Annotated in this window: 55 protein-coding genes, 1 tRNA gene and 1 pseudogene; 19 read left to right on the top strand and 38 right to left on the bottom strand. The window is 65.9% G+C overall.

The features are described from left to right. Positions 1–616 precede the first annotated feature (616 nt). The gene (gene murA / locus Q7514_RS30980; protein WP_330137083.1) at positions 617–1879 is read right to left on the bottom strand and encodes a UDP-N-acetylglucosamine 1-carboxyvinyltransferase; all 1263 of its coding nucleotides are present in this window, start codon (positions 1877–1879) and stop codon (positions 617–619) included. 57 nt (positions 1880–1936) lie between these two features. On the opposite strand from murA, the gene Q7514_RS30975 reads away from it, so the two are divergent. Continuing rightward, positions 1937–2509: a cob(I)yrinic acid a,c-diamide adenosyltransferase gene (locus Q7514_RS30975; protein WP_330137082.1), complete on the top strand. Its 573-nt coding sequence runs from the start codon at positions 1937–1939 to the stop codon at positions 2507–2509. A 25-nt stretch (positions 2510–2534) separates the two neighbouring features. Here Q7514_RS30975 and Q7514_RS30970 read toward each other — a convergent pair whose 3' ends face one another. From Q7514_RS30970 to prmC, 13 genes are all read right to left on the bottom strand, one after another. Continuing rightward, a complete protein-coding gene (locus Q7514_RS30970) occupies positions 2535–2957 on the bottom strand; it encodes a DUF2550 domain-containing protein (protein WP_330137081.1) in 423 nt (140 codons plus the stop codon). Between the two features lie 50 nt (positions 2958–3007). Next, the gene (locus Q7514_RS30965; protein WP_330137080.1) at positions 3008–3373 is read right to left on the bottom strand and encodes a F0F1 ATP synthase subunit epsilon; all 366 of its coding nucleotides are present in this window, start codon (positions 3371–3373) and stop codon (positions 3008–3010) included. A 6-nt stretch (positions 3374–3379) separates the two neighbouring features. Further along, positions 3380–4828, bottom strand: coding sequence for a F0F1 ATP synthase subunit beta (atpD, locus tag Q7514_RS30960; protein WP_330137079.1), 1449 nt, complete (start codon positions 4826–4828; stop codon positions 3380–3382). Between the two features lie 6 nt (positions 4829–4834). Continuing rightward, on the bottom strand, positions 4835–5809 hold the full coding sequence (locus Q7514_RS30955) for a F0F1 ATP synthase subunit gamma (protein ID WP_054716113.1): 975 nt from the start codon (positions 5807–5809) through the stop codon (positions 4835–4837). A 48-nt stretch (positions 5810–5857) separates the two neighbouring features. After that, positions 5858–7501 (bottom strand): F0F1 ATP synthase subunit alpha, encoded by a 1644-nt coding sequence (gene atpA, locus Q7514_RS30950; protein WP_330137078.1) that lies wholly within the window; start codon positions 7499–7501, stop codon positions 5858–5860. A 60-nt stretch (positions 7502–7561) separates the two neighbouring features. After that, positions 7562–8377 (bottom strand): F0F1 ATP synthase subunit delta, encoded by an 816-nt coding sequence (locus tag Q7514_RS30945; protein ID WP_330137077.1) that lies wholly within the window; start codon positions 8375–8377, stop codon positions 7562–7564. Between the two features lie 5 nt (positions 8378–8382). After that, a complete protein-coding gene (locus tag Q7514_RS30940) occupies positions 8383–8946 on the bottom strand; it encodes a F0F1 ATP synthase subunit B (RefSeq protein ID WP_132471123.1) in 564 nt (187 codons plus the stop codon). 13 nt (positions 8947–8959) lie between these two features. Continuing rightward, positions 8960–9211: an ATP synthase F0 subunit C gene (locus tag Q7514_RS30935; RefSeq protein ID WP_054715748.1), complete on the bottom strand. Its 252-nt coding sequence runs from the start codon at positions 9209–9211 to the stop codon at positions 8960–8962. Between the two features lie 90 nt (positions 9212–9301). Further along, positions 9302–10150 carry a F0F1 ATP synthase subunit A gene (atpB, locus tag Q7514_RS30930; RefSeq protein WP_330137076.1) on the bottom strand — a complete coding sequence of 283 codons (849 nt, stop codon included), beginning with the start codon at positions 10148–10150 and terminating at the stop codon, positions 9302–9304. Between the two features lie 260 nt (positions 10151–10410). Continuing rightward, positions 10411–10833 carry a hypothetical protein gene (locus Q7514_RS30925; protein WP_408016220.1) on the bottom strand — a complete coding sequence of 141 codons (423 nt, stop codon included), beginning with the start codon at positions 10831–10833 and terminating at the stop codon, positions 10411–10413. Positions 10834–10910: 77 nt separating this feature from the next. Next, the gene (locus tag Q7514_RS30920; protein ID WP_132471124.1) at positions 10911–12122 is read right to left on the bottom strand and encodes an MraY family glycosyltransferase; all 1212 of its coding nucleotides are present in this window, start codon (positions 12120–12122) and stop codon (positions 10911–10913) included. A 19-nt stretch (positions 12123–12141) separates the two neighbouring features. Continuing rightward, on the bottom strand, positions 12142–12804 hold the full coding sequence (locus Q7514_RS30915; RefSeq protein ID WP_330137074.1) for an L-threonylcarbamoyladenylate synthase: 663 nt from the start codon (positions 12802–12804) through the stop codon (positions 12142–12144). A gap of 60 nt (positions 12805–12864) precedes the next feature. After that, positions 12865–13788, bottom strand: a complete 924-nt coding sequence (gene prmC, locus Q7514_RS30910) for a peptide chain release factor N(5)-glutamine methyltransferase (protein ID WP_330137073.1) — start codon at positions 13786–13788, stop codon at positions 12865–12867. A 112-nt stretch (positions 13789–13900) separates the two neighbouring features. Between prmC and Q7514_RS30905 the strand changes: the two genes are divergently transcribed. Further along, positions 13901–14362 (top strand): hypothetical protein, encoded by a 462-nt coding sequence (locus Q7514_RS30905; RefSeq protein ID WP_330137072.1) that lies wholly within the window; start codon positions 13901–13903, stop codon positions 14360–14362. Between the two features lie 39 nt (positions 14363–14401). Here Q7514_RS30905 and prfA read toward each other — a convergent pair whose 3' ends face one another. The 8 genes from prfA to argS form a co-directional block, all read right to left on the bottom strand. Beyond that, a complete protein-coding gene (gene prfA / locus Q7514_RS30900) occupies positions 14402–15481 on the bottom strand; it encodes a peptide chain release factor 1 (RefSeq protein WP_330137071.1) in 1080 nt (359 codons plus the stop codon). A gap of 138 nt (positions 15482–15619) precedes the next feature. Continuing rightward, positions 15620–15853, bottom strand: coding sequence for a 50S ribosomal protein L31 (gene rpmE, locus Q7514_RS30895; protein WP_054715760.1), 234 nt, complete (start codon positions 15851–15853; stop codon positions 15620–15622). Between the two features lie 119 nt (positions 15854–15972). Next, the gene (rho, locus tag Q7514_RS30890) at positions 15973–18081 is read right to left on the bottom strand and encodes a transcription termination factor Rho (RefSeq protein ID WP_330137070.1); all 2109 of its coding nucleotides are present in this window, start codon (positions 18079–18081) and stop codon (positions 15973–15975) included. 436 nt (positions 18082–18517) lie between these two features. Next, positions 18518–19447: a homoserine kinase gene (gene thrB, locus Q7514_RS30885; RefSeq protein WP_330137069.1), complete on the bottom strand. Its 930-nt coding sequence runs from the start codon at positions 19445–19447 to the stop codon at positions 18518–18520. Between the two features lie 35 nt (positions 19448–19482). Next, positions 19483–20574: a threonine synthase gene (thrC, locus tag Q7514_RS30880; RefSeq protein ID WP_330137068.1), complete on the bottom strand. Its 1092-nt coding sequence runs from the start codon at positions 20572–20574 to the stop codon at positions 19483–19485. After that, positions 20571–21899: a homoserine dehydrogenase gene (locus Q7514_RS30875; protein WP_408016219.1), complete on the bottom strand. Its 1329-nt coding sequence runs from the start codon at positions 21897–21899 to the stop codon at positions 20571–20573. The genes thrC and Q7514_RS30875 overlap by 4 nt, the downstream gene beginning before the upstream one ends. Continuing rightward, complete coding sequence (lysA, locus tag Q7514_RS30870; RefSeq protein WP_330137067.1) at positions 21896–23317, bottom strand: diaminopimelate decarboxylase; 1422 nt, start codon at positions 23315–23317, stop codon at positions 21896–21898. The genes Q7514_RS30875 and lysA overlap by 4 nt, the downstream gene beginning before the upstream one ends. After that, positions 23314–24966 (bottom strand): arginine--tRNA ligase, encoded by a 1653-nt coding sequence (gene argS, locus Q7514_RS30865; protein ID WP_330137066.1) that lies wholly within the window; start codon positions 24964–24966, stop codon positions 23314–23316. Before argS ends, lysA begins: the two co-directional genes overlap by 4 nt. Positions 24967–25099: 133 nt before the next feature. Here argS and Q7514_RS30860 point away from each other — a divergent pair, with 133 nt between their 5' ends. From Q7514_RS30860 to Q7514_RS30850, 3 genes are all read left to right on the top strand, one after another. After that, positions 25100–25939 (top strand): DUF3105 domain-containing protein, encoded by an 840-nt coding sequence (locus Q7514_RS30860; protein WP_330137065.1) that lies wholly within the window; start codon positions 25100–25102, stop codon positions 25937–25939. Between the two features lie 2 nt (positions 25940–25941). Beyond that, on the top strand, positions 25942–26679 hold the full coding sequence (locus Q7514_RS30855; RefSeq protein ID WP_330137064.1) for a DUF305 domain-containing protein: 738 nt from the start codon (positions 25942–25944) through the stop codon (positions 26677–26679). Positions 26680–26798: 119 nt separating this feature from the next. After that, positions 26799–26874, top strand: a tRNA-Arg gene (locus Q7514_RS30850). Between the two features lie 53 nt (positions 26875–26927). Here Q7514_RS30850 and Q7514_RS30845 read toward each other — a convergent pair. Next, entirely contained in the window at positions 26928–27917 is a 990-nt protein-coding gene (locus tag Q7514_RS30845) for an MBL fold metallo-hydrolase (RefSeq protein WP_330137063.1), read from the bottom strand. A gap of 68 nt (positions 27918–27985) precedes the next feature. After that, on the bottom strand, positions 27986–29110 hold the full coding sequence (locus tag Q7514_RS30840) for a 3'(2'),5'-bisphosphate nucleotidase CysQ (protein ID WP_330137062.1): 1125 nt from the start codon (positions 29108–29110) through the stop codon (positions 27986–27988). Between the two features lie 157 nt (positions 29111–29267). On the opposite strand from Q7514_RS30840, the gene Q7514_RS30835 reads away from it, so the two are divergent. The 3 genes from Q7514_RS30835 to Q7514_RS30825 are packed head-to-tail and all read left to right on the top strand — an operon-like array spanning position 29268 to position 32383. Next, positions 29268–30434: a DUF1214 domain-containing protein gene (locus Q7514_RS30835; protein WP_330137061.1), complete on the top strand. Its 1167-nt coding sequence runs from the start codon at positions 29268–29270 to the stop codon at positions 30432–30434. Beyond that, on the top strand, positions 30431–31222 hold the full coding sequence (locus tag Q7514_RS30830; RefSeq protein ID WP_330137060.1) for an SDR family oxidoreductase: 792 nt from the start codon (positions 30431–30433) through the stop codon (positions 31220–31222). Before Q7514_RS30835 ends, Q7514_RS30830 begins: the two co-directional genes overlap by 4 nt. A 12-nt stretch (positions 31223–31234) precedes the next feature. Next, positions 31235–32383 (top strand): sulfotransferase family protein, encoded by a 1149-nt coding sequence (locus Q7514_RS30825; protein ID WP_330137059.1) that lies wholly within the window; start codon positions 31235–31237, stop codon positions 32381–32383. Here the strand turns inward: Q7514_RS30825 and Q7514_RS30820 are convergent. Beyond that, positions 32368–32937 (bottom strand): arsenate reductase/protein-tyrosine-phosphatase family protein, encoded by a 570-nt coding sequence (locus tag Q7514_RS30820; RefSeq protein WP_330137058.1) that lies wholly within the window; start codon positions 32935–32937, stop codon positions 32368–32370. The two genes, Q7514_RS30825 and Q7514_RS30820, sit on opposite strands and share 16 nt — an antisense overlap. 242 nt (positions 32938–33179) lie before the next feature. On the opposite strand from Q7514_RS30820, the gene Q7514_RS30815 reads away from it, so the two are divergent. Together Q7514_RS30815 and Q7514_RS30810 are read left to right on the top strand one after the other, a co-directional pair. Continuing rightward, positions 33180–34184, top strand: a complete 1005-nt coding sequence (locus Q7514_RS30815) for an ABC transporter substrate-binding protein (RefSeq protein WP_330137057.1) — start codon at positions 33180–33182, stop codon at positions 34182–34184. A 29-nt stretch (positions 34185–34213) separates the two neighbouring features. Further along, positions 34214–34741, top strand: coding sequence for a MarR family winged helix-turn-helix transcriptional regulator (locus Q7514_RS30810; protein WP_330137056.1), 528 nt, complete (start codon positions 34214–34216; stop codon positions 34739–34741). A 62-nt stretch (positions 34742–34803) separates the two neighbouring features. Here Q7514_RS30810 and Q7514_RS30805 read toward each other — a convergent pair whose 3' ends face one another. From Q7514_RS30805 to Q7514_RS30775, 7 genes are all read right to left on the bottom strand, one after another. Continuing rightward, positions 34804–35580: an enoyl-CoA hydratase gene (locus tag Q7514_RS30805; protein ID WP_330137055.1), complete on the bottom strand. Its 777-nt coding sequence runs from the start codon at positions 35578–35580 to the stop codon at positions 34804–34806. Continuing rightward, positions 35577–36485 carry a 3-hydroxyisobutyrate dehydrogenase gene (gene mmsB, locus Q7514_RS30800; protein ID WP_330137054.1) on the bottom strand — a complete coding sequence of 303 codons (909 nt, stop codon included), beginning with the start codon at positions 36483–36485 and terminating at the stop codon, positions 35577–35579. The genes Q7514_RS30805 and mmsB overlap by 4 nt, the downstream gene beginning before the upstream one ends. Beyond that, complete coding sequence (locus Q7514_RS30795) at positions 36486–37547, bottom strand: enoyl-CoA hydratase/isomerase family protein (protein WP_330137053.1); 1062 nt, start codon at positions 37545–37547, stop codon at positions 36486–36488. Continuing rightward, complete coding sequence (locus Q7514_RS30790; protein ID WP_330137052.1) at positions 37544–38698, bottom strand: isobutyryl-CoA dehydrogenase; 1155 nt, start codon at positions 38696–38698, stop codon at positions 37544–37546. The genes Q7514_RS30795 and Q7514_RS30790 overlap by 4 nt, the downstream gene beginning before the upstream one ends. Before the next feature lie 12 nt (positions 38699–38710). Beyond that, positions 38711–40243 carry a CoA-acylating methylmalonate-semialdehyde dehydrogenase gene (locus tag Q7514_RS30785; protein ID WP_330137051.1) on the bottom strand — a complete coding sequence of 511 codons (1533 nt, stop codon included), beginning with the start codon at positions 40241–40243 and terminating at the stop codon, positions 38711–38713. 141 nt (positions 40244–40384) lie between these two features. Then, a complete protein-coding gene (locus Q7514_RS30780; RefSeq protein WP_330137050.1) occupies positions 40385–41146 on the bottom strand; it encodes an SWIM zinc finger family protein in 762 nt (253 codons plus the stop codon). Continuing rightward, complete coding sequence (locus Q7514_RS30775) at positions 41146–43998, bottom strand: DEAD/DEAH box helicase (protein ID WP_330137049.1); 2853 nt, start codon at positions 43996–43998, stop codon at positions 41146–41148. The genes Q7514_RS30780 and Q7514_RS30775 overlap by 1 nt, the downstream gene beginning before the upstream one ends. 50 nt (positions 43999–44048) lie before the next feature. On the opposite strand from Q7514_RS30775, the gene Q7514_RS30770 reads away from it, so the two are divergent. From Q7514_RS30770 to Q7514_RS30760, 3 genes are all read left to right on the top strand, one after another. After that, positions 44049–44975 (top strand): NADP-dependent oxidoreductase, encoded by a 927-nt coding sequence (locus Q7514_RS30770; RefSeq protein WP_330137048.1) that lies wholly within the window; start codon positions 44049–44051, stop codon positions 44973–44975. A gap of 73 nt (positions 44976–45048) precedes the next feature. Further along, on the top strand, positions 45049–45375 hold the full coding sequence (locus tag Q7514_RS30765) for a hypothetical protein (RefSeq protein ID WP_054720041.1): 327 nt from the start codon (positions 45049–45051) through the stop codon (positions 45373–45375). 181 nt (positions 45376–45556) lie between these two features. Beyond that, on the top strand, positions 45557–46219 hold the full coding sequence (locus Q7514_RS30760) for an HNH endonuclease family protein (protein WP_330137086.1): 663 nt from the start codon (positions 45557–45559) through the stop codon (positions 46217–46219). Between the two features lie 3 nt (positions 46220–46222). Here the strand turns inward: Q7514_RS30760 and Q7514_RS30755 are convergent, their stop codons facing one another. Then, positions 46223–47008 (bottom strand): enoyl-CoA hydratase/isomerase family protein, encoded by a 786-nt coding sequence (locus Q7514_RS30755; RefSeq protein ID WP_330137047.1) that lies wholly within the window; start codon positions 47006–47008, stop codon positions 46223–46225. 69 nt (positions 47009–47077) lie between these two features. Here Q7514_RS30755 and Q7514_RS30750 point away from each other — a divergent pair, with 69 nt between their 5' ends. After that, complete coding sequence (locus Q7514_RS30750) at positions 47078–47899, top strand: shikimate 5-dehydrogenase (RefSeq protein WP_330137046.1); 822 nt, start codon at positions 47078–47080, stop codon at positions 47897–47899. 52 nt (positions 47900–47951) lie between these two features. Here the strand turns inward: Q7514_RS30750 and Q7514_RS30745 are convergent, their stop codons facing one another. Continuing rightward, positions 47952–48785 carry a sulfurtransferase gene (locus Q7514_RS30745; RefSeq protein ID WP_330137045.1) on the bottom strand — a complete coding sequence of 278 codons (834 nt, stop codon included), beginning with the start codon at positions 48783–48785 and terminating at the stop codon, positions 47952–47954. 130 nt (positions 48786–48915) lie between these two features. Between Q7514_RS30745 and Q7514_RS30740 the strand changes: the two genes are divergently transcribed. Continuing rightward, positions 48916–49380, top strand: coding sequence for an acyl-CoA thioesterase (locus tag Q7514_RS30740; protein WP_330137044.1), 465 nt, complete (start codon positions 48916–48918; stop codon positions 49378–49380). A gap of 21 nt (positions 49381–49401) precedes the next feature. On the opposite strand, the gene Q7514_RS30735 is transcribed toward Q7514_RS30740, so the two are convergent. Further along, positions 49402–49875, bottom strand: coding sequence for an Lrp/AsnC family transcriptional regulator (locus Q7514_RS30735; protein WP_330137043.1), 474 nt, complete (start codon positions 49873–49875; stop codon positions 49402–49404). A 169-nt stretch (positions 49876–50044) separates the two neighbouring features. On the opposite strand from Q7514_RS30735, the gene pdhA reads away from it, so the two are divergent. The 4 genes from pdhA to Q7514_RS30715 are packed head-to-tail and all read left to right on the top strand — an operon-like array spanning position 50045 to position 54618. Further along, positions 50045–51142, top strand: coding sequence for a pyruvate dehydrogenase (acetyl-transferring) E1 component subunit alpha (pdhA, locus tag Q7514_RS30730; RefSeq protein ID WP_330137042.1), 1098 nt, complete (start codon positions 50045–50047; stop codon positions 51140–51142). Next, the gene (locus tag Q7514_RS30725) at positions 51139–52122 is read left to right on the top strand and encodes an alpha-ketoacid dehydrogenase subunit beta (protein ID WP_330137041.1); all 984 of its coding nucleotides are present in this window, start codon (positions 51139–51141) and stop codon (positions 52120–52122) included. Before pdhA ends, Q7514_RS30725 begins: the two co-directional genes overlap by 4 nt. A 14-nt stretch (positions 52123–52136) precedes the next feature. Further along, complete coding sequence (locus Q7514_RS30720) at positions 52137–53444, top strand: dihydrolipoamide acetyltransferase family protein (RefSeq protein WP_330137085.1); 1308 nt, start codon at positions 52137–52139, stop codon at positions 53442–53444. Between the two features lie 40 nt (positions 53445–53484). Then, positions 53485–54618, top strand: coding sequence for an MFS transporter (locus Q7514_RS30715; protein ID WP_330137084.1), 1134 nt, complete (start codon positions 53485–53487; stop codon positions 54616–54618). A gap of 83 nt (positions 54619–54701) precedes the next feature. Here Q7514_RS30715 and Q7514_RS30710 read toward each other — a convergent pair whose 3' ends face one another. The 3 genes and pseudogenes from Q7514_RS30710 to Q7514_RS30700 all read right to left on the bottom strand — a co-directional run. Next, a complete protein-coding gene (locus tag Q7514_RS30710) occupies positions 54702–56126 on the bottom strand; it encodes an NAD(P)(+) transhydrogenase (Re/Si-specific) subunit beta (protein WP_330137040.1) in 1425 nt (474 codons plus the stop codon). Then, the gene (locus Q7514_RS30705) at positions 56126–56455 is read right to left on the bottom strand and encodes an NAD(P) transhydrogenase subunit alpha (RefSeq protein ID WP_054715668.1); all 330 of its coding nucleotides are present in this window, start codon (positions 56453–56455) and stop codon (positions 56126–56128) included. The genes Q7514_RS30710 and Q7514_RS30705 overlap by 1 nt, the downstream gene beginning before the upstream one ends. Then, a pseudogene (locus Q7514_RS30700) lies at positions 56456–56625 on the bottom strand (NAD(P)(+) transhydrogenase (Re/Si-specific) subunit alpha); the annotation flags it as partial.

The following is a 56625-nucleotide window of genomic DNA, read 5'->3' as shown; positions in this document are numbered from 1 at the left end:
CCACAGACGGAAGAATGTGATGATCAGCAAAACAACCACCCACAAAAATGTGGGGGTCGCACCAAAACAATATTGGCACTGACATTCATCGGCACACTGTTGAGTTCTCAAAGAACACGCACACACCTTTGATCCCAGGCTTCTGCCTGATCTCTCGGGGGTTACTTGTTCGGTCTCGCAACCACTTTGGGAAGTGGTGCGGCCTCCAACCTTACCAGAAGGTTGACGACCGGTGAAACTTTCAGGCGCCTGCGTCCAACCTCGTTGTCCCTGACCTTGCGGTCCGGGTCGGTGTCCGTGTCGCTCTGACTTGGAATAAGTTACGCGACTGTGAACAGACTACCAAATCAGCTGGTAGAAGGATTTTCTATCGACGTTCCCGCTGGTCATCCCGGCCAGACCTGCCCGTTCACAGCACGAGCACCGTTCGTGACGTGCAGCACAGCAGTACGGCGCGCGCCGGCGGTGCGCTGCGGATGGATGAATCCCTGGATACTGCACTGGATTTCGATGCTCTGTGCCGTGTCGCACGCGCCCACACCGCGAAACGCTCCGAAATGCGCCACACCCCTGACCGGAGGAGGCCAGGGAACTCAGTGCCGGGAGGACATCGAGGTCAGTCCCCGCTACCGACGCGCTCGATGGTCCCGCCGAGTTCGGTCAGGATCTCCACGAACCTGGGGTATCCGCGATCGATGTGGTAGACGTCGTGGACTTCGGTAACCCCGTCGGCACACAGACCGGCGAGAACGAGCCCCGCTCCCGCACGGATATCGGATGCCCACACCGGCGCGCTGGACAACTCTTCGACACCCCGCACCACTGCGTGGTGCCCGTCCGTGCGCGCGTCCGCACCGAGCCGGATCATTTCCTCGACGAATCTGAAGCGGGCTTCGAAGACGTTCTCAGTGATCATCGACGTTCCATCGGCGACAGCGGCAAGTCCGATGGCCATCGGCTGAAGGTCTGTCGGGAACCCTGGATACGGCAAGGTGGCAAAGTTGACCGCGCGAGGCCTGTCCTTCTGGACTACGTGGAAGCCGTCGGCATGCGGTGTCACCTCGGCGCCCGCACCGCGGAGCTTCTCGAGTACCAATGCGATGTGTTTCGGGTTGACTCCGCGGACCGTCATGTCGCCCCTGGTCATCACAGCGGCGATCCCCCACGTCGCCGCGACGATGCGGTCTCCGATGCATCGGTGGGTCGCGGGCTCGAGCGAAGGCACTCCGACGATACGAAGGGTCGTGCTTCCTGCACCGGTGATTCGAGCACCCATCTGCACCAGCATGTTGCACAGGTCCACGATCTCGGGCTCACGGGCCGCGTTGTCGATCGTGGTCTCACCCTTCGCCAGGACGGCTGCCATGAGAATGTTCTCGGTCGCACCCACGGACGGGAACGCCAAGCGGATCGCAGCGCCGTGAAGATCATCGGCCTCGGCCACCACGCATCCGTGCTCGATCGTGCTCTGTGCACCGAGAAGACGAAGTCCGGTCTGGTGCATGTCGAGGGGACGGGAACCGATCGCGTCACCACCGGGAAGCGCGACGACGGCGCGCCTGCACCTCGCAACCAACGGGCCGAGAACGCACACGGAGGCACGGAACTGCCGTACCGCAGCGAAATCGGCGTGGTACTCGGGCTGCGCCGGTGTCGTGATACGCACTTCGTCACCCTCGAGCACGACCTCGCAGCCGAGTCCGCGCAGCACCTCGGCCATCAGCGGGACGTCGAGGATGTCGGGGCAATTCGTGATCGTGCTGGTGCCCTCGGCCAGGAGGGCCGCTGCCATCAGTTTGAGCACACTGTTCTTGGCACCGCCGACACAGACGTCACCGACCAGCCGGCTGCCGCCGGTCACAAGAAAGCGTTCACTCACAACGACACAGCGTAACCAGGTCTCTCGGAGTACACCGGAGCCGGTACCGTGGCGGCCATGGCTGTCCACCTCACAAGGATCTATACCCGCACCGGCGACGACGGAACTACGGGCCTCAGCGACTTCTCGCGAGTCTCGAAGACCGATGCCCGGCTGATCGCGTATGCCGACTGCGACGAGACGAACGCCGCGCTCGGTGTCGCGCTCGCGCTCGGGTCTGTTCCGGATCGGGTGATTCCGGTGATCCAGCAGATTCAGAACGATCTGTTCGACGCAGGAGCCGACCTGTCCACTCCCGTCGTCGAGGACCCCAAGTATCCACCGCTGCGGATCACCCAGGAGTACATCGACCGGCTCGAACACTGGTGCGACGAATTCAACGAAGAACTCGAGCCGCTCAACTCGTTCATTCTGCCCGGCGGCACACCGGCAGCAGCGCTACTACATACGGCGCGCACCGTTGCTCGCCGTGCGGAGCGCTCTGCCTGGGCGGCCGTCGAGGCTGCACCCGACGACACGAACGTGCTTCCTGCGAAGTACCTCAATCGGTTGTCGGATCTGCTGTTCATCCTCAGCCGACTCACGAACCCGGACGGCGATGTGCTCTGGAAGCCCGGTGCAGGCGCGTAACGGGGGTCTGTTCACGGGAGACGGATCAACCGAGACGGCGGCGCTGCGAACGTTCGTCAGGCCTGGACTCGAGCCAGGACAGGAACGCGGTGCGTGCGCCGCTGTCGAGTGCCACCTCGTAGGTGGCGGCGTTGTCGACGATCTCGAGAATGACGATGTCGTCGGTCATGATGTCGAATTCGCTCCCTTCGGGAGCGCGACGAGATCGCACCTCGATACCCTGCCGACTCATTCGTGAGTCCGGACCGGGTTTGATGCTCGACAATTTGTAGAAAACGAGCGTGTTGTCGCCGTAGCGGATGATCCCGTGTCTCCAGCCGGCACCATCAGCGCGAGGCATGACCCGCACGATTGCGGCGGTACCACCACTGCGAAGCTTCGTGAAACGAAAGAGAAAAGCCGCGACGGACGCCGCGAGCAGCACCACCAGGATGATGAGAACGATCATTCCTACTGACACTGCTCGTCGGCTCCGTCGCGGCTTTCCTGTTGCCTAGCTCAAGCTCGCTCGACGGCCCGCAGGCGGCCCTTGGCCACCGCGATCTCGGCTTCGTCCCGGCTCTCGGCCAGAACCGCCTTGGCAGCCTCGACATCGATCGAGTCCACGAGGTCTGCGGACTCCGCCAGCACGGTCACGGTCGTCGCGGTCACCGAGAGGAACCCGCCGTGCACCGCGAGGACGATACGCTCACCGTCCGCGGTCTTGATCGACACGACGCCGCCCTCGACGAGTTGGCCGAGGACCGGTTCGTGACCGGCCATGACGCCGATTTCGCCTTCGGTGGTCTGGGCGGTGACCAGCGTCGCCGCGCCGGACCACAGGCGCTCCTCGACAGCGACGACGTCCACGGTCATTTCAGCCATCGCGGCCTACTTCCCGGCGATCTTCTTGGCTGCGGCCTCGACATCGTCGAGTCCACCGCAGCTGTTGAACGCCTGCTCGGGCAGGTGATCGAACTCGCCCTTGCAGACGCGGTCGAATGCCTCGATGGTGTCGGCCAGCGGCACGACGGAGCCCGGCTGACCGGTGAACTTCTCGGCGACGATGAAGTTCTGGCCGAGGAACTTCTGAAGGCGACGGGCACGGTTGACCGTGACCTTGTCCTCTTCGGAGAGCTCGTCCATACCGAGGATGGCAATGATGTCCTGCAGTTCCTTGTACTTCTGCAGGATCCGCTTGACCTCGTTGGCGACGCGGAAGTGATCCGCGCCGACGATGCCCGGCTCCAGGATGCGCGAGGTCGACGTCAGCGGGTCCACAGCAGGGTAGATACCCATCTGCGAAATCGGACGCGAGAGCTCGGTGGTCGCATCGAGGTGCGCGAACGTGGTTGCGGGCGCAGGGTCGGTGTAGTCGTCGGCGGGGACGTAGATCGCCTGCAGCGAGGTGATCGAGCGGCCACGGGTCGAGGTGATGCGCTCCTGGAGCTCACCCATCTCGTCCGCCAGCGTCGGCTGGTAACCCACGGCGGAAGGCATACGACCGAGAAGGGTCGACACCTCGGAACCGGCCTGGGTGAAACGGAAGATGTTGTCGATGAACAGCAGGACGTCCTGGCCCTGAACATCGCGGAAGTACTCCGCCATGGTCAGTGCGGACAGGGCGACGCGCATACGCGTTCCCGGCGGCTCGTCCATCTGGCCGAAGACAAGGGCGGTGTCCTGGAGGACGCCCATCTCTTCCATTTCGAGGTGGAGGTCGGTGCCCTCACGGGTGCGCTCACCGACGCCGGCGAACACCGACGTACCGGAGAACTCACGGGCGATACGGGTGATCATCTCCTGGATCAGAACGGTCTTGCCGACACCGGCACCACCGAACAGACCGATCTTGCCGCCCTTGACGTACGGGGTCAGCAGGTCGATGACCTTGATTCCGGTCTCGAGGATCTCGGTCTTGCCCTCGAGCTGATCGAAGGCCGGCGGCTTGCGGTGGATGCCCCACTGCTCGCCATCGCGACCGAGGCCCGGGGTGTCGAGGCAGTCGCCGAGGGCGTTGAACACGTGGCCCTTGACGACGTCGCCGACGGGCACGGAAATCGGGCGACCGGAGTCGGTGACGGCTGCGCCGCGCACCAGACCGTCGGTCGGCTGCATGGAGATCGTGCGGACCAGGTTGTCACCCAGGTGCTGCGCGACCTCGAGGGTCAGGGTCTTCGCCACGGACGCCAGAGTGACCTCTGCGTTCAGGGCGTTGAACAGCTCGGGTACGGCGCCACGCGGGAATTCCACGTCGACGACGGCGCCGATGACGCGGACGACGCGCCCGGCCAGGGCCGACGCCGCACCGGCGTTGTTGTCGGTAACTGCTGCGGTCATTGTGGTTCAGTCACTTCCTGCACTCGAGGCGAGCGCACCGGCACCGCCGACGATCTCGCTGATTTCCTGGGTGATCTGGGCCTGGCGGGCCTGGTTCGCCTGACGGCTGAGGGTGTTCACCAGTTCCGTGGCGTTGTCGGTTGCGGCCTTCATCGCGGTACGACGGGCAGCCGACTCCGACGCGGCTGCGTCCAGCAGCGACGCGAAGATCCGCGTGCTGATGTACTTCGGCAGAAGCGCGGCAAGGAGCGTCCCCGCTTCGGGCTCGAAGTTGTAGTCGGGCTGAGGTCCGGAACTGCGATGACCGTCGGTGAGCATGTCTTCGCCCAGTTCGATCTCGTCCTCGGTGACGCTCACCTCGAGAGGCGCCATGCGACGCACCTCGGGGGTCTGGGTCAACATGGACACGAACCGGGTGTAGACGATATGGAGCTCGTCGACGCCCTCGATGGTGCCTTCTCCATTGGGAGCGGGAACCTCGGAACCGGAACCGGCCATGAACAGCTCGACCAGGTGACGGCTTGCCTTCGCAGCGTCGGTGTACCGGGGCTCCTGCGAGAACCCGGTCCACGCACCCGCGACAGGACGCTCGCGGAACGTGTAGAACGCCAAACCTTTACCGCCCAGCACATACAGCACGGGCTCTTTGCCCTCACTGATCAGCAGCTGGCGAAGCTCCTCCGCCTCCTTGAGGACGTTGGAGTTGTAACCACCCGCCATACCGCGGTCGCTGGTCACGACCAGCACTGCGGCACGCTTCGGGTTCTCGCGCTCGTTGAGCAGGGGGTGATCCAACGACGCGGACGCGCTCGCCAGTTCCGAGAGGACCTTGGTGATCTCCTCGGCGTACGGCTTGGATGCTGCCACTCGGGCCTGAGCCTTCGTGATGCGCGACGTCGCGATCAGTTCCTGCGCCTTGGTGATCTTCTTGGTCGAGTTGACCGACTTGATCCGCGAGCGGAGCTCACGCAAGTTCGCCATTCGTCGATCACACTCCCTTCACTGGACGCTGGGTCATGGTCTCCACGCTCACTTGCGGACGGAGGTGCGTTTGATGGAGACCTGCTCCTGCTCGACCTCGTCGGCTCCGAGCGCCTCTGCCTCGGGATCGTTCACGACGCGGCTGCCGTCGGAGGCGATGAAGCCTTCCTTGAACTTGTCGGTCGCGGCCCTGAAGGCATCGGCCGACTCGTCGGTCAGTGCCTTGCCACCGGCGATCTGCTCGTAGGCGCCTGCGGCGTTGCGGTGCAGGTCCTCGAGAAGCTCTGCCTCGAAGCGACGGATGTCGGCGACCGGGACGGAGTCGAAGACACCTTCACCGGCGAGGTAGATCGACACGATCTGATCCTCGACAGCGATCGGCGAGTACTGGTCCTGCTTGAGCAGCTCGACCAGTCGCTGGCCGCGCTCGAGCTGAGCCTTGGACGCAGCGTCGAGGTCGGATGCGAAGGCCGCGAAGCCTTCGAGCTCACGGAACTGCGCGAGCTCGAGACGCAGCGAGCCGGAGACCTTCTTCATGCCCTTGGTCTGTGCGGCACCACCGACACGGGAGACCGAGATACCGACGTTGATCGCCGGACGGACGCCCTTGTTGAAGAGGTCGGACTCGAGGAAGACCTGGCCGTCGGTGATGGAGATGACGTTGGTCGGGATGTATGCCGAGACGTCGTTCGCCTTGGTCTCGATGATCGGCAGAGCCGTCAGCGAGCCGCCACCGAGTTCGTCGGACAGCTTGGCGGAGCGCTCGAGCAGACGCGAGTGCAGGTAGAAGACGTCGCCGGGGTATGCCTCACGTCCCGGCGGGCGACGGAGCAGCAGAGAGATGGCACGGTAGGCCTCGGCCTGCTTGGTGAGGTCGTCGAACACCACGAGGACGTGCTTGCCCTGGTACATCCAGTGCTGGCCGAGAGCCGAACCGGTGTAGGGAGCGAGCCACTTGAAGCCGGCCGAGTCGGATGCCGGAGCCGCGACGATGGTGGTGTATTCCATCGCGCCGTTCTCCTCGAGGGCCTGCTTGACGCCCGCGATGGTCGAACCCTTCTGACCGATAGCGACGTAGATGCAGCGGACCTGCTGCTTCGGGTCGCCCGTCTCCCAGTTCGCTTTCTGGTTCAGGATCGCGTCGATGCAGACGGCGGTCTTGCCCGTCTTGCGGTCGCCGATGACGAGCTGACGCTGTCCACGGCCGATCGGGGTCATCGCGTCGATGGCCTTGATCCCGGTCTGGAGCGGCTCCTCGACGGGCTGGCGCTCCAGCACCGACGCGGCCTGCAGCTCGAGGGCGCGGGTCTCGTCGGCTTCGATGTCGCCGAGGCCGTCGATCGGCTGACCGAGCGGGTTCACGACGCGTCCGAGGAAGTTGTCGCTCACCGGCACCGACAGCACGTCGCCGGTCCGCTTGACTTCCTGGCCTTCCGCGATGCCCTGGTAGTCACCAAGGATCACGGCACCGATTTCGGTTGCCTCGAGGTTGAGGGCCACGCCGAGCACGCCACCGGGGAACTCCAGCAGCTCGTTGGCCATCGCCGACGGCAGACCGCTGATGTGCGCGATGCCGTCACTGGTATCGACGACGACGCCGACCTCCTCGCGGGAGGCCTCCGGGGAGTAGCTCGCGGTGTAATTGTCAATCGCGCTACGGATCTCGTCGGAGGAGATCGTCAGCTCCGCCATGTTCTTCCTGCTCTCGGTATCTGGTCTTCGAAAAGATCTATGTGTGTGTTCGGAAGTGGACTACGTGAGGCTCTTGCGCACTGCTGCGAGTCGCCCCGCCGCCGTACCGTCGATGACCTCGTCGCCCACCCGGACGACCAATCCACTGAGAAGCTCGGGATCGACCTCGACGTGTACCGTCACAGGCTTCCCGTAGACGCGAGTCAGCGTCGCGGCAAGCCGGCTCGACTGCTCCTCGTTGAGAGCGGCCGCGCTGCGCACATGGGCCACGGCCCGGTCGCGCTGGGTTGCCGCAAGTGCCGACAACTCGTCGAACGTGTCGGCCGGGGACGCTTTCAGGCGACCCACCGCATGCACGGCGAGAGTCGAGGTGATTGCCGTCGACTTGCCGTAGAGCAGTCGCGACAGGAGCTCGCGCTTCGCGTCCACAGACGTGTTCCGGTCGGAAAGCGCCTGCTCGAGTTCGCCGTTGCCCGCCACAATGCGGCCGAGCCGGAAGAGCTCGTCCTCGACGGTGTCGAGCTGGTCCTGGTTCGCTGCTGCCTTGAGCAGGGACTCACGACCGAGCTGCACGAGCGAGTTGGTCAGATCGGATTGCGCCGACCAGTCCTGGCCCACCGCGGCTTTCACGGTCGCGAGAGCTGGGGCCGAAACCTTGCTCCCGAAGACCTGCTCGGCCAACGTCTCGCGAATGGCCGCGGGGGCCGAGGCGTCGGCCAGCGCACCGCGAAGGGTTCGCTGGCTGTCGAGCGCCTCGACCACCGAGAGCAGTTCCGAGCCGGCCTGAGCCGCAGCGGCAGTCTCGGCACCCGAGCCCAAGGCGGACTGCAGTGCGGACCGCGTATGAGCGAGTGCCTCACGGCTTGCTGCGTACATTGTGCTCACTTTCCGGATGCAGAGTCAGCGCTGAGGGAGTCGAGTTCGTTGAGGAACCGATCGATCGATCCGGCACGCTTGACGTCGTCGGCGAGCGACTCGCCGATGATCTTCTCGGCGAGATCCACCGAGCTGCGACCGAGGTCGCTCCGGAGTTCGGCCACGATCTGCTGGCGCTGGGCCTGCAGCTGGTTGTGACCGGCAGCGACGATACGGTCGCTCTCCTCCTGTGCCTGAACCTTCATATCGGCGATGATCTGCTGGCCCTGAGTGCGGGCCTCCTCACGGATCTGTGCGGCCTCGGTGCGGGCTTCGGCGAGCTGAGCGCGGTACTGCTCGAGCGCCTCCTTCGCCTCTGCCTGGGCTTCCTCCGCCTTCTTGATGCCGCCTTCGATCAGCTCCGAACGCTCGTCGAGCACCTTCTGGAACATCGGAAGTACGTACTTCCAGAAGACGAAACCGACGATGATCAGGGCGACCAGCGACCAGACGATGTCGTACGTCGCGGGGAGGAGGGGATTGGGGATCTCCCCTTCCTCTGCCGCGAGAATCAGGATGCTGTCAGCCATGGTGGTCGTCGAATCAGAAGATGAAGCCGGCAACGATGCCGATCAGGGCCAGGGCCTCGGTGAATGCGATACCGAGGAACATCGTGGTGCGCAGCTGTCCGGCCATCTCGGGCTGACGGGCCATGCCCTCGATCGCCTTGCCGACGACGATGCCGATGCCGATGCCGGGGCCGATGGCGGCGAGGCCGTAGCCGACCGCACCGAGACCGCTGAAAGTGGTCTCCTGCTGGGCGAGGACGTCTGCTGCCTGAAGCGCAACGCTCATTGGTGTTCCATTCCCTTTCTTGTGGCTCGGCCCCGGGGGTCGGCAACCGAGTCAGTCTGTGTGTTTCTGTCGGTCGTGCTGATCGGCGAGCTAATGCTCTTCAGCGTGCAGCGCCATGTCGATGTACACCGCGGTGAGCAGCGCGAAGATGTAGGCCTGCAGAACGATCACGAGGAGTTCGAAGAAGGTGAACGCGATGCCGCCGATGACGGAACCGATGCCGAACACCTTCATCAATCCGTCGGAATCGAAGAAGAAGAACTGTGTGGCGCTGAAGAACAGCACGAGCATGATATGGCCGGCCAGCATGTTGGCCATGAGACGAATGGTGAGGGTGAACGGCCTCAGGATGAAGGTCGAGACGAACTCGATCGGGACCACCAGCAGATGAAGGGCCGGCGGCAAGTTCGGAACGACGATGCTGCTCTTCACGTAACGGAAGAATCCGTACTTCTTGATGCCCACGTAGTTGAACACGATGTAAGCGAGCGCGGCGAGGACGATCGGCATACCGATTCGTGCATTCGACGAGATATTGATGAACGGGATGACCGCTGTCAGGTTCAACCCGACCACCAAGAAGAAGATGGTGACGATCACCGGGAGGAATCGTCGCCCTTGTTCCTTACCGAGGATGTCCTCGGCGATGTGGATCCGGACGAAGTCGAGCATGATCTCGGCGACGTTCTGAACGCCGCGGGGCACGATCTTCGGGCTGCGCATCGCCAGAACGAAGAACAGCGCAACGATCACTGCCATGGCGACGCGGATGATCATCAGCCGGTCCATCTCGAAGGGGGTACCTTCGAACAGGACTGCCGGTGGGAAAAAATCAGCTAGTGACGGCGCGTGGAATTCTCCGGCTGCCAAGGTGGTGACGCTCAGCGCTCTCTCCCGTAGTCGGCCGCAGGCATTGCCGTCTGCGGGTCGATCGGACATTGACGATCCAACAAGTCGACCAGGTCGGCTCGCGTGTGCGCCAGTGCTCCGAACCGCAGTACTCGGTTCCGCTTCTGCCGTTGTCGGCGACTCTCGTCGACTCGGCGGCCATTTGAACACGGCCACCTACCAAGTGACAACTGCTCGCGCTCACCCAGTAGGTGCACACAGTGCCACTCGCGTAGCGCTCACACTATCAACTGTTCTACGACAGTGCGTAGGTGGGGCACTCGCTGCGAAGTAATTGACAAACGCATCTACTACTGCGTGTCGTTCTCGCCGTTTCCGTCGTCGCTGGACGAACGCGGTTCGACATACAGTGCACGCTGCGACAGCACGCCGTAGGTCTCGGCTCCGAGCACGATGATCAACGCGAAGATGATCGTGAGAACCAGCGCGCCCTTGCTGTAGAAATCGAGCGGCTTCAGCAGGACCATCACGACGATCGCCAGAATGAGCTTCAGGAGCCACGTCCCGAGCAGGACAGCGCCCGCAGTGATCGCCGGAAGCTTCGCTGTCAGGAGCACTCCGAGTGCAGTGAACAGGATGAATCCCCCACCGACGGCCGCTCCGATCAAGGCTCCCCACACTCCGGGAAGGCCTGCGACGAGGTAACCGATCACCGCCGCGATCACGGTGAGTGCGAGCAGACCCAGCACGCCGTAGCGGACTGCTGCGCGCATAGGGGCCGACGAGTCGGGAAGTGCGGGCAGGATCGGATCGGAATCGTGCTGATCAGGAGAGCTCACGATCACCGAGCCTAACGGACGCGTTTATGACGACCGGTCCGGCCGCCGCCACCGCCGTCGCCGTCATGATGACGCAGCGAGGGCACCGCAGTGACGACCAGGGCGAACACCAGTCCACCAGCCGTCAGGAGCACGACAGCCGTCCGGTCGAGCAGAGCAGACCCCACCGCACCGAACGCAAGAACTCCGACCCACAAGTACAACAGCAGCACGACCCTGCGGTGGGAGTGACCGATCTGCAGCAGACGGTGATGGAGATGCATCTTGTCCGGGCTGAACGGGCTCACACCCGCGCGAGTGCGACGGACGATGGCGAGAAGCAGGTCGAGGATCGGAATGAACGTCACCGCGCCCACCAGGATCAGCGGCGACAGCAGACCGAGCAGATCGCGGGAACCATAGGCGCTGAGCGGAATCCGGCCCGACGCGCTGGTCGAGACGGCCGCGAGCATCAGGCCGATCAGCATCGATCCCGAGTCGCCCATGAAGATCCGGGCGGGTTGGAAATTATGGGGCAGGAACCCCAGGCAGGCCCCCGCGAGCGCGGCGGCGATCAACGCCGGTGGATACGCAGCGACGTCGCCGCCTTGATCGAGCAGCAGACCCACCGAGAAGATGCAGATCGCGACTGCGGCTATCAGCCCCAGACCGGCCGCGAGGCCGTCGAGACCGTCGACGAAGTTCATCGCGTTGATCGTCACGGCAGCCACCGCAACAGTGAGCAGAGCGCCCTGCAGCTGGTCGAGCACAAGCGTCGAACCGCTGAACGGATTGTAGATGACAAGCCAGCTGACGCCCATCACCGCGAGCACGCCCGCCGCAGTCACCTGTCCCACGAATTTGGTGAGCGCGTCGAGACCCCACCTGTCGTCGACGATCCCGACGAGCACGATGATCGTCGCCGACACCAGTGCCGCACCCATGTCGGGCGTGTACTCGAAACCGCGCGTGAGGGCAGGAAGTTGTTGCGCGAAAAGGATTCCGACGACGAGACCGAGATAGATGCCCACACCGCCCATTCGGGGCGTGGGCGTCACGTGCACGTCGCGGTCGCGCGGCTTCGCGACAGCCCCGAACTTGGTCGCGAGGATGCGGATGAGACCGGTGGAAAGGAACGTCACCACCGCCGCGGTGAGGAGAACGAGAAGCAACTCCCGGATCGGCACTCCTGCGCCCTGCCCGGATTGGGCGAGCACCACGGCCGCTGAGTCGACTGAAGTCACGAACTCCCGTCCTCCACCGTCACTCCCCGCCGGTGCGCAGACGCTCGGCGTCGTCGCCCAGCACCTCCGCGATGGCTTCGGCGGATACGGCGCCTTCACGGATGATGCGCGGCCGGTTACCGGTCAGGTCGACGATGGTCGAAGCAACCCCGTGCTCGGCCGGACCCCCATCCAGGTATACGGATGCGGACTCCCCGAGCTGCTCCCGCGCCTCGGTGACCGTCGTCGCGGGCGGTTGCCCCGACACGTTCGCACTCGAGACCGCGAGCGGCCCCACCTCACGGAGAAGTTCGAGAATCACGGGATGCAGCGGCATCCGGAGCATGACGGTTCCGCGGGTGTCGCCGAGATCCCAGGCCAGCGACGGAGCAGCGTGAACCACGACACTCAACCCACCCGGCCAGAACGCCCGGATCAGTTCGCGGGCTTCCGGACGCACCGTGGTGACGAGCCCGTCGATCGTCGTCCACGACCCCACCAGAACGGGGACCGGCATGTCACGACCGCGGCCCTTCGCACGCAGCAGTGCTGCGACCGCGGAGCTGTCGAATGCGTCTGCCGCAAGACCGTACAGCGTGTCGGTCGGGACGACGACGAGACGACCCGCTTTGAGCGAACCCCGGGCAGCATTCAGGCCTACGGAACGCGAATCGGGCTGATTGCAGTCGTACACAGTGCTCACATCGTCATCCTTCCACTCGCGTCCGGGTCCCCGAAGATCGGCCCCGTTCGCCGAGCGCGTTCAGTCGGACTCGGCCGCCGGTACCGGCTTCGCACGACTCGCCTCCCTTTGCGTCGGGACTCGCCGCGCAACGACGAACCGCGGTTTGCCCGCCAGATCCGGATGCTCGGCCACATCACCGAAAACCCGACGTCCGGAGAACAGGGCTGCGACCTGCCCACCGTTGGTGTCGTCGTGTTCGACGGCCACCGCTCCCCCGATCCGCAACCACCGGGCGACATTGGAGATCATCGGCTTGATCACCGAGAGTCCGTCCGGCCCACCGAAGAGCGCCGAGTGCGGGTCGTGATCGATCACCTCCGGATCGAGTTCCGCGCCCTCCGGAATGTACGGCGGATTGGACACGACGACGTCGACGATGCCCTCGAGCGACGCGAGCAGGCCTCGATCGGTCACATCACCCTGATGCAGGACGATGGGAGTGTCGCCTTCACGCGCCCGGGTCTCGGCATTGCGCCGTGCCCACGCGAGAGCCTTCGGTTCGAGTTCGACGGCGTGCACCACCGCATCGGGGCGAGCGTTCGCGATCGCCAGGGCAAGGGCACCGGATCCGGTGCACAGATCGAGCACGACGGGGTTACGCCTGTCGTACTGTTCGAGGAATGCCAGAGCCCACCCGAGTAGCAATTCGGTCTCCGGACGAGGGACGAACACACCGGGACCGACAGCGAGATCGATCGCTCCCATCGGCGACGTTCCGGTGATGTATTGGAGGGGGATCCGTTTTGCCCGCTGCGCGATCATTGCCCGATATGCATCGACCATCGCGGGGTCGACGAGAGGAACCAGACCGAGGCGGGTGCGTTCGATTCCGAGGAGGTGAGCAGCGAGCAACTCGGCGTCCACGCGGGGACTCGGGACACCCGCTTCTTCGAGCACCGATACGGCTTCGATGATGGCCAGGCGCAGGGGTTGACGACTCACGAGTACAGGGTCCCATGCGATCACGAACAGAACACGGATAGGTCTACTTCGCCACATCCGACACCACATCGTCGATAACGTCCCGGAGGTTGGGGAAACCGAAAGGAGTGTCATGAACAAGAACACATCACGCGCTGTCCGCGCCGCGGCAGTGGTCGCGGTGGGCGGTGCGGCAGCATTCGCAGGGACCGGCACCGGAGCGGCTGCACCCATCGACTTCCAGCCGATACCGGTACTGTGCCCTGCCGGAATCGCGGAGACCCAGTCGTTGACACACACCGAGAACGACGCTGTCGAGGGTGACGAAGTCCTTTATGTCGTCAACCAGCAGAGTGTCGGCGGCGGGACGGTGTCCTGGATCAACGTCAACACCGGAGTGACCGGCACGGCCACTCTGGAATCGACGGAGGGTCTGTGGGGAGCTCCCGCCGCATTGACCGAACCCGAGGCCGGAACGGTGTTGGCTGCGATCTGGGGTATGCACGAGAACGAAGCGGGTGAGCAGTGCTTCCTTCTCCCGGGCGTCGACATCGCCCAAGTTCCGGGAGAAGTGGAGATCCCCGAGGACGAGTAGCAGCCCTCGGCCACCGTTCGTGAAGCCCGGTTCGGGCGGTCATTCTGCCGCGAGCCGGGCTTCCCTGTCTGCGGTGCCCAAGGCCTCGAGCAGCGCGTCCATCTCACCGTCGAGGACAGCATCGAGGTTGTGGGCCTTGAACCCGATCCGGTGATCGGTGATCCGGTTCTCCGGGAAGTTGTAGGTGCGGATCCGCTCGGAGCGGTCGACGGTGCGCACCTGGCTGGCACGGCCGGCCGATGCTTCGGCCTCTGCGGCCTCTTCTGCCGCCGCCTGAAGGCGCGCAGCGAGCACCTGCATCGCGCGGGCCTTGTTCTGCAGCTGTGAGCGTTCGTTCTGGCAGGTCACGACGATGCCCGTGGGCAGGTGGGTGATGCGCACAGCGGAGTCGGTGGTGTTGACGCCCTGACCGCCTTTACCGGACGAGCGGTAGACGTCGATGCGCAGGTCGGTTTCGTCGATCTGGACTTCCTCGACCTCGTCGGGCTCAGGGTAGATGAACACGCCCGCCGCCGACGTGTGCACACGGCCCTGCGATTCCGTCACCGGGACTCGCTGGACTCGGTGGACGCCGCCTTCGAACTTGAGCCGCGACCACACGCCGTCACGCACGTCGGTCTTGGACTTGATCGAAAGGGTCACATCCTTGTAGCCACCGAGATCGGAGTAGGTGGCTCCGAGAACTTCGACACGCCATCCGGCGCGCTCTGCGAAACGTGTGTACATGCGGGCGAGATCCCCGGCGAACAACGCGGACTCTTCGCCGCCCTCACCGGACTTGACCTCGAGCACCACGTCGTCGCCGTCGTGGGGGTCACGCGGAGCGAGCAGGTCGGTGAGTGTCTTGTCCAGCTCGGAAACGCGCTCTTCGAGGTCCGGAACCTCGGCGGCGAACGACGAGTCGTCGGCGGCAAGTTCGAGGGCGGCCTCGAGGTCGTCACGTGCCGCAGTCAATTTCGTGTAGGTCGCCATGATCGGCGCGAGCTCGGCGAACCGCTTACCCACCTTACGGGCAGCCGACGGATCGTCGTGCAACGACGGGTCGGACAGCTGCTGCTCCAGACCCGCGTGCTCGGCCAGGATGTCGTCGATGGCCGACGGCTTGGTCTGCCCCGCCATGGGTTCGCTCCGCTCTTGTCGTGAAAGTGCTGTGTTCTGCAGGAATCGGGCTCTCTGCAGGATCCGTTCCTCGGACGGGAACGAAAAAATGCCGACGCCCGGCCTGTACGAGGACAGAACCGGGCGTCGGCATTGCAGCTAGCTGTCGGCCGCAGCCTTCTTCGGGGCGCGCTTGCCGTAGCGAGCCTCGAAGCGCGCGACGCGTCCACCGGTGTCGAGGATCTTCTGCTTGCCCGTGTAGAACGGGTGGCAGTTGGAGCACACCTCGACGTTGACACGGCCGGACTCGGACGTGCTGCGGGTCTCGAACGTGTTACCGCAACCGCAGACGACGGTCGTCACCTGGTAGTTGGGGTGGATTCCTGCCTTCATGGTGTCCCTTTCGTGGTCGCCGGGTCGCCTTCGCCGATCGAAGACGTGAACCGGAACCGGACTGAGCCGTTCGATTGTGCCAAACGTATGGGCCTGGGAAAAATTCCCGGGCCCCCACGTCAGTCTTCCAGTGCTCCCGGTGCGGTCTTCGCGACCTGCATGAGGAACTCGATGTTCGTCTTGGACTTCTTGAGCCGGTCGATCAGCAGATCGATCGCCTGGTGCGAGTCCAGACCCGACAGCACGCGACGCAGCTTGTGCACGACTGCGAACTCGTCGGGGCTCATGAGGAGCTCGTCCTTGCGCGTACCCGACGGATTGACGTCCACCGCGGGGAACACACGACGCTCGGCGATCTTGCGATCGAGCTTGAGCTCAGCGTTGCCGGTGCCCTTGAACTCCTCGAAGATCACCGTGTCACCGGTCGAGCCGGTCTCGACCATCGCGGTCGCGATGATCGTGAGTGACCCACCGTTCTCGATGTTGCGCGCCGCGCCGAGAAAACGCTTCGGCGGGTACAGCGCGGTCGAGTCGACACCACCGGAGAGGATTCGTCCCGATGCGGGTGACGAGTTGTTGTACGCGCGGCCGAGGCGGGTGATCGAGTCGAGCAGGACCACCACGTCGCGTCCCATTTCGACCAGTCGCTTCGCACGCTCGATCGCGAGCTCGGCAACCGAGGTGTGGTCTGACGGCGGCCGGTCGAAGGTCGAGGCGATGACCTCACCCTTCACCGAGCGCTGCATGTCGGTGACCTCTTCTGGACGCTCGTCGACCAGGACCACCATCAGGTAGCACTCGGGGTTGTTGACGGCGATCGCGTTGGCGATGTCCTGCAGCACGGTGGTCTTACCGGCCTTCGGCGGCGACACGATGAGCGCGCGCTGTCCCTTACCGATCGGCATGACCAGGTCGATCACACGCGTGGTGAGGATGTTCTGCTGCGTCTCGAGGCGCAGGCGCTGATTCGGGTACAGCGGGGTGAGCTTGTTGAACTCGGGGCGACGCTTGGATGCGTCGACCTCACCACCATTGACGGTGTCCAGCCGCACCAGAGGGTTGAACTTCTGGCGCTGGTTGGCCTGCTCACCCTCGCGCGGAACACGCACCGCACCGGTGATGGCGTCGCCACGGCGAAGGCCGTTCTTGCGCACCATGTTCATCGACACGTACACGTCGTTCGGGCCGGCGAGGTAGCCGGAGGTCCGCACGAACGCGTAGTTGTCGAGCACGTCGAGGATGCCCGCGACCGGCTGGAGGACGTCGTCTTCCCGAATCTCGGGTTCGCGCGAATCTCCGCCCCCGGATTCTCCGCGGTCGCGTCCACGGCGACGTTCCCGGAAACGACGACCCCGACGACCGCGGCCGCCTTCCTCGTCGTCGTCTCCGCGATTGTCGCGGTTGTCCTGACGCGGGCCCTGGCTACGATCGTCACGGCTACGATCGTCACGGCTACGGTCGCCCTGGTTGCGATCGTCGCGGTTACGGTCACCCTGGTTACGGTCGCCCTGGTTGCGATCGCCCTGGTTACGATCGCCGCGCTGGCGACCGCCTTCGGAATCGGTGCGGTCCTGGGACTTCCCGCGGTCGTTCGACCGATCACGGGACTCGCCACCACGCTCGGCATCGGCGGTGTGCGAGTCGCCGGATGCCTGCGTCTCGCCCTTCTGATTCTGGTCCTGCTGATCCGCACCGCGACGACCGCGACGCTGCCGACCCCGGCGGGGTGCATCGTCGTCCGAGTCGGACGGCTGCGCATCCGCGGCGGGCTTCTCGGCCGCTGCCGACTTCTCGGCGGGGGCAGCCTTCTCTACGGGGGCCACGGCCTGCGCGGATTCGTCCGGGGTTGCCTCGGCACTGCGGGTGCGGCGAGTCCGCGCGGGGCGGCTCGGTGCTTCTTCTGCAGTGTCGGCAGGAGCCTCGGCGGGCTCGGCCTTTGCCTTGGTAGCGGGAGCGCTCTTGGCACCAGCGGGAGCGTTTTGAGCACCAGCGGGAGCGTTTTGAGCACCAGCGGGAGCGTTTTGAGCACCGCTTCCCTGCTTTTCCTTGATCGCAGCGATGAGGTCGCCCTTGCGCATTCCCGACGTGCCCTTGATGCCGAGTTCGGCAGCGAGCGCCCTCAACTCGACGAGCACCATGCCCGCAAGCCCGGTGCCACGACGGGCTCCACGCGAGGACTGTGCAGAATCGTCGGAAGCTGGTGTAGCGATCAGGTCCGTATCTGTCACGGAGATCCTTTCCTTCCCTCGCCCACTCATGCAGAGTCGAGGGTTCGTTCCGCAGATCAGCTTCATCCACTGAGCTGGGATTTGCCGTACGAGTTCACGGAAGTCGAACGGTCGGCACGTCCGCCACCTCACCGATGTCGGTTAGGTGCGGTCTTGTCCCATTCCCCGGATCGGGATCAGGTGAGGATCGACCCAGGATCGGACGCCCCGATGGAGCTGGAGTGAATGTCCTGGAGAACCCGGCGACACGAGCGCACGACGTGCGGACTTCCTCAGGATAGCGGCGTTCTGCACGTAGGGCAAGAATCTGTGTGACGCGAGGTTCGTGTGTGATGCGCCACTCCCCGACCGCACAGGACCGCAGGGCATCGACCGCAACAACGGCCGGCCCGATATTTCGGGCCGGCCGTTGCGGTTGCGATCGTAGGCGTGACGGTCAGTCGACCTGAACCCCGTCGGCGATGGCGAGATCGAGCACGGTGAGATCGTCCGCTTCCGCGGCTGCGCGGAGTTCTGCGGGGATAGGCTCGGTCGCCAAGGCGAGAACCGTAGGACCAGCGCCCGACACGGTGGCAGCGATTCCTGAGCCGCGAAGAATCGCGATCCACTTGGTCGTCAGCGGCAGTGCCGGAGCACGCTGAGCCTGATGGAGCAGGTCCTCGGTTGCCTGCATCAGCAGATCGGGCCGCTCCGTGAGCGCGACGACCGCGAGTGCAGCACGACTGACGTTGAACGCGGCGTCACGATGCGGCACCAGGTCCGGCAACAGCCCACGGGTGTGGGCTGTCGACGACCGGACGGACGGAACGAGCGCAACGGCCCTGATCGACGGGTGCACCCTCAGCGACACCGCCCGGTAAGCGCGACGCTCCGAGTCGACCTCGGCCTCGCTCCACGACACGACAGCACCACCCAGAACGCTGGCAGACGCATTGTCGGGATGCCCCTCGAATTCCGACGCCAGCTGCACAAGCTGCGCGGAGTCGAGTACGCGCTCGGGCGCGATCTTCCGCACCAGACCATTCGCGGCTGCTAGCCCTCCCACTGCCGCGGACGCCGACGAACCCAGGCCCCGAGAATGCGGAATCACATTGCGGCACACGACATCCAGCCCGTCCGCCCACACGCCTGCAGCCTCGAGTCCGCGTTCGACCGCGCGTACCACCAGATGCGACGGACCCCAGGGCACCTCCTGCGCACCCTCCCCTTCGACACGCACATCCAGGCCGGAACCGGTTGTGGTGACGGTGATCTCGTCGTACAACCCGAGCGCAAGTCCGAGCGTGTCGAATCCGGGTCCCAGGTTGGCACTCGAAGCCGGCACCCGGGCTGTCACCGAGACCCCTACGGGCAACGTCTGCGTCATGTCCTGTTTCCCAACGGAGGAAGGCGAGGCGGTCACTAGGCCAACTCGAGCGCCGATGCCACGGCCACGGGATCGACCGGAATGGGTTCGACCACGGGCACGTCACGCAGCGCGGTGTCGGGGTCCTTGAGCCCGTTACCGGTGACGGTGCACACGATCTTCAGGCCCGGCTCGAGCCAGCCTTCCTTGCGTGCCGCGAGCAGACCCGCGATCGACGCCGCCGACGCAGGCTCGACGAAGATCGACTCGGTCTTCGCGAGGAGGCGGTAGGCCTCCAGGATCTCTTCGTCGGTGGCCGCACGGAATGCACCGTTCGACTCCTCCTTGGCCGCAACGGCACCATTCCAGGAAGCCGGTGCGCCGATCCGGATCGCGGTGGCGATCGTCTCGGGATTGTTGACCGGGTGGCCGAGGACGAGTGGGGCAGCGCCGGCCGCCTGAACGCCGAGCATGCGCGGGCGACGGGTGCTCATCCCATCGGAGAAATACTCGGAGTAGCCCTTCCAGTAGGCGGTGATGTTGCCGGCGTTGCCGACGGGCAGTACGTGCACGTCCGGTGCGTCGCCGAGTGCGTCGACGATCTCGAACGCCGCGGTCTTCTGACCTTCGATACGCACAGGGTTGACCGAGTTGACGAGACCGATGGTGTCGAACTCCGAGGTGGTCTTACGGGCAAGCTCGAGGCAGTCGTCGAAGTTGCCTTCGACCTGAACGATCTTCGCGCCGTGCATGACGGCCTGGGCGAGCTTGCCCATGGCGATCTTGCCCTGCGGGACGAGGACGGCGCATCCGATACCGGCCTTCGACGCGTACGCGGCAGCAGAGGCAGAGGTGTTACCCGTGGAGGCGCACAGCACGGCCTGCTTGCCGGACGCGAGCGCCTCGGTGACGGCCATGGTCATCCCGCGGTCCTTGAACGAACCCGTGGGATTGAGTCCTTCGACCTTGATGTGCACTTCACATCCGGTGAGCTCGGAGAGCCGTTCCGCTGGAAGCAGCGGCGTACCACCCTCGCGCAGCGTCACCGTCTTCCAGCCGTCGCCGATCGGGAGACGACCGCGGTACGCCTCGATCAGGCCCGGCCACGGGGTGTGCACGGGGGTGGTGTTCTTGTCGACCGCACTCATTCGGCGGATCCCTCCAGTCTCAGGACGCTGGTGACAGCAGTTACGGATTCGAGATTCTCGAGCGCGGCTACGGTGTCCGCCAGCGCCCGGTCGGTGGCTCGGTGCGTGAGCACCACCAGGCGAGCGCCGTCGCCGGCACCCTCCTGGCGCACGGCGGAGATACTGACGCCCCGCGTCGCGAACTCGGCGGCGACGGCGGAGAGGACGCCGGCCCGGTCGGCGACCTGCAGGTTCACGTAGTACCGGGTGACGATGTCGCTCATCGGGGCGATCTCGAGCTTGGCGTACTTCGATTCGCGCGGACCACGGCCGCCCTGGACGCGGTTGCGCGCCGCCATGACGAGATCACCCATCACGGCGGATGCGGTGGGCGCCCCTCCGGCGCCCTGGCCGTAGAACATGAGCCGACCGGCGGCCTGCGCTTCGACGACGACGGCATTGAACGCACCGGCGACGGTCGCAAGGGGGTGCTCACGGGGCACGAGGGCCGGATACACGCGCGCCGAGACACGGTCACGGCCGTCGGGACCGGAGATACGTTCGCAGATCGCGAGCAGCTTGATCGTGCAGTTGAGAGCACGGGCAGACGTGAGGTCGGCGGCGGTGATCGAGCTCATGCCCTCGCGGTAGACGTCGGAAGCGGTCACGCGGGTGTGGAACGCGATGGACGCGAGGATCGCTGCCTTCGCCGCCGCATCGAATCCTTCGACGTCGGCGGTCGGATCGGCTTCTGCATAACCGAGACGACCCGCTTCGGCCAGTGTCGTCTCGTAGTCGGCACCGCTCTCGTCCATTGCTGACAGGATGTAGTTCGTCGTGCCGTTGACGATGCCCATCACCCGGTCGACGCGGTCACCTGCGAGCGACTGGGTCAGGGGGCGGATCACCGGGATGGCGCCGGCGACAGCGGCTTCGAAGTACAGGTCGGCGTTGTGAGATTCTGCGGCCTCTGCCAGTTCACCGGTGTAGGCGGCGAGGAGCGCCTTGTTCGCGGTGACAACCGACTTGCCGGCGTCGAGTGCGGCGCGCACCAGCGTGCGAGGCAGTTCGATACCCCCGATGAGTTCGACGACGAGGTCGACGTCGTCGCGGCGGACGAGCGCTTCCGCGTCGGTCGTCAAGAGTTCCGCGGGAATCCCACGATCCGACGAGGCGTCGCGCACCGCGACGCCCCTCAGTTCGAGAGGCGCACCGATGCGTTCCTGCAGATCGAGTGCGTCTTCCCGGATGATGTTGACGACCTCGGCACCCACGGTGCCGTGGCCGAGAACCGCGACACCGAGCGGTCGCTGCCCGGATGCACCTTCCACCGTTGTGCTGGTCACTCCGTAACCTCCAAGCTCAGCAGATCTTCGATCGTTTCCCTGCGCAGCAGGACGCGCGACACGCCGTCCTTGACCGCCACCACAGCGGGACGGGTCAGCATGTTGTACCTGCTGGACATCGAGTAGCAGTATGCACCGGTCGCCGCGACAGCCAGCAAATCTCCTGCGCCGATGTCGGCGGGCATCCAGGCGTCGCGAATGATGATGTCACCGCTCTCGCAGTGCTTGCCGACCACCCGTGCAACGACGGGTTCGGCCTCGCTCACCCGCGACACGAGGCGCGATTCGTACTCCGCCTGGTACAGCGAGGTACGGATGTTGTCGCTCATCCCGCCGTCGACGCTGATGTAGCGACGGCTCTGGCCGGCACCGACGGTCACGTCCTTGATGGTGCCCACCTCGTAGAGGGTGACGGTGCCCGGGCCCGCGATGGCGCGTCCGGGTTCGACCGCGAGGGTAGGTGTGGGCAGTCCGACCAGAGCCGATTCGGTGCGCACGATGTCGTTGAGCTTTGCCGCGAGATCGGTGACCGGCGGGGGGTCGTCGCTCGGCACGTACGAGATGCCGAGGCCGCCCCCGAGGTCGACGATGTGCAGCTGCGAGGTCTTGTCGACCCCGAATTCGGCGACGATGTCGCGCAACAGCCCTATCACGCGGTGGGCAGCGAGTTCGAAGCCGTCGACATCGAAGATCTGCGACCCGATGTGGCTGTGCAGCCCGACCAGGCGGAGGTTGTCGGCCGCGAACACTCGGCGCACCGCGTCCATCGCGTGGCCGCCGGCCAGCGAGAGACCGAACTTCTGATCCTCGTGCGCGGTGGAGATGAACTCGTGAGTATGTGCTTCGACACCGACGGTGACGCGGATGAGCACGTCCTGAACAGCGTCCAGCTCACCGGCGACGGCGTCGAGGCGGTCGATCTCGGCGAGCGAATCCAGCACGATGTGCCCGACGCCGACCTCGACGGCGGTCCGCAGTTCGGCCACGGACTTGTTGTTGCCGTGCAGCGCGATCTTCTGTGCCGGGAAGCCGGCGCGCAGCGCCACGGCGAGTTCGCCCCCGGATGCGACGTCGAGGCACAGTCCTTCCTGGTGCACCCACCGGGCGATCTCGGTGCACAGGAATGCCTTGGACGCGTAGTGGACCCGCGCTTCGGGGCCGAAGGCCTCGGCGATCTCGCGGCACCGCGATCGGAAATCGTCCTCGTCGACGACGAACAGCGGTGTGCCGTAGGTATCGGCGAGTTCGGTGACAGAGACACCGGCGATGCGGGTGACGCCGTCGTCGCCGCGGCTGGTGTTGCGTGGCCACACGTGTCGGTGGAGCTCGTTCAGTTCTGCCGAGTTCTCGGGTCGTTGCGGCAGGCCGGGTGCGTGCGGGATCTCGGCGTGACGCGGCCCCGCGGGATGCGCGTTCACATCCGCTCCGGTGCGCTGACGCCGAGGAGGCCGAGTCCGTTGGCGAGAACCTGACGTGCGGCGGCGCACAGGGCAAGACGCGCAGTGTGCAGGTCGCCGGGCTCTTCGTCGCCCAGCGGCAGGATGCGGCACGCGTCGTAGAACCGGTGATAGGTGCCGGCGAGTTCTTCGAGGTAGCGCGCCACCCGGTGTGGCTCGCGCAGCTCCGCGGCCTTCGCGACGACCCGCGGGTGTTCGCCGATGGTACGGATCAGGTCGCCTTCACGATCGTGGGTGAGCAGCGCGAGGTCGGCGCCCTCCCCGCTGAGGCCGAGGTCGGCGGCGTTCCGCGCGATCGACGACAGCCGCGCATGCGCGTACTGCACGTAGTAGACGGGGTTCTCGCTCGAGGCGGAAGCCCACAGTGCGAGATCGATGTCGATGCTCTGGTCCACGGACGAACGCACGAGCGAGTAGCGGGCTGCGTCGACGCCGATGGCCTCGACGAGATCGTCGAGCGTGATGACCGTGCCGGCGCGCTTGCTCATCTTCACGGCCTGACCGTCGCGCACGAGATTGACCATCTGACCGATCATGACCTCGACGGTGTCGGGATCGTCACCGAAGGCCGCGGCTGCGGCCTTCAGCCGTGCGATGTAGCCGTGGTGGTCGGCACCGAGCATGTAGATGCACAGGTCGAAGCCGCGTGAGCGCTTGTTCTGGAAGTAGGCGATGTCGCCGGCGATGTAGGCGGCGTTGCCGTCCGACTTGATGACGACGCGATCCTTGTCGTCGCCGTAGTCGGTGCTCTTGAGCCACCACGCACCGTCTTCGAAGTACAGATTGCCGGAGGTCTTGAGCGTCTCGACCGACTTTTCGACGGCGCCGGACTCGAACAGCGAGTTCTCGTGGAAATACACGTCGAAGTCGACGCCGAACTCGTGCAGAGTGCGTTTGATGTGCTCGAACATCAGCTCCACGCCGATCGACCGGAACGCTTCGTTCCGCTCGTCCTCCGGCAGGTCGAGTGCGTCGGGGCGCTGATCCTGGACCGATTTCGCGATGTCGACGATGTACGCGCCGGCGTAGCCGTCCTCGGGGGCGGGCTGTCCGAGCGCGGAGGCGATGAGCGACCGGGTGAAGCGATCGATCTGGGCGCCGTGATCGTTGAAGTAGTACTCGCGGGTGACCTCCCCGCCCTGAGCGGTGAGGATGCGGCCGAGCGCATCGCCGACCGCCGCCCACCGGGTGCCACCGAGGTGAATGGGGCCGGTCGGGTTCGCGGAGACGAATTCGAGGTTGATCTTCCTGCCCGCGAGCGTGTCGGCGTTGCCGTAGGCGTCGCGTTCGTCGAGCACCTTGGCGACGATAGCGCCCTGGGCGTCGGCGGCGAGCCTGATGTTGAGGAAACCGGGGCCGGCGACGTCGGCAGAGTCGATGCCCTCGGCGGCGGTGAGCGCTTCGGCGAGCCAGGTCGCGAGATCGCGAGGATTCACCCCGACCTTCTTGGCAACCTGCATCGCGACATTGGTTGCGTAGTCGCCGTGCTCGGGGTTGCGGGGTCGCTCGACGGTGAGGGTTGCGGGCAGTACAGACACGTCGAGGTCACGGTCGGCGAGCACCCTCGCAGCGGTTCCGTGGAGCAATTCGGCAAGATCGGCAGGAGTCACAGGTGTTCATCCTATTGGCTGGGGGGTGAAGGCGCGGACGCTCCCCCGCCCCCGGCGCCCGTAGAGTTGACGATGTGTGCGTACCCGATGGTGCGCACGTTCGCCTGTCCACCCGTAGAAAGAGCACCCAGCGATGCCCAGCGGTCCGAGCAACGGCAGTTCCGGCAAGAAGAACACCGGCGCCAAATCGTCGAAGGCCATCCAGGCCGCCAAGAAGAACAGCGGCGGGGCCAAGGGCCTCCCGAAGCAGCGTCAGATTCCGTGGGTGACGATCGGTGGCATCATCGTCGTCGTCGCGCTGGTCGCGGTGATCGCGGTCAGCATCATTCCGCGGTACCAGAACCAGCAGGAACTGTCGGCGTGGGCACCGACGGAAGAGAATCAGGATCCGTCGACCGCTATCGACGGAGTCGTGACGATCGAGTATCCGGCGGGCCAGCACGTCGCCCCGACACAGCGGGTCGCCTACGACCAGAGTCCGCCTTTCGGCGGGCCGCACGACGCGATCTGGGCCACGTGCACAGGAACCGTGTACGACCAGGCCGTGCGGACCGAGAACATGGTCCATTCACTCGAGCACGGCGCAGTCTGGATCGCGTACAACCCCGATCTGCTCGACGACGCAGCGATCGAGACGCTCGAGGCGAAGGTCGACGGACGCACCTACATGTCGATGTCTCCGTACCCCGGGCTCGATGCGCCGATCTCGTTGCAGTCGTGGGGCCATCAGCTCAAGGTCGACAGCGCCGATGACGAGCGCATCGACCACTTCATCGAAGCATTGCGCCTGAACCGGTACACCTACCCCGAGGTCGGTGCCAGCTGCTCGACGCTGCCGGCGTCGTTCGATCCTGCGAATCCGCCTCCGTTCGATGCGTCCGCACCGGGCCCCGACGCAGTGCCGATGGACGGCGGCACCGTCGATGGCACCGAGCAGGTTCCCGCCGACATGCAGGTCCCGGCCGGGAGCTGACGATGAGCGCCTCGGACGATCTGTCGCGTGACTCGGCCGATCACACACCCGGCATCGGACACCGCAGGACGGTCCTGGTGCTGGCCGCCGTCATCGCCCTCGCAGTCGGCTTCCTGCTCGGATTTCTGGCACGGATCCCCCTCGAGGGCTCGAGGCCGGCGGATCCGACGGCGGGTTCCGTCGATGTCGGGTTCTGCCAGGACATGACGGTGCATCACAACCAGGCGATCGAGATGTCGGCGATCGCGGTGACGAGCTCGCAGGACCAGTACGTGCGCAACCTCGCCTACGACATTCTCACGACCCAGCAGAATCAGGTCGGGCAGATGGAGGGCTGGCTCACGATGTGGGGGCAGCCTCCGCTGCCGTCGGGCCCGTACATGGAGTGGATGAGCGGCGACAGTGGTCATTCGCACGGGGGGACATCCGACGACCACGGCCACGGATCCGACGGGATGGCGGGTGCCGACGGAATGGCCACGATGCCGGGGATGGCGTCCTCCGAGGATCTCGCGAACCTCCGTGCCGCAACCGGTGTCGAGCAGGATGTGTTGTTCCTGCAGCTGATGCTGCGCCACCACGAGGGTGGGCTGCCGATGATGGAATACGGCGCCCAGTACGCGAGCGAATCGGTCGTGCGGGGTCTTGCCCAGAAGATGGTCGACACACAGACCAGCGAGTCGCAACTGATGACGTCGATGCTCGCCGAGCGCGGCGCCGAGCCGCTTCCGATGAACTGATCGAGATCCGAAGTACCCGATCCAGGCCTGTAAACCGGCTCTGACCAGCCGATGTGGCGTAGCGGCGACAATGCGCTAGGCTGACTCCCGCACCGCTGGTCACCCGGCGGGCCCGGATTGCCCTCGTAGCTCAGGGGATAGAGCGCTTGCCTCCGGAGCAAGAAGTCGCAGGTTCGAATCCTGCCGAGGGCACCATTTCACCCCCGCTTCGTTCATGAAGCGGGGGTGAATTGCGTTGCGGTAGGTCTTCAGATGCGCACGAATCGAGCCGGGCGACTCCCGGGCACCAGCCGGGCACGTCCGCGCTCGATGAGATGACGCAGATGCGCGGATCCCTCCGACATCGCCATCTGCTTACCGCGCGCCGGCGTCTCGTCCCACGGCCGGTACCACTTCATGCGGGACGTCGCCTCCCACAGCGTGAGCCCTTCGTCGCCGAGTGAGTTGTACAGGTCGTCGAGTCGCTCTTCGTGGTGTCGGATGAGCGCTGCTGTCCTGCCTGCGAGGTCGTCGATGGGTTGCCGGTGTGCGGGAAGAGTGCGTCTGGCGGGGAGCTTCCCGACCGCGTCGAGTGAGGCGAGGAACTCGCCGAGCGCATCGCGTTCGGCGACGGGGAAATCGAATTCACCGACGTGCGGCGTGGTCTTGGCCAGCACATGGTCGCCGCTGAACAGGATCTCGTGTTCCTCGATGTAGAAACACGCGTGGCCGGGGGTGTGGCCCGGGGTGAACACGGTGCGGAGCGTGCGTCCCGTGAGCGGGACGACCTCGCCGTCGGTGAGTTTCCGATCGGGCGCGGCCTCCGGTTTGCCTTCGCCTTTCCCTGAGTCGGCGAGGTACTCCTCGATCTGTTCGGGCGGAGCCCCGGCGATACGCCACTGCTCGACGGCGCGGTCGGTCCAGTCCAGGTCGGACATCATGTGGCCGAGTTGCTCGAAGTCGGATTCGTGCATGCCCACCCAGCATCCGGAGGCTTCCCGGAGTCGGGCGGTCAGGCCGACATGGTCGGGATGGAAGTGGGTGACGACGACGCCTTCGACGTCGGTCACCGCCAGCCCTGCGGTCGCGAGGCCCCGCTGCAGTGCCTTCCAGGACGTGTCGTTGTTCCAGCCGGCGTCGATCAGGACCACGCCGCGCGGGGATTCCACCGCGTAGACCTGAGTGTCGCCGACCGGGAGGTCCGCGACGGGAACGGAGATCGCGTGAATTCCATCGCCGATATCGAGTGAAGCTGTCATGGCACCGCCTGATTCTGATCTGTATTGCCTTGCTCACTATTCGTCTCGTTCGAAACTAGCTCAAAGGTTCAACTGATTGGCGGATTGGGCTCGATGATCGCGACGATCGAGCGGATGTCACCTGCCGGAATATCGAAGTGTTCTGTAACCGACACGGTGGTCACCTCATTCGGACCGGACGTGATGTCCAGCAGGAACCGCGCGACGACGTCGTGGTGCCACTCGCGGAACGTCAGGTCCCGTATGCGACGAATCGCCCGGTACTCCGCACCGTTCTCGAGGCGGTCGCGGATCTCGATGCCGCTGTTGCCGGTGCGCTGACCGTTCTCGACCCGCCACGCATCCTCTGCGAGCCGCACGTGTGACGCATCGTGGCTGATCAGCGAGTGAATGTAGGAGCGCGCCATCGCCACCCGCGCGCTGTCGGTGGGGGTATCGGCGTGTTCGGATACGGCCGCCATGAGCGTCGGCGCCCAGTCCGGACGGCAGATCACAAGATCCGGCAGGTACGGATGGGGTCGGTTGTATTCGAGTGGACTGCCGTCGATCCGCGCGCAGAACATCCCCGCTGCCTGCGCGACCGCGACGGGTGCGGCCGAATCCCATTCCCACTGGCCCCCGGCATGCACGTACGCGTCGGCCTCGCCGCGCACCACGGCCATCGCCTTCGCCCCTGCGGAACCCATCGGCACGAGATCGGCGCCGACAGCGCGCGCGACGGCGCGGATGAACGCGGGCGGCCTGCTACCGCTGACCACGATGCTGGGCCGTAACCGGCCGAGGGGTTCGTGTACAGCCGCGGCGATGTGATCCCTCGTCGAATACACGGCGCCGAGTGCGGGCTGGGCGACGGCGCCGTCGGTGAGACCTCGTCCGGCCTGCCACAAGGCGACGTGGACCGCCCAATCGACGTGGCCGGGCCAGCCGTATTCCTTCGAGCCGTCGAGGGGGTCGATGATCCACACCCGCTCGGCGTGGACACGACCCGGATCATCGGCGGCTTCTTCCGACAGCACCGCGTCGCCGGGTCGTTCGGCGGCGAGTCGCCCGAGGATGAACGCATTCGCCGCGTGGTCTCCGCGGCGACCGAGGTCGCGCCCGTACAGTTCGTCCTGCTCGGTCGCGCGGATGGTGAGCAACAGCTCTCCTGCGCCGGCGGCGATCTCGGTGGCCAGGGCTGCGTCGTCGGTCATGCACTCAACAAAACCACGGTTCCGGCTCCGCGACACTCCCGCGACCGAGCGACGCCGGGACGATCGACCGTTGACCATTGACTAGAACACGTTCTATTGTCGGCTTCGGAAGATGCCCCACCCCAGCAGTACACATTCGGACGTTCAGGAGAACCGTGTGCTCACCGATCCACTGACAGCGGCCATCGCCGAAGCCGAGAAGCTCGTGGCCACAGCACCGCACATCCGCACCGAACAGGACTTGGCCGAAGGGTACGAGTACCTCGCCGGAGGAATCTCCGCGTGCGTACACGCTGCGTTCGTGCACAGCAGCACCCACCCGACGTTCATCACGGGCACCGGCCCCTACGCGAAGATGGGTCTCGACAATCCCGACACTCTGTACTGGGGCGCCGCAGTGCGAGACCACGCCGAGTACCTCGTCACCGGCCGTCGCGGCACCACCTGCGACCTGAGCTTCCAGGTGATGGCAGGCAACTACACCGACGCGAACGTGCCGGGCAATGTGACCGCGTTCGACGATCGCGCGCTCACCATCGCCGACGACGGCACCTTCGAGGTCCGGTTCGGACCCGGCCCCGCGGATCCCGCCCGCAACTACGTCCACCTCTCCCCCGGTTCGTCGCAGCTCGTTGTCCGCGAGGTCTACAGCGATTGGACCCAGCGCCGCGGGTCGCTCCGCATCGACCGGCTCGACACACTGGGCACACCCGCGCCCGCGCCCACCCGCGACGACGTCACACGACGATACGAGCGCGCAGCCCGAGCTCTGGTATCGCGCGTGAAGACGTGGCTGCAGTTCCCGCAGTGGTTCTACCTGGATCTGCCGGTCAACACCCTCACCGAACCGCGTCGCACTCCCGGCGGGCTCGATACCCAGTATTCGTCGGTCGGTCGTTTCGAGCTCTCCGACGACGAGGCGATGGTGATCACGCTGCCCGCATCGGACGCCCCCTACCTGGGATTTCAGCTCGGCAGCCTCTGGTATGTCTCCCTCGATTACACCGGACATCAGACCTCGCTCAACAACTCCCAGGCGCAGGTCGATCCCGATGGGAACGTACGGATCGTCGTCTCGAACCGTAACCCGGGGGTGACCAACTGGGTCGAGACCGTCGATCACGACCGCGGCATCCTGCAGTTCCGCTGGCAGCGCCTCGACCGTCACCCCGAACCCGGGGAGGGACCGCTCGCCGAGGTCGTCGCGTTCGACAGCATCCCCGAACTCCTGCCGTTCCACGAGTCGAACCGCATCACGCCGGACGACTGGGCGTTGCGCATCGCCGCACGTCAGAGCGGTGTGGCGGATCGGATGCTCGCGTGAGCGCCGCAGCAGGTCTCCTGCGCGATCGGGTTGTCGTCATCTCGGGTGTCGGCCCCGGCCTCGGCCGCACCCTCGCGGTGCGGTGCGCCGAGCACGGCGCCGACGTCGTTCTGGCCGCCCGCACCCGGGAGCGGCTCGAACAGGTCGCGACCGAGGTCACCGCACTCGGACGTCGCGCGGTCGCCGTCCCCACCGACATCACGGACGACGACTCGGCCGCTCACCTCGCCGAGGTCGCCGTACGCGAGTTCGGGCGGATCGACACCCTGGTGAACAACGCGTTCTCGATCCCCGCCATGAAACCGTTGGCGCGCACCGATTTTCAACACATTCGCGACAGCATCGAACTCACCGTGCTCGGTGCACTGCGACTGACCCGGTTGTTCACCGACCCACTAGGTGCATCGAAAGGCTCTGTGGTCAACATCAATTCGATGGTGTTGCGGCATTCTCAGGAGCGATACGGCAGTTACAAACTGGCAAAATCCGCGCTGCTCGCAGCATCACAATCACTCGCGACAGAACTCGGCCCGCACGGGATCCGCGTCAATTCCGTAGCTCCCGGATATATCTGGGGTCCGATCCTGCGCGGCTATTTCGAGCATCAGGCCGAGAAGTACGGCATGACGGTCGACCAGATCTACGAGCACACCGCGGCAGCGAGCGATCTGAAGCGACTGCCCACCTCCGAGGACATCGCCGACGCGGCGATCTTCCTGGCCTCACCGATGGCGTCGGCGATCACCGGTCAGTGTCTGGATGTCAACTGCGGCGAATACCACCACTGACGGGGACTGATAATGACCGAACGCACCACGATCGGCACCGCCGAATCGCTGCACGAGTCCGCAAGGCGCCTGACGGGCCTGACCGATTTCGGGACCGACAACTACAGCGAGGCGCTCGGCGTCCTACTCGACTCGTACGAGCGCGACGAGAAACACACCCCACTCGGCAGCAAGATGTCGCGGGTGTTCCTGCGCGGAGCACTCGTCGCGCGGCTGTTGTCCGAGGCAGCGTGGGCTCAGCACCCCGCGCACGCAGACGTCGAGATCACGCGACCGATCTTCGTCACCGGCCTGCCTCGCACCGGCACCACGGCGCTGCATCGCCTCCTCACCGCCGACCCTGCCCACCAGGGTCTCGAGATGTGGCTGACCGAGATGCCGCAACCGCGCCCGCCCCGCGAGGCCTGGGGCGACAATCCGGTGTTCGCCGGGATCGAGTCGACGTTCTCCCAGCATCACGTCGAGCACCCGGAGTTCATGGGGGTGCACTACATGTCGGCCGCGGAGGTCGAGGAATGCTGGCAACTGCTGCGCCAGTCGTTCCGGTCGATCTCGTACGAATGCCTCGCTCATCTGCCCACCTACTCGCAGTGGCTCGCCCGTCAGGATTGGACCGAGGCGTATGCGCGTCATCGACGCAATCTCCAGCTGATCGGCCTACCCGACACCGGCAAGCGATGGGTGCTGAAGAACCCGAGCCACCTCTTCGCCCTCGACGAACTGCTCACGGTCTACCCGGATGCCCTCGTCGTGGTCACCCACCGCGACCCGCGCACTGTCATCCCGTCGGTCTGCAGCCTTGCCGCCCAGGCGACCGAGGGGTGGTCGGAGACGTTCGTCGGCGACACCATCGGCCGTAGCCAGCTCGATCTGTGGTCACGGGGATACGCAACATTCACCGAGGCCCGGTCGCGACACGACCGCGCACAGTTCGTCGACGTCGACTACCGGGACTTCGTCGCCGATCCGCTGGAGACGATCGGGAGCATCTACGACCGGCTCGGCACCGACCTCAGCCTCGATGCGGAGCGTGCGATGACGGCGATGCACGCCGAGAGCCGCAGCGGAGCACGCAAGCCCGCACACCGGTACACCCTCGAGGAATTCGGGTTGTGCGCCGAGGACGTCGACGAACATTTCCCCGACTACGCATACCGCTGAATGCGCCACCCGGCGATGGCCGGGTCGTTCCCGGCGTGACGCGTGGTGAGGATGTCGAGCAAGGGAAACAGGGCCGCCGCGATCCGGTCCCCCGTCTCGACGAACTTGCGCTCCGACAGCCCGACCGGGTCGGGGATCCCCGGAATTCCCTCGGCATCGCTGGTGGAGCGATAGGCGTCGAGCCTCGCGACGGTGTCGGCTCCGGTCACGGCGGCGATCCGGTGCGCCTCGGTGAGGGTGAACGACTTCATCGATGCTCCCGCGGCCAGTGCACTGACCCGGTCGCGCAGGTCCTCGGTCATGGTGAGGACGAGAGCTGCCCTTGCGATCATGTCCGTATCGACGCGGCGTGCTCGCCGTTCGGTCACGTCGCCGCCCAGCCCCTCGATCACCGCGGCGGCACGTGGTTCGATCGGGAACCCGACAAGTGCTCGAGTCCCGGCGCTCTCAGCGGTGAGTCCTCTGATCTGTCGTTCGGCGGCGTATGCGAGCGTGAGCCGCTCGGCGATCACCGAGCGGCACACGTTCCCACTACAGACGAACAAGATGTGCACCCGCGCACTCTAACGCCGACACTATGCGTGCCTGACGTGCGTAGATGTTCGCCACCGCGGGTGAAGCCGCCGTTCACCGAGACGACACCTGCACTTCACCGAGCACAGATTCAGGGCAGGCCGACGGGTGCCGGAGTGGATCCCCGCCACTCTCGAACGAGACGGGGGCGGTGCAGCCGACCGACACTTCGGTTAGCCTGACCTTCTCGCGGAGACTCCGCGGTTCAGGAGGTGTTGTGCACGTGTCGATTCGAAGAAGGATCATCCCGCTGTGCGCCGCGGTGTTGACAGCGTTCGCACTCACGGCGTGCGGACAGGATTCAGGGGCGGACACGGGGACGGACACGACGGAGCAGAGTTCCGCGGAGGAGACCCGCGCCGTCGCAACCCCCATGGGAGAGGTGACGATTCCGGCCGACCCGCAACGCGTCGTCGTCTTGAACTACGCGCTGGCCGGCTACCTCTACCACCTCGATGTTCCCATCGTCGGCGTCACACCCGAGGACGCGGATGTGGCGGGAACCTTCTCCGAGTTCTGGGCGGACGATGCAGACGCTGCCGGAACCGAATTCCTTCCGTGGTCCGTGGACGGCTTCGATATCGAGGCCATCGCAGCGATGGACCCCGATCTCATCATCGCGGGCGGCGTCGGGTTCCCGTACCTGCAGGCATCAGAGGCCTACGACAACCTCACGACGGTTGCCCCGACGGTACTGGTGGACCGGCAGTTCCAGACCTGGCAGGAACAGTTCGGGTTCCTCGCGAACGACGTGTTCGACCAGTCCGAGGTACTCACGCAGCTGACGCAGGAGTACGAGGACCGCAGGGCCGAGGTCATCGAGTCGATCACCCCACCGCCCAACCCCGTCTCGTATGTCACGATCACGGCGGACGGCACTCCGTATGTCCTGATCGAGGACATGGGCCTGCCCGCCGATCTCGTCGACTTCGGGTTCGAGCCGGCCCCCGTGTTCGCGGACAGCGGCGCCGAGCCCTACACAGAAGGCGGCGACATGTTCGAGGTTTCCCTCGAGACCATCGGCCAGGTCGTGACCACCCCGACAGTGTTCGTCACCGGGTTCAACGGCCCCGGCCCGTCCGTCGAGGAACTGAGGGAGAACCCCATCTACGCCGCCCTTCCCGCGTTCGCAGCCGGACACGCCTACGACATGCCGTACTGGGCGATTCGCGCAGACTACGACGAAGCAATGGCATTCCTCGACCACCTCGAGGAGCAGTTCGCCTGACGTGTCTGTCGCCGTGGGATGATCGGGGCATGCCCGCACCACTTCCGCTCGACCCCATCGCCGAAGCCCACCGTCAGTGGACTCTCCACGGCTGGGGCGAGGTCGCGGACGGTATGGCCGCCGTGACCTCGGTGATGCGGGCCCAGCAGATCATGATCGCCCGCGTCGAAGAAGTCCTCAAGCCGTTCGGACTGACCTTCGCCCGCTATGAACTGCTGACGTTGTTGCACTTCACGAAGTCGGGTGCTCTCCCGATGGCCAAGGCCAGCGCTCGTCTGCAGGTGCACCCGACCAGTGTCACCAACGCCGTCGACCGGCTCGAGACCGCCGGTCTCGTCCGGCGTACCCCGCACCCGAGCGACCGCCGCGCTACATTGATCGAATTGACAGACGCGGGGCGCGCACTCGCCATCGAAGCGACCGAGAAGCTCAATACCGAGGTGTTCGCGCGCCCGGGTATCCCGGATGCAGACCTCGACGAACTGCTCCGGGTTCTGTCCGTGATGCGCCACGACGCAGGTGATTTCGACACAGGTGGCACGCCGACGAAGTGGTGAACGAGCAGTGAGGGCCGCCCCGGTCGGGGCGGCCCTCACTCGTCTCTACCGAACTCGCTCGATCAAGCGTTCTTGAACTCCGGTGCACGCTTCTCGATGAACGCGGCCATGCCTTCCTTCTGGTCGGCGGTCGCGAACGTCGAATGGAACACGCGTCGTTCGAATTTCACACCCTCGGCGAGCGTGGTCTCGAACGCGCGGTTCACCGCTTCCTTCGCCATGATCGCGACGGGCAACGACATCGAGGCGATGGTCGTCGCCGTCTCGAGCGCGGCGTCGAACAGCTCGGCCACCGGCACGATCCGCGACACGAGCCCGGCGCGTTCGGCTTCCTCTGCGTCCATGTTGCGACCGGTGAGAACCATCTCCATCGCCTTGGCCTTGCCCACGGCGCGGGTCAGTCGCTGCGAGCCACCGATACCCGGGATGACGCCGAGCTTGATCTCGGGCTGCCCGAACTTCGCGGTGTCGGAGGCGATGATGAAGTCGCACAGCATCGCGAGCTCGCAGCCGCCACCGAGCGCATAGCCGGAGACCGCGGCGACGATCGGGGTGCGTGCCGCCGAGAGGCGGTCCCACTCGGAGAAGAAGTCCTCCCCGTAGACCTCGCTGAACGTCTTGGGCGCCATCTCCTTGATGTCGGCGCCGGCGGCGAAGGCCTTTTCGGAACCGGTGAGCAGGATCGCTCCGATCTCGGCGTCGGTATCGAGTTCCTCGACTGCCGCAACGACCTCGTGCATCAACTGGCTGTTGAGGGCATTGAGCGCCTTGGGCCGGTTGAGCGTGATGATTCCGACTCGGCCCTTACGGTCGACCAGGATGGTCTCGAACTCGCTCACTTGCTGTCCTCTTCTGTCGAACGGGTACGGATGTCGTTGATGATCGCAGAGAAGTCGAGGCCGCCACCGCCGCCCTCGTTGAACCGGTGGTAGAGCTCCGCCGCGCGCAGACCGAGTTCGGCATCGACACCGTTGGTGCGGACCGCGTTCGAGGCCAGGCCGAGGTCCTTGTCCATGAGCGCCACCGCGAACCCTGGTTGGTAGTCGTGGTTCGCCGGAGTCGTCGGCACCGGCCCCGGGACGGGACAGTTGCTCGTGAGTGCCCAGCACTGTCCTGACGCGTTGGAGGCGACGTCGAACAAGGCTTGGTTGTCGAGGCCGAGCTTCTCGCCGAGCACGAACGCCTCACTGATCGCGATCATCGACACACCGAGGATCATGTTGTTGCAGATCTTCGCGGCCTGGCCGTTGCCCGACCCGCCGCAGTGCACGACCTTGCGTCCCATGACCTCGAGCAACGGCTGCGCCGACCCGAAATCATCCTCGGATCCGCCGACCATGAACGCGAGGGTGCCCGCGGTCGCCCCGGCGACACCGCCGGACACCGGTGCATCGATGGCCCGGTGCCCCGCTGCCTGCGCGCGGGATGCGGCCTCACGAGCGTCGGCGACGTCGATGGTGGAGCTGTCGACGAACAGGGCGTCGGCCTTCGCGGTGGGCAGGATCTCGTCGTAGAGGTCCAGCACGAGCCTGCCGTTGGGCAGCATGGTGACGACGACGTCCGCGCTGCCCACGGCCTCGACCGCCGACGCGACCACGGTGACGCCGTCCTTGGTGGCCTGTTCCGCAGCGGCGGGAACCGGGTCGAACCCGGTCACGGCGTAGCCGGCCTTCACCAGGTTCGCGGCCATCGGGCCGCCCATGTGCCCGAGGCCGAGGAAGGCAACGCTGGGTAGGGTGCTCATCTATCGGTCTCCTTCGGGGGCGGCGAGCCCGAGTTCGAGATCGCCGAGCGGCTGGAAGTACGCGTCGACGTCCGCATCGGTGACGTCGGCGAGGGTCGCCGGGGACCACGCGGGGTTGCGGTCCTTGTCGACCACCTGCGCGCGAATTCCTTCGACGAGATCGTGGGTCTTCAACGACGCGAGCGACACCCGGTACTCCTCGTTGAGGACCTCTTCGAGGGTGCCGAGCTGCCGGGCGTGCCGCAACGACCGCAGGGTCGCCTCGAGCGCGACCGGAGACTTGCCGAGGATCGTCTCGGCCGTGGCCTGAGCTTCGGGAACGTCACTGGCACGGAGCTGTTCGACGATCGCGCGGACGCTGTCGGCGGAGTAGGCCGCGTCGATCCAGCTCTGCTGCGCGAGCACGTCCGATTCCGGTGCGGGCTGCGAGTATTCGGCCAGAGCCTCGTCGACCGAACCGGATTCGAGTGCGGTGACGAACTTGTCGAGTGCCTCGGACGGGACGAAGTGGTCGGCGAAGCCGAGTGCGATCGCGTCGCCGGCCTTCAGTCGCCCGGTAGTCAGGGCGATGTGGGTGCCGAGCTCACCCGGGGCCCGCGAGAGAAGGTAGGTTCCGCCGACGTCGGGAATGAACCCGATTCCGACCTCGGGCATTGCCAGAGAGGAACGTTCGGTGACGATCCGCACGTTGCCGTGCGCCGAGATCCCGATGCCGCCGCCCATCACGATGCCGTCCATGATCGCGACGTACGGCTTCGGGTAGCGGCCGATCGCGGCGTTGAGGATGTACTCGTCGCGCCAGAAGTCCTGTGTGCCGGTACCGCCGTCCTTCGCATCGTGGTAGATCGCAACGATGTCGCCGCCGGCGCACAGGCCACGTTCGCCCGCACCGGCGACCACGACGGCACGGATCGTGTCGTCGGTGGACCACTCGAGCAGCGCCTCGGCCATCGCCTGAACCATGGTGTGGTTGAGTGCGTTGATCGCCTTGGGCCGGTTCAGAGTGATCCGGCCGAGCCCGTTCTTCGCTTCGATGAGGATTTCGGGTTCGTTCCCCGTCATGCCGCTCCTGTCTGGGCCGCCGCCACCACGCTGCGCGCGATGACCAGCCGCATGATTTCGTTGGTTCCTTCCAGGATCTGGTGAACGCGCAGATCTCGCACGATCTTCTCGATCCCGTACTCGGCAAGGTAACCGTAACCGCCGTGCAGCTGCAGTGCCTCGTTCGCCGCGGCGAACCCTGCGTCGGTCGCGAACCGTTTCGCCATCGCGCACAGTTCCACGACATCGGCGGCCTCCGTGTCGAGCGCATCAGCGGCCCGCCACAGCAGGGTGCGTGCCGCTTCCAGTTCGGTGCGCATGTCGGCGAGCCGGAACTGCAGCGCCTGCGCATCGAGCAGCCGCTCGCCGAACGCCTTGCGCTCGGCGAGGTACCCGACTGTGCGGTCGAGGGCGGTCTGGCCACCGCCGACGGAGCACGCGGCGATGTTCAAGCGTCCGCCGTTGAGTCCGTGCATCGCGATCCGGAAGCCGCCGCCTTCGTCGCCGAGGAGGTTCTCCGCGGGGACGCGGGCGTCTTCGAAGATCACCTGACGGGTGGGCTGCGCGTTCCAGCCCATCTTCTTCTCGTTGGCGCCGAACGACAGACCGGGTGTGTCCTTCGGGATGACGAACGCGGAGATTCCGCGTGCGCCGGTGTCGCCGGTGCGGGCCATCACCACGTACACGTCGGAGGTGCCCGCGCCCGAGATGAACTGCTTGACGCCGTTGAGCACGTATTCGTCGCCGTCACGAACGGCCTTGGTGCTCAAGGCGGCAGCATCCGAACCGGCACCCGGCTCGGTGAGGCAGTAGCTGCCGAGGTGTTCCATCGAGCACAGCCTCGGCAGCCAGCGGCGACGCTGTTCGTCGTTGCCGTACTTGTCGATCATCCACGCCACCATGTTGTGAATGGAGATGTAGGCGGCGATCGACGGGCAGCCCTTGGCGAGTTCCTCGAAGATCCGGACGGAGTCGAGGCGCCGGAGCCCGGATCCGCCGACGTCCTCACGGACATAGATCCCGCCCATGCCGAGTGCTGCGGCCTTGCGCAGCACGTCGACCGGGAAGTGCTTCTCCTGATCCCATTCGACCGCGTTCGGGGCCAGGTACTCGCTGGCGAAGTCGCGGGCGGTATCGCGGATCGCCCGGTCGTCGTCGGTGAGTGCGAACATTGTCGGTGCCGCCTAGTCCATGGTCGGGATGACGAAGTGGTCGGTGTCGGCCACATGGGCGCCCTCGAGGTCGCCTTCCTTGACACCGGAAGGCCAGCGCTGGGTGATCGTCTTGGTCTTGGTGTAGAAACGGAACGCGTCCGGTCCGTGCTGGTTGAGGTCGCCGAAGCCCGAAGCTTTCCAGCCGCCGAAGGTGTAGTACGCGATCGGCACCGGGATCGGGACGTTGACGCCCACCATGCCGACCTCGACGCGGGTGGTGAAGTCGCGGGCGGTGTCGCCGTCGCGCGTGAAGATCGCGACGCCGTTGCCGTATTCGTGCTCGGTGGGCAGGCGCAGGGCCTCCTCGTAGTCGCGCGCGCGGACGACGGTCAGAACGGGACCGAAGATCTCTTCCTTGTAGATCGACATGTCGGGGGTGACCCTGTCGAACAGCGTTGCGCCCGAGAAGAATCCGTTCTCGTGGCCTTCGAGGACGAAGCCTCGGCCGTCCACGACGAGCTCGGCGCCTTCGTCGACACCCTTACCGATGTACTCATGGACGCGATCGCGGGCTGCAGCGGTCACGAGCGGGCCGAAATCTGCCTTCTCGTCGAAGCTGGTGCCGATGCGCAGTTCGGCGATGCGCTCGGTGAGCTTCGCGATGAGTCGATCCGCGGTGTCCTCACCGACGGGGACAGCCACCGACAGCGCCATGCAGCGCTCGCCCGCCGAACCGTAGGCGGCACCGACGAGCGCGTCGGCCACCTGGTCGAGGTCGGCATCGGGCATGATGATCGCGTGGTTCTTCGCACCACCGAAGCACTGTGCGCGCTTGCCGTTCTGCGCTGCCGTCTCGTAGATGTACTGCGCAATCGGTGTCGAACCGACAAAGCCCACTGCCTTGATCCGCGAGTCGGTCAGCAGGACGTCGACAGCCGTCTTGTCGCCGTTGACGACGTTGAAGACGCCTGCGGGCAGTCCGGCCTCGATGAAGAGCTCGGCCAGGCGCAGCGGCACGGACGGGTCGCGCTCGGACGGCTTGAGGACGAATGCGTTGCCGGAGGCGAGAGCCGGGCCGGCCTTCCACAGCGGGATCATCGCCGGGAAGTTGAACGGCGTGATGCCGGCGACGACGCCGAGGGGCTGACGCATCGAGTAGACGTCGATGCCGGTGCCGGCCGATTCGGTGTACTCGCCCTTGAGCATGTGGGGGGCACCGAGGCACACCTCGACGACCTCGAGGCCGCGCTGGACGTCACCTTTGGCGTCGGCGAGCGTCTTGCCGTGCTCGCTCGACAGCAGCTGCGCCAGCTCGTCCATGTTGTCCTGCACGAGCTGCACGAATTTCATGAGGACGCGGACGCGCTTCTGCGGGTTCCAGGAAGCCCAGACCTTCTGCGCCTCGGCAGCGTTGGAAATGACCGCCTCGACCTCGGAGTTGTCGGCGAGCGGCACTCGCGCCTGAACGGCGCCGTTGTTGGGATCGAAGACGTCGGCGAAGCGACCGGAGGCACCGGGGATGTGCTCGCCGCCGACGAAGTGGGTGAGTTCTCGAACGCTCATGTCGAACCGTCCTCAGAGATAGTCGTGTCGATGACCGGGGGCGGCCCGAGACCACACCCCGAAGTCTTCGCCCATCCTATAGTTGGAAGTCCATGTATGTCTACCGTCACATCCCCGGACCACCCCGAGCCGAGCGGCGGATCAGCGCAGACGGCGGTAGAGGTCCTCGAGATCGGATATCCCCCGGATCACGACGGCCTCATCGGTTCCACCCGCACGCAACGCGCGGCGCAGCGACATCGGATCCAGGTCGTCGAGGGCCGGGCGGAAGTGCTCGACCGGCAGCTCGGGTAGTTCGGTGCCGTTCCCGTAGAAGTCATCGTCGTCGTCGGTCTCTTCCTCCTGCACCCCGCCGATGAGCATCGACAGGTCGACCCCGCGCAGCGTCAGGACGGACAAAGGGTCCTCGTCGACGTGCTCGGCCAGCAAGAACGCGACCGCCGCGGCATGCTTGCACGGCCATCCGTCGTCGGGGCACGTGCAGTCGAAGTCCAGTTCCCCCGCGCGACGGGGCAGCAGCAGGTGCCCGAGTTCTTCGGGAAGCACTCCCCCGGCAAGGCGCGCAAGCAACCCGGGCGACGAACGTACCTGCTCGATCAGCTCGCCGACGGCGTCCTCGGACAACGCGCGCACCGTGACGGTGGCCGTGAACGGGCGCAACTGGCTGCCCTGCACCTCGCCGATCACGGCGCCGGGTTCCAGGCGCATCGAGACCACCTGGCCCGATCGCGCATACGCGCGCCCCCGCGTCAGCCGCCCCTTGTCTGCGACCTGTTCCATCGCCGCGATCAGTTCTTTCGACCACCAGCTGCGGCCTATCGCACCGCGTTTGGTGCGGGCCTCGACGCCACGCGCCGCGGGTCCGACCGGGCCGTACCTCCCCGTGCTCCTCCGGCCGGCCATCAGTCACCCACCGCGTCGTCGCCGAGGGTCAGCAGCGAGTGCAGCTGATCCGTGGACAGTTCGGTGATCCAGTTCTCCCCCACCCCGACCGCGAGGTCGGCGAGTTCTTGTTTCCCGGCGAGCATTTCATCGATCCGTTCCTCGACCGTCCCCACACACACCAGCTTGCGCACCTGCACGTCGCGGCGTTGCCCGATGCGGAAGGCGCGGTCGGTGGCCTGGTTCTCGACCGCCGGGTTCCACCATCGGTCCAGGTGCACCACATGGTTGGCGGCCGTCAGGTTCAGACCCGTGCCGCCCGCCTTGAGCGACAGGAGCATGATCGGTGGCCCGGCACCTTCCTGCTGGAATCGGGTGACCATGTCGTCGCGCTTCCTCTTCGGCACACCGCCGTGCAGGAACGGCACCTCGGTGGCGAATCGTTGCTCGAGATAGGGCGCGATGAGGGTGCCGAACTCACGGAACTGAGTGAAGAGCAGGACCTTCTCGCCGTCGGCGAGGACCGATTCGACGATGTCCTCGATCAATCCGAGTTTGCCCGACCGATGGCGCCCACGACGCAGGACGGGTGATCCGTCGCCGAGGTAGTGGGCGGGATGGTTACACACCTGCTTGAGGCGGGTCAGCGCTGCCAGCACCGCCCCTTTCCGGGCCATTCCCTCCTTGTCCCGGATCTTGCGCATCATGTCGTCGACGACAGCCCGGTACAGCGCGGCCTGTTCGGCGGTGAGGTTGGCGCGCACGGTCTGCTCGAACTTCTCGGGCAGATCGGAGATCACATCGGGGTCGGTCTTGACACGCCTCAACACGAACGGCGCGGTCAGGGCGCGCAGTCGCGCGGCGGCCGCCGAATCGTGGTCGCGTTCGATGGGCACCGCGAACTTCGCCCGGAACCCTGCGGCACTACCGAGCAGTTTCGGGTTGGCGAAATCGAGGATCGACCGGAGTTCCTCGAGCCGGTTCTCGACGGGTGTCCCGGTGAGGGCGATGCGGTGCGCCGAGGGAATCGCGCGGGTGGCCCGCGATTGTCCGGTGCTCGCGTTCTTCACGTGCTGCGCCTCGTCGAGCACGATCCGCCGCCACGACAACTCCACCAACTGCGCGATGTCACGCGCGACGATCGCGTACGTGGTGATCACCAGGTCGTGGTCGGCGACCGCTGCAGCAAGCGCGTCGCCACGCAGACGCTGCGGGCCGTGGTGGACATAGACGCGCAGGCCAGGAACGAACCGTTCGGCCTCCCGGTGCCAGTTACCGACGACGGACATCGGACACACCAGCAACGTCGGCGCCGAACCCCCAGGAGAACCGTCTGCCTGTGCCACCTCACGCTCGTGGGCGAGCAGCGCGAGCACCTGCACCGTCTTGCCCAAACCCATGTCGTCGGCGAGCACCGCACCGAGACCGAGCCGAGTCATGAACGCGAGCCAGTCGAGTCCCCGCTGCTGATAGGGGCGCAGCTCGGTGCGCAGATCCTTCGGCACCGCAACCGGATCGGGATGGATCTGACCGTCCAGCAGTGTCTCGACCCACCCGGACGCGGTGATGTCGGTGACCTCGACCGGGGGCGGATCATCACCGGTGAACTGCGCGAACAGGGAACCGAGCGACCCGTCCTGCTCGGAATGGGCATTGACGTACTTGGCGGCTCGTGCAAGCGCCTCGTTGTCGGCGCGAACCCATTTGCCACGCAGCTTCACCAGATCGCTGTTCGCGGCGACGAGTTCCTCCATTTCGGAGTGCGTGAGCAGCATGTCGCCGACGGCGAGCTGCCACTCGTAGGAGACGATCGCGTTCATCCCCACCGAACTCTCGTCGGCGGTCACCGGCGCGACCGACGAATTGACCGTGAGCCGTAGCGACGCGTCCACGGTCGCCCACGCCCTCGGCAGCAGCAGCGACACACCGGCCGCGTGCAACGCGCGCGCTCCGTGCTCCACCAGATCGATCACGACCGGCGTGGGCAGCAGCAGGTCGAGTGTGTCGGGGTCGCGAGGGACTTCCTGCAGTCGCGGGTACGCGTTGAGGGCGGCGCCGAGCTTGCGGACACCGATCTGGAGCAGGTGCGCGTCGGTGGACTCCACCGGCAACGGAACCGGCGACTGCCCTTCAGTCTGCAGGCACACTTCGAGACGCCAGAGAGCGTCGGCGCCGACATCCGCGTCGTCACTGTCGTCGGGTTCCACCAACCGAAGCACGAGGTCGGGTTCGAATCCCGCGAGGCTGGCCCGCCATTCGTCGAGAGCATCGGCCATGCGCTGACTGCCACGGGGATGCGGGTTGCCTTCGGCCAGCGCGGCAACGAGGGGGTGCAGTGACGTCGACGACCCGTGTAGACCCCGGACGATCGGATCGGTCAGCTCCGCGCACATGTCGTCGAGCAGTGCGACCGGGCGGCCGAGCTGCCGCTGGACCGGCGGCATCGCCGCAGCGAGCTCCGCAAGCCACGCCCGGTTCTTCTCGCCGCCGAGGAGCCGCCACCGAGCCCACCACTGTTTCTCGGCGCGCACCAGCTCGGGCGCCACGCGGCCGGCCTGCGCCCATCGTTCGATGCCGCGCGCCACGTGGACGAGGAAACGCAGATCTCCCGCAATGCCCTGGGCGCGGCGCGGGATGTCGAGCAGGAGTTCGGCCGCGTCCGGCGGCGCAATGGCAACGGCGGGCAGCGTGCGGGGCTCCGTATCGCCGGGCAGAGTCAATTCGACCCGGTGCCGGAACGGCCGGTCCGTCCACCTGCGCAGCGCCGACGGTAGCTCCGCGCCGTCTGCAGATTCGGCAGATGCGGTCGGTTCGTCCGGTTCGCGCCACAGCACCAGGCCCGATCCAGGTGACCAGAGCCCGTGCAAGAACATCCCTATATGGTGCCAGCCCCCGTCGACGTCCGAAGTGGCAGGCTGTGAACATGGCGATTGCGTACGGATTCTCGGAATACGGCGGACCCGACACCCAGCAGGTCTTCGACCTGGAAATACCCCGGCCGGGGCCAGGTCAGCTCGTCGTCGCCGTGCACGCCGCCGGGGTGAATCCGGCCGACTGGAAGGTACGGGCGGGCACCCGCAAGGACACCGTTCCGGTGACCTTGCCCGCCGTCCTGGGACGCGAGGTGTCCGGTGTTGTCACAGCGGTGGGTGAGAACGGCAGGAGTTTCGTCGTCGGTGATGCCGTATTCGGGTCGACGGCCACCGGCTTCGGCGGATACGCCGAGTACACGGTGCTCAACGCCGACAGCACCGCCCACAAACCCGAACGCGTCGGCTTCGCCTCCGCCGCGACCATTCCCGTCGCGGCCGGCACCGCGCTGGACATCGTCGAACAGCTCGAGATCGTCGACGCAGACACCGTACTCGTGCTCGGTGCCGGCGGTGGCGTCGGCTCCGCCGTCACCCAGCTCGCCCACGCCCAGGGGGCAGCAGTGCTCGGCGTCGCGAGTGCCGGCAAGACGGGCCTCGTGGAAGCCAACGGTGGCATCTGGATCGAGTCCGGCCCCGGCAGCGAAGAACGGATCGTCGCGGCAGGTGAACGCGCGGGCAAGGTGACGGTGATCGTCGATCTGGTGGGCGGGGACGTCCTGGCGCGCGCCGCGTCCGCATGCGGACCCGATGTACGTCTGATCAGCGTCGCCGATCCTGCGCGCGCGTCCGGCCTCGGCGGTTCGGGCGTCGACCGTCGCCGCACCACCGAGGTGTTCACGCGTGTCGCGGCACTCATCGAATCAGGTGTGCTCGATCCGAGGATCGAACACACCTTCCCGCTCGGCGAGGCCGGACGCGCGCTGGCGCTCGTCGAAGACGGTCACGCGAGCGGCAAGGTGGTCGTGTCCGTCCGTTGAACGCTCCGGCAACCGAGCACTCTCGACTCGGCGCCTCTGGATCCGGACGCGTGGTCGGAGGAGGATAAGCGGTATGTCCGTCCTGATCCAGGTTCTCGAGCAGACACACAGTGCTCACACCCCGTGGGAACAGGTGAAGTACGCGTTCATCGACTGGGACCACGTCACCACGTTGCGTCTCGACGGCCAGTGCGGGGTGTGGCTCGACGGCACCAAACATGGTGAGTCGCACCGGCTCGCAGCGACCGCCAGTCCCGAGGAAGCGATCTTCTTCCTACTCAGGGTCTACGATCGGATCGCCGAATGCCGCCAGGCCGGTGGTTCGTGGATCGTCGGACACGACGGCCGCACCGTCGCATCCGTCCGCGCGACGCGTTTCCCGTTGACCACCGAAAGCTGACTTCCACTGCATCCGGCTGCCGCGTACGTGGCACTGTGGGGCGGCTCTGGCACGTGCTCACGACATGACGCGCGCAGGAATCCGCGGAGCGCGCGAAGGCGACACCTCGGCGCGGACCTGCCACGATCACCCGATGCGCGGTGGGAACGCGAAGTGGTGTGTGCCGGTGGTGGTGATCGCAATGATCGTGTCGTGGTGGTTCGACCCGTCACCACGGTCGACGGGTCCCGCCCCCGGCAGTCCGTCACGCGCGCTGATCGACGAGTTGCTCGCCGCCGTGACCGTGGTCCCCGAGCGGCCACATCCCGGTGGCTACGAGCGCGACTGCGGAAGCGGCGACGGGTGCGTCTTCGGGGAGGCCTGGACGGACGAACACCCCGGGCCGGGCGGGCACGACGGCTGCGACACCCGCAACAACGTGCTCGCGCGAGACCTGCGCGACGTCACCTTCCGCCCGGGCAGCGACGACTGCATCGTCATCACCGGAACACTCGACGACCCGTACACGGGTACGCGAGTGCACTTCCAGCGCACACATGCGAACGCGGTGCACATCGACCACGTCTATCCGCTCGCGGCAGCGTGGGATCACGGCGCGGCGAGCTGGCCAGCGGAGCTACGGCGGCAGTTCGCGAACGACGTGGTGTACAACCTGATTGCCGTCGACGGCGCCGCGAACATGACCAAACGCGACCACACCCCCGCCGCGTGGCTACCACCCGCCACCGGGTACCGGTGCTGGTTCGCAGGAAAATACCTGACGGTCGCCGTGAGATACGGGTTGCCGATCACCATCGAGGATCAAGGCGCACTCACCGACGCGGCGCAGACGTGCGCGGGGTGATCATCAAGCAGACGGCAGGTTGTGTGGAATCCACGCGGGATCGCGCTTCTCCATGAACGCGCGCATCCCTTCACGGGGCTCCTGGGACGTCTCTAGCGCACCGAACATCGTCTGGTAGTCGAACAGTCCGTAGCGATCGTTGAGCATGCGTTTGACCTGGGCGCGAGCGATCGGCGCGGTCTGCAACACCTCGCGGGCCGCGGTCAGCGCGGCTTCGCGCAACTGCTCGTGCGGGACGACGCGGGAGATCACCCCGAGGCGAAGCGCCTCGGCCGCATCGAACTTGCGGGCCGAGAGGATCAGATCGCGGGCCGCTGCCAGGCCCACGTGTGCGGGCAGTGCCGCGGCGTAGGTCGCGTCGGGGATTCCGCGCAGGAGTTCGGGCACGCGGAAGGTCGCGCGGTCACTGGCCACCGCGATGTCGGACATCATGGCCACCAGCAACCCCCCTGCCTGGCAGATTCCGTTGACAGCGGAGATGACGGGCGCACGGCTGTCGCGGATGGTCAGGAAGGGAACGACCTCGTCACCGGAAAGTCCTTCCGGCAGGTTGTCGCCCGGCTCCGAGCGACCGCCTAGGTCGCCGCCCGGCGCGAAGACGTCGTCGACACCGGTGATGATCAGCGCGCCGAGGTCGGGGTCGGTGTTGACCAGTTTCACCGCACGTTTGAGGCCGTAGTACATGGCCGGGGTGAATGCGTTGCGCGCGGCGGGACGGTCGATGATGCACCACCCGATCGCGCCTTCGCGCTCGAATCGCAGTCCACCGGCTCCAAGATCGTCTCCCATAATGGGAACATACATGATTCTTGTTTCGGAGAACAGCATTCCGCCGAACACTCGGATTACTGTACTGGGATGGCCTCGCGCATCTCCAAGGACACACAGCTGTGCATCTCGCTCTCGGGCAGACCCAGCAACATCGGAACCCGTTTCCACAACTATCTCTACGAGGAACTCGGCCTCGACTTCGTCTACAAGGCATTCCGCCCCACCGACATCGGCGACGCCGTCGCTGGGATCCGAGGACTGGGCATCCGCGGCGCGGGTGTGTCCATGCCGTTCAAGGAAGCCGTTCTGTCGCTGGTCGATGTCCTGCACGACTCCGCCCGGGCGATCGAGTCGGTCAACACGATCGTCAACGACGACGGGGCCCTCCACGCCTACAACACCGACTACCAGGCCGTGGTCGATCTGCTCGCCGCACACGACGTCGACCCCGCCCTGCCCGTCACGATCGCCGGAAGTGGAGGCATGGCCAAAGCGGTCGCCGCCGCCCTGCGCCACAGCGGCTTCACCGAGGGCACCGTCGTGGCACGCAACGAGGTCAGCGGCCGAGCCCTGGCGCAGAAGTACGGCTACACCTGGCGCACCGACGCGACCGGCCTGACCCCGGGACTCCTCGTCAACGCTACGCCCATCGGAATGTCGGGAGGAGGGCCGGATTCCGAGACCCTGTCGTTCCCCGAAGACGCCATCACCGCAGCATCGACCGTGTTCGACGTGGTGGCGATGCCGCCCGACACCCCGCTCGTGCGCGCTGCACGCGAACACGGGGTGCCGACAATCACCGGAGACGAGGTGATCGCCCTGCAGGCGGCACTGCAGTTCGAGCTCTACACCGGTGTGCGCCCCACCGACCAGCAGATCCGGCGCGCATCCGAGTACTCGAGACAGTGAGCCGAGTGAGGCACCGCGGCAGGGACACAGCGCCATCACACTCGCACTCTTCCTATCCCGTCGCCACTTCGCGCCGAGCATCACCTGACCACTGCGACCACGATCCCGGGAACAGCGACGCCTCGATCCCCGCGATGGCCAACGCTGCGATCTCGTGCGCCGCGGTGACCCCCGACCCGCAGTACACGGCCACATCACCCGTCACCCCCAGCTCCGCGAACCGGGCCGCGAGCTGATCGGCCGGCCGGAAGGTGCCGTCCTCGCGGAGATTTCCGCCGGTCGGTGCATTGACCGCGCCGGGGATGTGCCCGGCACGCGGGTCCACCGGCTCCTCCTGTCCGAGGTAGCGCTCGGGGGTACGGGCATCGAGCAGGACCCCGTGCGACGGAAACGCCGAGGCCTCGCCGATGTCGACCGTCGGCATGTGCCCCGCGCTGAGGGAAACCGTCCCCCGGTGGTGTTCCGCGCCGGGGCCCGCCGCGACAGGATGAGCACCGGCGATCCATGCGGGAAGCCCGCCGTCGAGCAGGCGGATGTCTGCTACACCGGCCCACTTCAGCAGCCACCATGCGCGTGCCGCCGCCATGGAGCCGGTTGCGTCGTAGGCAACGACTGTCGAGTCGTCGGAGATCCCCCACCCACGAGCCTCCACCTGTAGTCGCTCGATGTCGGGCAGCGGATGACGACCCAGTTCGACGGACGGCGGATCGGCGAGCTCGGCGTCGAGATCGACGAAGACCGCGCCCGGAATGTGGCCTTCGCGGTATTTCTCCCGGCCGCGGCGGTCGCCGAGCGCCCAGCGCACGTCCAGCAGGATCGGCGGCCTGCCGCCGCCGATACGCTCGGCGAGTTCGGCACTGGAGATGAGTACGTTCTGGTGGTCCATACCGAATAATGGCACGCATAGTCTCGTCGATGCGCCACCAGAGCGCCCGATTCGACCTTTTTCGGTGTCGGTTCTGCAATGTGAACACTGTTGATCGGAATTGCTGTCCGGATAGCACTATCGTCGAGACGTGACCAACCGCCAGCCGACGAGACCCACAGCCGATCCGGGGCAGTTCCCGGTGCTGTGGCCGGTTCGGACCCGCTGGGCCGACAACGATCACTACGGCCACATCAACAACGTGACCTACTATTCGTACTTCGACTCGGCAGTCAACGGCTGGCTCATGGCCACGACCGGCGTGGACATCCGCGAACTCGACGCAATCGGAGTGGTCGCCGAAACCTCGTGCCGCTATCTCACGGAATTGTCGTTTCCCGATCGCCTCCAGGTGGGACTCTCGGTCGATCACCTCGGCCGCCGATCGGTCAGCTACTCACTCGCCATCTTCCGCGAAGAGGCCGACGGCTCACTCGTTGCAGCCGCCACCGGGCGTTTCGCACACGTGTACGTCGACATGAACACACGACGGCCCGTCCCGATCCCCGAACAGATCCGCAAGGCCGTCAGCAAGCTCGTCACCCGTTCAACCTGAGCCGGGTCTGCGGTTCGGTTGTCATCCGTCGCCGAGGATCATCCCGAGCAGCGGCACCGTGCGCTGCCGAACCAGCTCACGCATCACCAGCGACATGTTGGTGCGCTCCACACCGGGAATCTCGAGGATCTGCCCCGCGAGCCGGTACAGATCGTCCGTGTCGCGGGCGACGATCTTGACCGACAGATCGATCGAACCCGCAAGCCCGTAGACCTCGACGACCTCCGGGATCTTCTCCAGCGCATCGACTACACCGGCGAGACGATGCTGGTCGACCGTGGTCGCCACATACGCTGCGAGCGGGTAACCGAGCACAACCGGATCGACACGCCGCTCGAACGACGCCAGCAACCCTTCCGCGTCCCATCGCGCAAGGCGCGCCTGCACGGTGTTGCGAGACAACCCCAGCCGCTGCGCCAACTCGACACCCGTAGCGCGCGGCGTGCGGGCCAGTTCTATCAGCAGACGGGCATCAGTCGCGTCCACATTGGTCATCTTTCACAGTGTGCCACCGGAAACCGGTCGGTATCCGTGCTTCCTGCACACTCAGGCCGTGCGCGATTGCGCACTCTCCCCGAATGTGGATGATGTGATGTACAGCACAATACGAGTTCGGTCCGCCCCACAAGGGTGCACCGGGCCTGCACCGACGAGGTGATCGACGATGGTTGCATCCCCGACCTATCCGGTTCAGCTCATCCAGCCCGACGGCCGGCGCGTCCACAGTCCCGAGTACTCCGCGCTGGTCTCCGACATCGGCCCCGAGCGACTGCGCGAGATGTATCGCGACCTCGTCGTCGTCCGTCGACTCGACACCGAAGCCACCGCCCTTCAGCGGCAGGGCGAACTCGGTCTCTGGGCTCCCCTGACCGGACAGGAGGCCGCACAGGTCGGATCCGCCCATGCTCTCGCGCCCGACGACTACATCTTCACCAGCTACCGTGAGCACGGCGTCGCCTGGTGTCGCGGTGTGGATCCCGCCGACATGACCCGCATGTGGCGCGGCTGCGCGCACTCCGGCTGGGATCCCGCGACCGTGAACATGACGAACCCGGCGATCGTCGTGGGTTCGCAGGGGCTGCACGCGACCGGATATGCAATGGGCGCCAAGCTCGACGACGCCGACATCGCAACGGTCGCCTATCTCGGGGACGGCGCCACCAGCCAGGGCGACGTGTCCGAGGCGCTCGGCTTCGCGGTGAGCTGGGGCGTGGGCGTCGTGTTCTTCTGCCAGAACAATCACTGGGCGATCAGCGCCCCCACACACATCCAGTCGCCGGTTCCCCTCGCACAACGCGCCGCCGGGTTCGGCATGCCCGCCGTGCAGGTCGACGGCAACGACGTGCTCGCGGTCCTCGCCGTCACCCGTCGCGCAGCCCGGCACGCACGCGACGGAGCCGGACCGTTCTTCGTCGAGGCCCTGACCTACCGGATGGGACCGCATACCACCTCCGACGACCCCACCCGCTACCGCACCGACGCCGACCTCGACGAATGGCGGGCGCGCGACCCGATCGAACGGGTTCGGAAGTTGCTCGAACGCGAAAGCCTCGCCGACGACGAATTTCTCGCCGAGGTGCAGGATGCCGCCGACACCGCCGCGACACGGCTGCGCAGCGGCACTCTCGCACTGCCCGACCCGGAACCGCTCGGCATGTTCGACCACGTGTACACCACCGAACACCCCCTGATCGAAGGCGAACGCGCCGACTACACCGGCTACCTCGCGAGCTTCGCTACCCAGAAGGAGGCCGGACGATGACCACCACGACGATGACGCTCGGCGCGGCGCTCAATGCCGGTCTGCGACGGGCCCTCGAACACGATCGCAAGGTTGTCATCATGGGCGAGGACGTGGGCAAACTCGGTGGCGTCTTCCGCATCACCGACACACTGCAGAAGGATTTCGGGGACGGCCGGGTCATCGATACCCCGCTGGCCGAGTCCGGAATCGTCGGTACCGCGTTCGGGATGGCACTGCGCGGCTATCGCCCTGTGTGCGAGATCCAATTCGACGGGTTCGTCTATCCCGCGTTCGACCAGATCGTTTCGCAGGTCGCGAAGATCCACTACCGCACCGCGGGCGCTGTCCGGGCACCACTGACGATCCGCATCCCCTACGGCGGTGGGATCGGCGCGGTCGAGCACCATTCGGAATCGCCCGAGGTGTACTTCACGCACACCGCCGGCCTGCGGGTGGTCTCCCCCAGCAACCCCGCCGACGCGTTCGCGATGATCCAGCAGGCCATCGCCCTCGATGACCCGGTTGTCTTCCTCGAACCGAAACACCGCTACTGGGAACGCGGTTCGGTAGACGTCGACGCAGAACCGGAACTACCGCTCGACCGGGCTCGCATCGCCCGCGCCGGGAGCGACGCCACACTCGTGACCTTCGGCGCGCTCGTGACGACGGCCCTGCAGGCTGCGGATATCGCCCAGGGCGAAGGACATTCGATCGAGGTCATCGACCTGCGCTCGCTGTCCCCGATCGATTTCGACACGATCGAGGAGTCGGTACGCCGCACAGGTCGGCTCGTCGTCGCGCAGGAGGCCCCCGTGTTCTGTGGGGTCGGGGCCGAGATCGCGGCGCGCATCAGCGAACGCTGCTTCTATCAGCTCGAGGCTCCGGTGCTCCGGGTCGGCGGATTCGACATTCCTTATCCCCCCGCGAAACTCGAGTCCCACCACCGCCCCGACCCCGACCGGATTCTCGACGCCGTCGACCGCAGCCTCGCGGCGTGACCAACGGAGAGCCGATGGTGGACACCGTCAAGGAATTTCGGCTGCCGGATCTGGGCGAAGGCCTGGCCGACGCAGATCTGGTCGTGTGGAAGGTTCAGGTAGGCGATCACCTCGACCTCAACCAGGTGATCGCCGAGGTGGAGACGGCGAAGGCGACGGTGGAGTTGCCGTCGCCGTATGCCGGGACCGTCGCCGAGTTGCTGGCCTCCCCCGGCGACACCGTGCCGGTCGGGGCGCCGTTGCTGCGGATCACGGTGTCGGTCGGCAGTGGTCCCGAAACCGACTCTGCGCCCGCGAACCCCGATGAACAGGGTGCCGAGCAGCGACCGCAGGTTCTCGTCGGCTACGGCCCAGGTGCGACGCCGGTCAGCAGGCGCGCCTTCCGGAAGGCCGAACCCGAGACAGATTCCGAGGCAGAGACAAGCACCAGCGATGAGGTCGTGCGCAGACCCGACGCGAAACCCGGTGCCCGCCGCGAGGCGAAAGAACTGGGTGTCGACCTCGCTACCGTCGAGGGCACAGGTCCGGGTGGTGTGATCACCCGCGCCGATGTCCGGCGCCGCGCTGACGGTCACGCCGCTGCGAAGGGGATGGCCCTCCTGCAGGCACCCGGCAGCGACGACGAGACGCGCGTCCCCGTCCGCGGAATCCGCAAGCGCAGTGCCGCGGCCGTCGCACGTAGTGCCTTCACCGCACCCCACGCCACAGTGTTCCTCACATGCGATGCGACGAACACAGTCGAGCTGGTGACGCGGCTGCGGTCGGCGCCGCCATTCGACGGCACACACCTGACACCGTTGTCGGTCGTCGCGACCGCACTGATGCGTGCCGTGGCCGACGAGCCGTCGTTGAATTCCTCGTGGGACGAGGAATCCCAGGAGATCGTCGTTCACCACCGTGTACATCTGGGTGTAGCGACAGCCACCGACGAAGGCCTGAAGGTGCCGGTGGTGCGCGACGCGCACGCGATGCGTCTACCCGATCTGGCCGGCTCGATCGCCGCGGCGGCCGGGAACGCGAGGTCCGGTGAGGCCTCCCCGAGCGAACTGACGGGGTCGACGATCTCGATCACCAACGTGGGAGTGTTCGGAGTCGACGCAGGCACCCCCATCCTCAATCCGGGGGAGGCCGCGATCCTGGCTGTCGGAGCGATCACCGACCGCCCCTGGGTGGTCGACGGCGCACTGGCCGTGCGGAAGGTCGTGACGTTGTCGCTTGCGTTCGACCATCGACTCGTCGACGGTGAACAGGCGGGGCGTGCCCTGGCTGCCGTGGGCGCCGTCCTGAACGATCCGGTACCGACACTCGTCTCGTCCCCCTGACAGTCCACCTCGCAGAATCCCACTAGCGTGGGGCCACGTGATCGATGCTGTTCTCACACGCGCCCGCGCCGCCGTGTTCACCGTCTTCGGTATCAACGGCTTCCTCCTCGCGATGTGGGTCGTCCATATCCCGGTGGTCCAGCAGCGAGTAGGTGTCGGTCACGCCGCGCTGGGAACTCTGCTGCTCGCCCTCGCGGTCGGTGCCCTGATGGGTATGCAGGCGACCGGGTACCTCGCCGATCGGTTCGGCAGCGATCGCACCACAGTGGTGTTCGCGGCAATTCTCGCTGTCGCGGTGATCGGCCCCGGCCTGGCCACCACACCGTGGCAGCTCGCTGTCGCCCTGGTCGTCTTCGGTTTCGCGAACGGTGCGCTCGATGTGTCGATGAACTCTCAGGCCGTACTCGTGGAGAGGCGCTACCACCGCCCGATCATGGCCGCGTTCCACGGGTTGTTCTCGATGGGCGGGATCGCCGGGTCGCTCGTGGGTGCCGCGACACTCGCCGCGGGAATCGACCCACCCGTGACGTTGGCGGCGGCCGGAGCAGTCGGTCTCGCCGCGATACTGTGGGTGGCCCGTCATCTCGTACGAAGTGAGCCGACACCGCACGCACCCACAGAGAGCGGCACGGGTGGTTACTCGGTGCGGGTGATCCTGCTCGGCGGCGTCGCATTCGGGCTGATGCTCAGCGAGGGCGTCGCCAACGACTGGAGTGCCCTCCAGGTCAAGGAGCATCTGAGTGCGTCGGATTCTGTGGCGGCACTGGCATTCGGTGCGTTCTCCGCGACGATGACGCTGGGCCGGTTCGTCGCCGATCGGGTGAGCGCGCGGATCGGCGGTGTCGCCGTGGTCCGGTACGGCACTCTCGTGGCCGCAGCGGGCATGGTCCTGGTGATGACGTCGCCGTGGGTGCCGCTGACCCTCGCCGGGTGGGCGTTGTTCGGACTCGGCCTGTCGGGGGCGGTCCCTCAGATCTTCACCGCCGCGGGCAACATTGCGACCGGCACCCCGGGCAAGAACATGTCGCGGGTCGTCGGTCTGGGCTACATAGGGTTCCTTGCCGGACCGGCGACGATCGGCTGGATCTCCGAGGTGTCGTCGTTGACGGTGGCGATGGTGGTGCCGTTGGTGTGTGTCCTCGTCGCTGCGGCGCTCGCCCCGGCACTCAAATGAAAAGTGTGGATCCGAGCCCGATTTCCGAGCTCGGATCCACACTTTCAGGTGAGCGACCGAGAGCCTTCAGCTCTGCAGTGACTCTAGAGAGCCTTCAGCTCTTCTGTGACCTCACCGACCATCTTCTTCGCATCACCGAACAACATCGACGTCTGATCCAGCGTGAACAACGGATTCTCGATCCCCGCATAACCAGAACTCATCGACCGCTTCATCACGATCACCGACCGCGACTGATCGACATTCAAGATCGGCATACCATAGATCGGACTCGACGAATCCTGCCGCGCCGCCGGGTTCGTCACATCGTTGGCACCGATGACAATGGTGACATCCGTACGACCGAACTCGCCGTTGATGTCGTCCATCTCCTTCATCGTGTCGTACTCCACATCCGCCTCCGCAAGCAGCACGTTCATATGCCCGGGCATCCGACCTGCAACCGGATGGATCGCGTACTTGACCTCCACACCACGCTCTTCGAGCAGCGCGGCCATCTCCTTGACGGCATGCTGCGCCTGCGCGACCGCCAGACCATAACCAGGCACCACGATGACCTGGTTGGCATACGCCATCTGGATCGCAGCATCCGAAGCAGAAGTCGCCTTGACCGTGCCCCCGCCGGGACCGGCCACAGCACCGCCCTCGCCGCCCCCACCGAACGCACCGAACACGATCGCCGGGATCGAACGGTTCATCGCCTTGGCCATCAGATTCGTCAGGATCGTGCCCGACGCACCCACGATCATGCCGGCGACGATCATCGCCTGATTGTTCAGCGCCAGACCGGCCGCCGCAGCGGACAGACCCGTCAACGCGTTGAGCAGCGAGATGACCACCGGCATGTCGGCGCCACCGATCGGCAACACCACGAACAGACCCATCAAACCCGCAACGATGAGCAGCAGCAGAATCCACCACGCCGCGAGCGGCTCACCATCGGCACTGAGCCCGATGTACACCGCGATCACGATGGACGCCACCACGAGCACGATATTGGCGAGCTGGAACAGCTTCGCGGCGGAGACCAGCTTCTTCTCGAGGTTCTTGCCCAGCAGTTCCTGCAGCTTGGTGAACGCGACGAGCGAGCCCCAGAAGGAGATCGAACCGATGATCGCAGCGAACAGCGAACCGACGATCATGGTGACGGTCGGTTCGTCGTCGAGGGTGGTGAAGCTCGACGAGTCGAGGTACTCGGCCCACGCGATCAGGGCGACCGTGCCACCACCGACGCCGTTGAACAACGCGACCAGCTGCGGCATCGCCGTCATCTTGGTCTTGAGCGCAGGCGGGACACCGAGGATGACACCGACGGCCAGACCACCGATGATCAGACCCCAGTTCTCGGTCTCACGGATGTCGATGAGCACCGCGATGACCGCAATACCCATACCGACTGCGGCGATGTAGTTGCCACGCACCGCGGTCTTCGGCCCGGTCAAACCGGACAGACCGTAGATGAACATCGCGAACGCGACGATGTACAGCACTGAAACGAGGTAACTCATCAGGCGTCAGCCCCCTTCTCGGCAGCCTTCGGGGCCTGTTTGCGCTGCTTGAACATCCCGAGCATGCGGTCGGTGACGACGAAGCCGCCGACCACGTTCAAGGTGCCGAAGACAAGAGCGACGAACAGAATGATCTTGATTCCCCAGTGGGCGTCACCGGGCAGGTGCCCGAGGACCACCAGGGCACCGAGCACGACGATGCCGTGAATGGCGTTGGTACCCGACATCAGCGGCGTGTGCAGCGTGTTCGGGACCTTGGAGATGACGGCGAATCCGACGAATCCGGCAAGGACCAGAATCGCGATGTTCGCGAGCAGTTCGTTGTACATCTAGACGTTCTCCTTCGGCCGCGTCACGCAGGCTCCCTCGAGAATCTCGTCCGAGAAATCGGGCGCGAGCGCACCACTCTCGTCGAGCAGAAGCTCGATCAACGCGGACACGTTCTTCGAGTAGAGCTCCGACGCGTGCTCCGGCATCGTCGCGGGCAGGTTCAACGGCG

Origin of the sequence: Rhodococcus artemisiae (assembly GCF_036327795.1) — a bacterium.
Classification (GTDB): Bacteria; Actinomycetota; Actinomycetes; order Mycobacteriales; family Mycobacteriaceae; genus Rhodococcus; species Rhodococcus artemisiae.
The sequence above is the reverse complement of the archived record's forward strand: the minus strand, read 5'-3'. Positions and strand labels throughout refer to the sequence as shown.

Bases quoted from the DNA above. Each gene is read 5' to 3' on its own strand.
- Q7514_RS30975 (WP_330137082.1), top strand. From the start codon at position 1,937: ATGGCTGTCCACCTCACAAGGATCTATACCCGCACCGGCGACGACGGA.
- Q7514_RS30970 (WP_330137081.1), bottom strand. From the start codon at position 2,957: ATGATCGTTCTCATCATCCTGGTGGTGCTGCTCGCGGCGTCCGTCGCG.
- Q7514_RS30965 (WP_330137080.1), bottom strand. From the start codon at position 3,373: ATGGCTGAAATGACCGTGGACGTCGTCGCTGTCGAGGAGCGCCTGTGG.
- atpD (WP_330137079.1), bottom strand. From the start codon at position 4,828: ATGACCGCAGCAGTTACCGACAACAACGCCGGTGCGGCGTCGGCCCTG.
- Q7514_RS30955 (WP_054716113.1), bottom strand. From the start codon at position 5,809: ATGGCGAACTTGCGTGAGCTCCGCTCGCGGATCAAGTCGGTCAACTCG.
- atpA (WP_330137078.1), bottom strand. From the start codon at position 7,501: ATGGCGGAGCTGACGATCTCCTCCGACGAGATCCGTAGCGCGATTGAC.
- Q7514_RS30945 (WP_330137077.1), bottom strand. From the start codon at position 8,377: ATGTACGCAGCAAGCCGTGAGGCACTCGCTCATACGCGGTCCGCACTG.
- Q7514_RS30940 (WP_132471123.1), bottom strand. From the start codon at position 8,946: ATGGCTGACAGCATCCTGATTCTCGCGGCAGAGGAAGGGGAGATCCCC.
- Q7514_RS30935 (WP_054715748.1), bottom strand. From the start codon at position 9,211: ATGAGCGTTGCGCTTCAGGCAGCAGACGTCCTCGCCCAGCAGGAGACC.
- atpB (WP_330137076.1), bottom strand. From the start codon at position 10,150: ATGTCCGATCGACCCGCAGACGGCAATGCCTGCGGCCGACTACGGGAG.
- Q7514_RS30925 (WP_408016220.1), bottom strand. From the start codon at position 10,833: ATGCGCGCAGCAGTCCGCTACGGCGTGCTGGGTCTGCTCGCACTCACC.
- Q7514_RS30905 (WP_330137072.1), top strand. From the start codon at position 13,901: ATGAACAAGAACACATCACGCGCTGTCCGCGCCGCGGCAGTGGTCGCG.
- prfA (WP_330137071.1), bottom strand. From the start codon at position 15,481: ATGGCGGGGCAGACCAAGCCGTCGGCCATCGACGACATCCTGGCCGAG.
- rpmE (WP_054715760.1), bottom strand. From the start codon at position 15,853: ATGAAGGCAGGAATCCACCCCAACTACCAGGTGACGACCGTCGTCTGC.
- thrB (WP_330137069.1), bottom strand. From the start codon at position 19,447: ATGACGCAGACGTTGCCCGTAGGGGTCTCGGTGACAGCCCGGGTGCCG.
- thrC (WP_330137068.1), bottom strand. From the start codon at position 20,574: ATGAGTGCGGTCGACAAGAACACCACCCCCGTGCACACCCCGTGGCCG.
- Q7514_RS30860 (WP_330137065.1), top strand. From the start codon at position 25,100: ATGCCCAGCGGTCCGAGCAACGGCAGTTCCGGCAAGAAGAACACCGGC.
- Q7514_RS30855 (WP_330137064.1), top strand. From the start codon at position 25,942: ATGAGCGCCTCGGACGATCTGTCGCGTGACTCGGCCGATCACACACCC.
- Q7514_RS30845 (WP_330137063.1), bottom strand. From the start codon at position 27,917: ATGACAGCTTCACTCGATATCGGCGATGGAATTCACGCGATCTCCGTT.
- Q7514_RS30840 (WP_330137062.1), bottom strand. From the start codon at position 29,110: ATGACCGACGACGCAGCCCTGGCCACCGAGATCGCCGCCGGCGCAGGA.
- Q7514_RS30825 (WP_330137059.1), top strand. From the start codon at position 31,235: ATGACCGAACGCACCACGATCGGCACCGCCGAATCGCTGCACGAGTCC.
- Q7514_RS30810 (WP_330137056.1), top strand. From the start codon at position 34,214: ATGCCCGCACCACTTCCGCTCGACCCCATCGCCGAAGCCCACCGTCAG.
- mmsB (WP_330137054.1), bottom strand. From the start codon at position 36,485: ATGAGCACCCTACCCAGCGTTGCCTTCCTCGGCCTCGGGCACATGGGC.
- Q7514_RS30795 (WP_330137053.1), bottom strand. From the start codon at position 37,547: ATGACGGGGAACGAACCCGAAATCCTCATCGAAGCGAAGAACGGGCTC.
- Q7514_RS30790 (WP_330137052.1), bottom strand. From the start codon at position 38,698: ATGTTCGCACTCACCGACGACGACCGGGCGATCCGCGATACCGCCCGC.
- Q7514_RS30785 (WP_330137051.1), bottom strand. From the start codon at position 40,243: ATGAGCGTTCGAGAACTCACCCACTTCGTCGGCGGCGAGCACATCCCC.
- Q7514_RS30780 (WP_330137050.1), bottom strand. From the start codon at position 41,146: ATGGCCGGCCGGAGGAGCACGGGGAGGTACGGCCCGGTCGGACCCGCG.
- Q7514_RS30775 (WP_330137049.1), bottom strand. From the start codon at position 43,998: ATGTTCTTGCACGGGCTCTGGTCACCTGGATCGGGCCTGGTGCTGTGG.
- Q7514_RS30770 (WP_330137048.1), top strand. From the start codon at position 44,049: ATGGCGATTGCGTACGGATTCTCGGAATACGGCGGACCCGACACCCAG.
- Q7514_RS30765 (WP_054720041.1), top strand. From the start codon at position 45,049: ATGTCCGTCCTGATCCAGGTTCTCGAGCAGACACACAGTGCTCACACC.
- Q7514_RS30760 (WP_330137086.1), top strand. From the start codon at position 45,557: ATGATCGTGTCGTGGTGGTTCGACCCGTCACCACGGTCGACGGGTCCC.
- Q7514_RS30755 (WP_330137047.1), bottom strand. From the start codon at position 47,008: ATGGGAGACGATCTTGGAGCCGGTGGACTGCGATTCGAGCGCGAAGGC.
- Q7514_RS30750 (WP_330137046.1), top strand. From the start codon at position 47,078: ATGGCCTCGCGCATCTCCAAGGACACACAGCTGTGCATCTCGCTCTCG.
- Q7514_RS30745 (WP_330137045.1), bottom strand. From the start codon at position 48,785: ATGGACCACCAGAACGTACTCATCTCCAGTGCCGAACTCGCCGAGCGT.
- Q7514_RS30735 (WP_330137043.1), bottom strand. From the start codon at position 49,875: ATGACCAATGTGGACGCGACTGATGCCCGTCTGCTGATAGAACTGGCC.
- pdhA (WP_330137042.1), top strand. From the start codon at position 50,045: ATGGTTGCATCCCCGACCTATCCGGTTCAGCTCATCCAGCCCGACGGC.
- Q7514_RS30725 (WP_330137041.1), top strand. From the start codon at position 51,139: ATGACCACCACGACGATGACGCTCGGCGCGGCGCTCAATGCCGGTCTG.
- Q7514_RS30720 (WP_330137085.1), top strand. From the start codon at position 52,137: ATGGTGGACACCGTCAAGGAATTTCGGCTGCCGGATCTGGGCGAAGGC.
- Q7514_RS30710 (WP_330137040.1), bottom strand. From the start codon at position 56,126: ATGAGTTACCTCGTTTCAGTGCTGTACATCGTCGCGTTCGCGATGTTC.
- Q7514_RS30705 (WP_054715668.1), bottom strand. From the start codon at position 56,455: ATGTACAACGAACTGCTCGCGAACATCGCGATTCTGGTCCTTGCCGGA.